The 41,698-nt window shown below is 63.1% G+C and carries 32 protein-coding genes and 1 rRNA gene; 20 read left to right on the top strand and 13 right to left on the bottom strand.

All coding sequences use genetic code 11. From position 1 onward, the window contains the following. The 7 genes from C7H85_RS16480 to C7H85_RS16450 form a co-directional block, all read right to left on the bottom strand. A 16S ribosomal RNA gene (locus C7H85_RS16480) occupies positions 1–79 on the bottom strand; the annotation flags it as partial. Positions 80–417: 338 nt separating this feature from the next. After that, on the bottom strand, positions 418–966 hold the full coding sequence (gmhB, locus tag C7H85_RS16475) for a D-glycero-beta-D-manno-heptose 1,7-bisphosphate 7-phosphatase (protein WP_106730789.1): 549 nt from the start codon (positions 964–966) through the stop codon (positions 418–420). Positions 967–981: 15 nt separating this feature from the next. Further along, on the bottom strand, positions 982–2,010 hold the full coding sequence (locus tag C7H85_RS16470; protein WP_106730788.1) for an ABC transporter ATP-binding protein: 1,029 nt from the start codon (positions 2,008–2,010) through the stop codon (positions 982–984). Next, entirely contained in the window at positions 2,007–2,987 is a 981-nt protein-coding gene (locus tag C7H85_RS16465) for an ABC transporter ATP-binding protein (RefSeq protein WP_106730787.1), read from the bottom strand. The genes C7H85_RS16470 and C7H85_RS16465 overlap by 4 nt, the downstream gene beginning before the upstream one ends. Next, entirely contained in the window at positions 2,987–4,789 is a 1,803-nt protein-coding gene (locus C7H85_RS16460; RefSeq protein ID WP_106730786.1) for an extracellular solute-binding protein, read from the bottom strand. Before C7H85_RS16460 ends, C7H85_RS16465 begins: the two co-directional genes overlap by 1 nt. A 12-nt stretch (positions 4,790–4,801) precedes the next feature. Further along, complete coding sequence (locus tag C7H85_RS16455) at positions 4,802–5,848, bottom strand: ABC transporter permease (RefSeq protein ID WP_106730785.1); 1,047 nt, start codon at positions 5,846–5,848, stop codon at positions 4,802–4,804. Further along, on the bottom strand, positions 5,841–6,860 hold the full coding sequence (locus C7H85_RS16450) for an ABC transporter permease subunit (protein WP_106730784.1): 1,020 nt from the start codon (positions 6,858–6,860) through the stop codon (positions 5,841–5,843). The genes C7H85_RS16455 and C7H85_RS16450 overlap by 8 nt, the downstream gene beginning before the upstream one ends. Before the next feature lie 248 nt (positions 6,861–7,108). Here C7H85_RS16450 and metN point away from each other — a divergent pair, with 248 nt between their 5' ends. The 4 genes from metN to rfaH all read left to right on the top strand — a co-directional run bounded on the left by metN (position 7,109) and on the right by rfaH (position 10,228). Continuing rightward, entirely contained in the window at positions 7,109–8,152 is a 1,044-nt protein-coding gene (metN, locus tag C7H85_RS16445) for a methionine ABC transporter ATP-binding protein MetN (protein WP_106730783.1), read from the top strand. Beyond that, the gene (locus C7H85_RS16440) at positions 8,133–8,786 is read left to right on the top strand and encodes a methionine ABC transporter permease (RefSeq protein WP_106730782.1); all 654 of its coding nucleotides are present in this window, start codon (positions 8,133–8,135) and stop codon (positions 8,784–8,786) included. Before metN ends, C7H85_RS16440 begins: the two co-directional genes overlap by 20 nt. 19 nt (positions 8,787–8,805) lie before the next feature. Then, positions 8,806–9,636: a MetQ/NlpA family lipoprotein gene (locus C7H85_RS16435; RefSeq protein WP_106730781.1), complete on the top strand. Its 831-nt coding sequence runs from the start codon at positions 8,806–8,808 to the stop codon at positions 9,634–9,636. Between the two features lie 94 nt (positions 9,637–9,730). Further along, positions 9,731–10,228: a transcription/translation regulatory transformer protein RfaH gene (gene rfaH / locus C7H85_RS16430; protein ID WP_106730780.1), complete on the top strand. Its 498-nt coding sequence runs from the start codon at positions 9,731–9,733 to the stop codon at positions 10,226–10,228. A gap of 4 nt (positions 10,229–10,232) precedes the next feature. Here the strand turns inward: rfaH and C7H85_RS16425 are convergent, their stop codons facing one another. The 3 genes from C7H85_RS16425 to arcB form a co-directional block, all read right to left on the bottom strand. After that, the gene (locus tag C7H85_RS16425; RefSeq protein WP_106730779.1) at positions 10,233–11,429 is read right to left on the bottom strand and encodes an inverse autotransporter beta domain-containing protein; all 1,197 of its coding nucleotides are present in this window, start codon (positions 11,427–11,429) and stop codon (positions 10,233–10,235) included. A 115-nt stretch (positions 11,430–11,544) separates the two neighbouring features. After that, positions 11,545–12,900, bottom strand: coding sequence for a dGTPase (gene dgt, locus C7H85_RS16420; RefSeq protein ID WP_106730778.1), 1,356 nt, complete (start codon positions 12,898–12,900; stop codon positions 11,545–11,547). Beyond that, the gene (gene arcB / locus C7H85_RS16415; RefSeq protein WP_106730777.1) at positions 12,897–15,224 is read right to left on the bottom strand and encodes an aerobic respiration two-component sensor histidine kinase ArcB; all 2,328 of its coding nucleotides are present in this window, start codon (positions 15,222–15,224) and stop codon (positions 12,897–12,899) included. Before arcB ends, dgt begins: the two co-directional genes overlap by 4 nt. A 605-nt stretch (positions 15,225–15,829) precedes the next feature. Here arcB and gltB point away from each other — a divergent pair. Both gltB and C7H85_RS16405 read left to right on the top strand, forming a co-directional pair. Next, a complete protein-coding gene (gene gltB / locus C7H85_RS16410; protein ID WP_106730776.1) occupies positions 15,830–20,287 on the top strand; it encodes a glutamate synthase large subunit in 4,458 nt (1,485 codons plus the stop codon). 12 nt (positions 20,288–20,299) lie between these two features. Continuing rightward, positions 20,300–21,715: an FAD-dependent oxidoreductase gene (locus tag C7H85_RS16405; RefSeq protein WP_106730775.1), complete on the top strand. Its 1,416-nt coding sequence runs from the start codon at positions 20,300–20,302 to the stop codon at positions 21,713–21,715. Positions 21,716–21,918: 203 nt separating this feature from the next. On the opposite strand, the gene C7H85_RS16400 is transcribed toward C7H85_RS16405, so the two are convergent. The 3 genes from C7H85_RS16400 to C7H85_RS16390 form a co-directional block, all read right to left on the bottom strand. Continuing rightward, positions 21,919–22,497 carry a cupin domain-containing protein gene (locus tag C7H85_RS16400; RefSeq protein ID WP_106730774.1) on the bottom strand — a complete coding sequence of 193 codons (579 nt, stop codon included), beginning with the start codon at positions 22,495–22,497 and terminating at the stop codon, positions 21,919–21,921. A 489-nt stretch (positions 22,498–22,986) separates the two neighbouring features. Further along, a complete protein-coding gene (locus C7H85_RS16395) occupies positions 22,987–24,840 on the bottom strand; it encodes a putative bifunctional diguanylate cyclase/phosphodiesterase (protein ID WP_106730773.1) in 1,854 nt (617 codons plus the stop codon). Positions 24,841–25,057: 217 nt separating this feature from the next. Further along, complete coding sequence (locus C7H85_RS16390) at positions 25,058–25,303, bottom strand: DUF2960 domain-containing protein (protein WP_106730772.1); 246 nt, start codon at positions 25,301–25,303, stop codon at positions 25,058–25,060. Between the two features lie 112 nt (positions 25,304–25,415). Here C7H85_RS16390 and C7H85_RS16385 point away from each other — a divergent pair, with 112 nt between their 5' ends. From C7H85_RS16385 to C7H85_RS16315, 14 genes are all read left to right on the top strand, one after another. Next, complete coding sequence (locus C7H85_RS16385) at positions 25,416–27,395, top strand: sensor histidine kinase (protein ID WP_245879699.1); 1,980 nt, start codon at positions 25,416–25,418, stop codon at positions 27,393–27,395. After that, entirely contained in the window at positions 27,392–28,750 is a 1,359-nt protein-coding gene (locus tag C7H85_RS16380) for a sigma-54-dependent transcriptional regulator (RefSeq protein WP_106730771.1), read from the top strand. The genes C7H85_RS16385 and C7H85_RS16380 overlap by 4 nt, the downstream gene beginning before the upstream one ends. 332 nt (positions 28,751–29,082) lie before the next feature. After that, a complete protein-coding gene (locus tag C7H85_RS16375) occupies positions 29,083–29,388 on the top strand; it encodes a Dabb family protein (protein ID WP_106730770.1) in 306 nt (101 codons plus the stop codon). 1,131 nt (positions 29,389–30,519) lie between these two features. Continuing rightward, positions 30,520–32,727, top strand: a complete 2,208-nt coding sequence (locus C7H85_RS16365; protein ID WP_106730769.1) for a TRAP transporter permease — start codon at positions 30,520–30,522, stop codon at positions 32,725–32,727. A gap of 15 nt (positions 32,728–32,742) precedes the next feature. Then, positions 32,743–33,192 carry a universal stress protein gene (locus tag C7H85_RS16360; RefSeq protein ID WP_106730768.1) on the top strand — a complete coding sequence of 150 codons (450 nt, stop codon included), beginning with the start codon at positions 32,743–32,745 and terminating at the stop codon, positions 33,190–33,192. Between the two features lie 61 nt (positions 33,193–33,253). After that, on the top strand, positions 33,254–34,255 hold the full coding sequence (locus tag C7H85_RS16355; RefSeq protein WP_245879698.1) for a TAXI family TRAP transporter solute-binding subunit: 1,002 nt from the start codon (positions 33,254–33,256) through the stop codon (positions 34,253–34,255). Positions 34,256–34,428: 173 nt separating this feature from the next. Further along, on the top strand, positions 34,429–34,995 hold the full coding sequence (locus tag C7H85_RS16350) for a TetR/AcrR family transcriptional regulator (RefSeq protein WP_245879697.1): 567 nt from the start codon (positions 34,429–34,431) through the stop codon (positions 34,993–34,995). A 152-nt stretch (positions 34,996–35,147) separates the two neighbouring features. Further along, positions 35,148–36,167, top strand: coding sequence for a YbaY family lipoprotein (locus C7H85_RS16345; protein ID WP_106730767.1), 1,020 nt, complete (start codon positions 35,148–35,150; stop codon positions 36,165–36,167). Positions 36,168–36,248: 81 nt separating this feature from the next. Continuing rightward, the gene (locus C7H85_RS16340; RefSeq protein ID WP_106730766.1) at positions 36,249–37,616 is read left to right on the top strand and encodes a hypothetical protein; all 1,368 of its coding nucleotides are present in this window, start codon (positions 36,249–36,251) and stop codon (positions 37,614–37,616) included. A 109-nt stretch (positions 37,617–37,725) separates the two neighbouring features. Next, a complete protein-coding gene (locus C7H85_RS16335; RefSeq protein ID WP_106730765.1) occupies positions 37,726–38,025 on the top strand; it encodes a BufA1 family periplasmic bufferin-type metallophore in 300 nt (99 codons plus the stop codon). 16 nt (positions 38,026–38,041) lie between these two features. After that, positions 38,042–38,917, top strand: a complete 876-nt coding sequence (gene bufB / locus C7H85_RS16330; protein WP_106730799.1) for an MNIO family bufferin maturase — start codon at positions 38,042–38,044, stop codon at positions 38,915–38,917. A gap of 2 nt (positions 38,918–38,919) precedes the next feature. Continuing rightward, positions 38,920–39,681, top strand: coding sequence for an HvfC/BufC N-terminal domain-containing protein (locus C7H85_RS16325; RefSeq protein ID WP_106730764.1), 762 nt, complete (start codon positions 38,920–38,922; stop codon positions 39,679–39,681). Continuing rightward, the gene (locus C7H85_RS16320) at positions 39,678–40,154 is read left to right on the top strand and encodes a DoxX family protein (RefSeq protein WP_106730763.1); all 477 of its coding nucleotides are present in this window, start codon (positions 39,678–39,680) and stop codon (positions 40,152–40,154) included. Before C7H85_RS16325 ends, C7H85_RS16320 begins: the two co-directional genes overlap by 4 nt. Positions 40,155–40,428: 274 nt before the next feature. Then, on the top strand, positions 40,429–41,637 hold the full coding sequence (locus tag C7H85_RS16315) for an ammonium transporter (protein WP_106730762.1): 1,209 nt from the start codon (positions 40,429–40,431) through the stop codon (positions 41,635–41,637). Positions 41,638–41,698: the final 61 nt, after the last annotated feature.

Raw genomic sequence — 41,698 nt, 5'->3', positions numbered from 1 at the left:
TCTCCCGCTGCCGCTCGACTTGCATGTGTTAGGCCTGCCGCCAGCGTTCAATCTGAGCCATGATCAAACTCTTCAATTTAAAGTTCGATACTCAATGAATTGCTGAAGTGTTTGTGCACTTCGACAGACATTGAAAAACAATATTTTTTTGTTTCCCAACTACTGCGAGTGCCCACACAGTTTGCTTGATAAGTTGTTAAAGAGCGTTGACCTTTATCGGGTCAGGGCTGCGCATTCTACGCCGTCCTTTTGATTCGTCAAGCGTTAAAACCGAAGTTTTTACCGCTTGTGACCGCGGCGGGTTGCGCCGTGTCAGTGGATGCGCATTATAGGCAGCCGCGTTTTTTGCGCAAGGGCTTTCTCAACAAAACCAACCGATCGGTTGTTTTTTCAGCAGCATGATAAAAATCTCAGCATTCAGGCGATATTCTGGGCGAATTCGACCAGCGACGGATATACGGCGTCGGCCATGGCCTCGCCTTCTTCGGTGATCGCCTTGCCGGTGCGCACCAGTATCTTGTGACCCACGCCCGCCGTCTCGGCAGCCTTCATGTCCGATACCTTATCGCCCACCATATAGGAAGCAGCCAGGTCGATGTTGAGCTCCTTGGCCGCATCGAGCAGCATGCCCGGCGCCGGTTTGCGGCAATCACATTCCCTGGTATCGGGGCCATTACCGGCACTGGGGTGATGCGGGCAGAAGTAGATGCCGTCCAGATCCACACCCCGGTCGGCCAGGGACCAGTCCATCCATTCGGTCAGGCGCATAAAATCGTCTTCGCTGAACAAGCCACGGGCGATCCCCGACTGGTTGGTCACCACCACCAGCAGAAAGCCTTTCTGCTTGAACTGCTTCATGGCGTCGATCACGCCGTCGATAAAGATGAAATCATCGGAATGGGAAACATAGCCGGTGTCTTTGTTGATGACGCCGTCTCTGTCGAGAAAAATTGCCGCTGTAGCCACGTGTTGTTCCTGCTTTTAAGACGTTGTTACTGTGCGCATAGTATCACAGCCCAACGACTTGTCAGGCTGGCGTTGCCCGGCGGCAATCTCCCGGTAGAAGTGACAGGCCACCCGGTGCTCCGTTCCTTCAAGTACGGGCACTTCCCGGCTGCAGCGTTCTCCCACATAGGGGCAACGGGTACGAAAATGACAGCCGGAGGGCGGATTAGCCGGTGAAGGCAAGTCCCCCGCCAGCATCAGCGGCGCCTTGCGTTGTCTGGGATCCGGCTCGGGAATGGCGGCGATCAGCGCCTGGGTATAGGGATGCAGCGGCCGGCAGTACAGTTCCTCCGCCGGTGCCAGTTCGACGATACGACCGAGGTACATCACCGCAATCCGGTCCGAAATATGCTTCACCACCGACAGATCGTGGGCGATAAACAGCATGGCCAGCCGATATTCCTGTTGCAACGACAGCAACAGGTTGAGGATCTGCGACTGCACCGACACGTCCAGGGCCGAGACAGCTTCGTCGCAGACCAGCAGCCGGGGCTTCAGCGCCATGGCCCGGGCGATGCCGATGCGTTGTCGCTGGCCACCGGAGAACTCATGGGGGTAACGATCCAGCGCCGACACCGGCAACCCCACCCGCTCCAGCAACTCCGCCGCCCACTGCCGACGCTCCCGTGCCGAACCCAGTCCGTGGATGATAAAGGGTTCCTGCAGTATGGTGCCTATGGTGTGGCGTGCATTGAGGGATTCCTGGGGATCCTGGAACACCATCTGCATCTGCCGGCGCAGGGGCTGCATCCGGGCCCGGGAATAATGAGTGATATCCTGGCCATCGAACCAGACATGGCCGGCCGTCGGTTCGCTCAGCTTCAGGATGGCCCGTGCCAGGGTCGACTTGCCACAGCCGGACTCGCCCACCAATCCCAGGGTCTGGCCCGCCTCGAGCTCGATACTGACCCCATCTACCGCATAGAGGGTCTTGCCCCGTCGCAGCAGGCCACCACCCAAGGTGAAATGCTGTTTCAGGTCATCCACTTTCAGCAGCACGCTCATCGGCGCCACTCCCGCCAGTGATGACACCACACCTGATGCCCCTCCCCCGCCCGCTCGCCGGCGGGCTGCCGCTCACAGACGTCGGAGGCATGAGGGCAACGGTTAGCGAAGCGGCAACCGGCGAGCTGCTCTTCGAGCGAGGGCACCTGGCCCTTGATGGTCGGCAGCGGCGTCTTGCTGGCCTTCCCCAGGCGGGGAATGGCCGACAACAACCCCTGGGTGTAGGGATGCAGGGGGTACTCGAAGATGTCGAACACCCCGGCCTGTTCGGCGCTGCGCCCGGCGTACATCACCAGTACCTGGTCACACACCTGGGCCACGACGCCCAGGTCATGGGTGATGAAGATCACCGCCATGCCGGTTTTCTGCTGCAGTGTCTTGATGAGGTGGAGGATCTGCGCCTGGATGGTGACATCCAGCGCCGTGGTCGGTTCGTCGCAGATCAACAGATCCGGCTCGCAGGCCAGGGCCATGGCGATCATCACCCGCTGGCGCATGCCGCCGGACAGCTGGTGGGGATAAGACCCAAGCCGGGCCTCGGCTTCGGGAATGCCAACCTGCTGCAGCATGGCCAGCGCCGCCTGCCGGCGCTGCGGCTTGTTCAGCTCCGGCCGGTGCAGCTCGTACACCTCCATCAGTTGACGGCCGACGGTGTGCACCGGGTTCAGCGCCGTCATCGGCTCCTGGAAGATCATGGCGATCTTGTTGCCGCGAATGCGGTATCGCTGCTCGGTCGACAGCGCCAGCAGATCCAGGCCCTGGAACAGCGCCCGGCCACCGCTCACCCGTCCGGTCGGTCGGGGCAGCAGGCCCAGCAGGCTCAGCGCCGTCACACTCTTGCCACAGCCGGACTCGCCCACCAGCCCCAGGGTCTGGCCCGCCGCCACCGAGAAGCTGACGTCGTCCACCACCCGGAAGCTGCCGGCTTCGGTGCTGAAGGTGACAGCCAGGTTGTCTACGGTCAGTAATGCCGTCATCAGGGTTCCTGCCGCCGCCAGGTTTCCACCACTTCCAGTACCGGATCAAAGCGCTTGCCGCCGGTCTTGAGTTCGGCCTTCAGCTCCTGGTCGATCCAGAACAGGCCGCCGGTGCTGTGCGGAGCGCCTTCCATCGGCCAGAACAGGGAAGGCGACTGTTTGGTACCTTTGGCTTCGGGCAGCTTCACGTAGCGCCAGTAGGCTTCTCGGGTATAGGGCACCTGGTAGCCGGGAATAAAGATGGCCAGCTCATGCACCCGTTGCTGGATCCGGCGGGAAATGGCCGCCTTGGTGTCCAGATCCATGGTGACCCGGTATTCCTCGATCAACGCATCCAGCTGTTCGTCACTGATGTTGAACAGGTTGTTGGTCTGCGGCTTGTCCGCATTCACCGAATGAAAAAACTCCCAGTACTGGGGATAGAGGCCGCCGCCGCCCCAGCCCAGCCAGGCCGCCTCGTGTTTTTTCTCCAGCATGACCTTGAAGCCGGTGGCGCCATCCACCAAATTGAGCTGCAGATCCAGCCCCGCCTTGCGCGCCTCCTCCCGCAGTATCGCCAGCCTGGCGGTGTGCTCCTGGGTGGTATAGGTCACCGCCAGGCTCAGCACGTCGCCGACGGCATTCATCAGGATGCCGCCGGGCCCCTGGCGGTCGTAGCCGGCCTCGGCAAACAGCGCCCGTGCCTGCTGGATGTCGAACTCCCGGGCCCGGATGTCGGTGTCGGTGAAATCCCCGTAGCCGGTACCAAAGCCGTGCATACGGTCGTAATCGCCGCGCAGTATGGTGTCCAGCATGCGCTGCATGTTGATGGCATGGGCGATCCCCTGGCGCACCCGCACATCGCTCAGCCGCGGATGGGCGGTGTTGAGGTGCAGCCCTTGGGGCCCCTGCTGGATGTTGTTGTAGAACCAGATACGGTTGATAAGGCCGTTGCGGTATTCGGGGGTGTCAGTCTTGTCATGCCACCACTCGGGCAGGATGAGGCCGAAGGTGTCCACATCGCCGCGCAGAAAGTGGCGGTAGGCGATGTTCATGTCCCGCACCACAGTCAGGCGGATTTCGTCCACGTTGAAACGGTGTTGGTAGTAGCGAAGATCATTGCCCCACCAGTCATCCAGCCGGTTAAAGGTGATGGCGCGGCCGCGCTTGACGTCGCTGATCACATAGGCGCCGGTGACCGGCACCACTTCCCAGTTGTAGCGCCGCACCCAGTCGTCGCTCAGCTCATAGAAGTGTGCCGGTTGCGGCACCAGCCCGACGGTATTGAGCAGCTCGCGCCGGCTCTTGGGGCTGCCGGCGGTCACCGAGATAGTGTGGTCATCGTATTTGGTGACATCGACGATCTCTTCGGTGTAGTAGTTGTTATACCAGGGGGCACGGATCACTTCGGAACGCATGAATTCGAGCGCGAACAGGAAGTCGTCGGCGGTGACCGGCTCGCCATCGGACCAACGGGCCGCGGGATTGAGCCGGAAATACATGGTCCTGTCGTCGTCACCGAAGGCCCAGTGGGTAGCGAGGGCCGGAATGGGGTTTTCGGTTTCCGGGTGCAGGGCGTAAAGCCCGAGCTGGTTTTCCAGCACAAAGGAGCGGAAGGCGGTGTTGGAGTCGGGCCCCACGGTGCGGAAGGTGAGCGGGAAGCTCAGCATCATCATGTTGAATTCACCACCCCGCCTGGCCTCGGGCGAGGCGAAGATGGGATCCTCGTCATTGGTTTCCCACTCGAGTCCGGCGGGCAGCTCGGCCGCCAGCAGGCCGAAGGCCAGCCCCCAGAGGGTCAGTATCGAGATCAGTTTTTTCATCGCGTTCCCTGCCTATTCGTAACGAGAGTAATGTTTGGGGTCGAAGGCTTCCCGGATCGCCTCGCCGATAAAGGACACGGTGATCAGCACCAGCGACACCGCCGTCACCACCGAGGCCACTATCCAGGGCGCATCCAGGTTGTTGACCCCCTGGCGCAACAGCTCGCCCCAGCTGGGGGTGGGCGGCGCCAGGCCGAAGCCCAGGTAGTCGAGCGCCGTCAATAACGAAATATTGGCCACCACGGTAAAGGGCGCCAGGGTCACTATCATCATCAGGGTATTGGGCAGTATGTGGTGCACTATGATGCGCCACAGGCCCGCCCCCTGGGCCCGGGCCGCCAGCACATAGTCACGCGTCTTCTCCTTGTAGGTGAGAGTACGCATATACCAGGTGATACCCATCCAACCGAACAGCACGTTGATGCCCACGAACAGCATGAAGTTGGGCTGGGTCAGGGACACCAGGATCATGATCACGTAGAGGAAGGGCACCTGGGACCAGATTTCGATAAAGCGCTGAAACAGCAGATCGAAGCGCCCGCCGACAAAGCCCATCAGGCAGCCCAGCATGACGCCGATGGCGTAGCTAGCGGTCAGGGCGATAAAGGCGAAGCCCACGGCGGTGCGAAAGCCGTATACCAGCCGGGCCAGTATGTCCCGGCCCGAGCTGTCGGTACCGAGCAAGTGCCGGCTTTCCAGGCTGGGGGCGTTGGGCGGAAAGCCGTCGGCGCTGTAGTCCTGTTCATAGGGACTCCAGGGCACCGGCGGCAGCAGCACCCAGTTGCCGGACTGGCCGGCCAGGTGCTGCTTGAGCTCGCGGTAATTGGTCTCGTACTGGTAACCCAGGCCGAAGGTGTCACCGGTGATCACCGCCCCGTAGGTGGGAAAGTAGAGCCGGCCTTCATACTTGACCAGCAGCGCCCGGTTGCTGGCCCACAGCTCGGCACAGAGCGCCAGCAGCACCATCAGCATGAACAGGCAGAAGGCGTAGTAGCCGCGGCGGATGCTGCGAAAGCGGCGCAGTTTCTTCAGGGTCAGGTCGGAGAACAGGCTAGCCATCGAAACGCACCCTGGGATCCACCAGCGCCACACAGATATCCGACAGGATATTGCCCACCAGCATCAGCAACGAAGTGACGGCCAGTATCCCCATCACCACCGGATAGTCCCGCTCCACCACCGCCTCGTAGCCGAGCAGGCCCAGGCCGTCGATGTTGAAGATCACCTCGATCAGGAAGGAACCGGCGAAGAACACCGAAATCACGTTGCCGAAATGGCTGGCGATGGGGATCAGGCTGTTGCGCAGGGCGTGGCGGGTCACCGCCTTGCGAAAGGGCAGCCCCTTGGCCACGGCGGTGCGCACATAGTCGGCGGAGAGGTTTTCCATCAGGCTGTTCTTCATGGTCATGGTCAGCACCGCGAAGTCGCCGATGGCATAGGCGATGAGCGGCAGCAGCGCGTGGTGGAACAGGTTGAGCGCCTTGGGCCAGAAGCCGTCCAGATAGTAAAAATCATCGCCCACGAAGCCGCCCATGGGAAACCAGCCGAGCTGGAAGGCGAACACCGTCAGCAGGAAGATGCCCACCACATAGGCCGGCAGGGCATAACCGGCGTAGATCAGCATGGAGCTGATGCTGTCGAAACGGCTGTTGTGCCTGAGCGCCTTGAGGATGCCGAGCGGGATGGACACCAGGTAACTGAGCAGGAAGGTACAGATGCCGAAGAAGGCGGAGACCGGCAGCCGCTCCTTGATCAGCTCCCACACCGGCAGGTAGTAGCGGGTCGACTCACCCAGATCGAGCCGCACCAGCTTGTTGAGCCAGTCCCAGTAGGCCTCCAGCATGGGTTTGTCGAGGCCGTAGAAGGCTTTCAGCTCGTCTATCTGCTCGGAAGACAGCACCTGGCTGCCCCGGCTGCTCTGGCTGAACTCGCTGTTCTGCAGTTGGCTCTCCATCAGCATCCGTTCCACCGGGCCACCGGGCACGAAACGGGTAATGGCGAACACGACCAGGGTAATACCCAGAAAGGTGGGGATCAGTAACAGTAACCGGCGCAGAAAATACTGGCCCATAAATTTCCTTTGCTCTCGTTCCCTGAACACGGATTGGCGGGGTCACAACGAATACCCTATCCCATTAACAAGTTATATAGCAAGACCGGCACCAACCGCCGGGGATGACCGGGCTGGCGGGGAAATTTACATTGACTTGGACGTCCAGACGGCCTAGCATCCTCTGCCATTAGTGATGCTTGCATGACTTGTCTCTACAGCCATCTGTTATTGCAGTGGATAACCATACCGGAAGGGCTCATCCTCCGATGATCAAACTAACAAATATCACCAAACGCTACGGCGAGGGCGCCAGTGCCGTCCGCGCAGTGAAGAATGTCGATCTGGAGGTCGCCGCCGGCCAGATCATGGGCGTGATCGGCGAATCCGGTGCCGGCAAGAGCACCCTGATCCGCTGCGTCAACATGCTGGAGCGCCCCACCGAGGGCAGCGTGGTGGTGGACGGCCAGGAGCTGACCGGGCTCGACAGCCGCGAGCTGCCCCGGGCCCGGCGCAAGATCGGCATGATCTTCCAGCACTTCAACCTGCTCTCCTCCCGCACCGTGTTCGCCAACGTGGCACTGCCGCTGGAGCTGGCGGGCATGGACAAGGCCGCCATCCGGCAACGGGTGGACGAGCTGCTGGAACTGGTGGGCCTGTCGCACCGGGCCAAGGCCTACCCCAGCGAACTGTCCGGCGGCCAGAAGCAGCGGGTGGCGATCGCCCGCGCCCTGGCCCCCAACCCCAGGGTACTGCTGTGCGACGAGGCCACCTCGGCGCTGGATCCGCAGACCACCCAGTCGATCCTCGCCCTGCTCAAGGACATCAACAACAAGCTGGGGCTGACCATACTGCTGATCACCCACGAGATGCAGGTGGTCAAGACCATCTGCGATCGGGTGGCCATCATCAACGACGGCGAGCTGGTCGAACAGGGCGAGGTGTCCTGGTTCTTCGCCAATGCCAAGACCGAGCTGGCCCGCCGCTTTATCGCCTCCACCATCCATCTGGAGATCCCGGAGGAATACCAGCGTCGGTTGTCGGCGGAGCCGGTGGCCGGCGCCCTGCCGCTGGTGCGGCTCGGCTTTACCGGCGAAACCGTGGACACCCCGCTGATTTCCATCTTGAGCCGGGAGCTGGCGGTGGACGTTACCATCCTCAGCGCCGATATCGAATACGCGGGCGGGGTCAAGTTCGGCTTTATGCTGGCCGAGCTGGACGGTCAGCCGGAACAGACCCGGGCCGCCCTCGCCTATCTTCAGGATCACAAAATTCAGGTGGAGTTACTCGGTTATGTCCGACGCCATGATTAATCTGCTGCTCTCGGCACTGTGGGAAACCCTGATCATGACCTTCGGCTCGGGCGCCATCGCCTGTGCCCTGGGCGTTCCGCTGGGCATTGCCCTGCACGTCAGCAAACCCGGCCAGATCTGGGAAAACCGCGCCTTCAACAAGGTGCTGGGCACCGTGGTCAACATCGGCCGCTCCATTCCCTTCATCATACTGCTGGTGGCCATCATCCCCTTCACCCGGCTGGTGGTGGGCACCAGCATCGGCACCGTCGCGGCGGTGGTGCCGCTGACCGTGGCCGCCATCCCCTTTGTGGCGCGGCTGATGGAAGGGGCCCTGATGGAAATCCCGGCCGGCCTGGTGGAAGCGGCCCAGGCCATGGGGGCCCGCCGGCTGCAGATCATCTGCAAGGTGCTGCTGCCCGAGACCCTGCCCGGTATGCTCAACGGCATCATCATCACCCTGGTGACCCTGGTGAACTATTCGGCCATGGCCGGCGCCATCGGCGGCGGCGGCCTGGGGGATGTAGGCATTCGTTACGGTTATCAGCGCTTCGATCCCCAGATCATGCTGATCACCGTGGTGATGCTGGTAGTACTGGTACAACTCATTCAGAGCGCCGGCGAACGCCTGGTGGCTTATGTGGATCATCGTTGATTTATAAAGGAGTTACCCCATGAAGTTAGGTTTCAAATCGCTCGCCACCGTCAGTGTTCTGGCCTCCGCCCTCGCCCTGGCCGGCTGTGGTGAACAGGCCCAGGAAAGCGCCCAGGAAGCCGCACCGGCCAAGCCGCTGCGGCTGGGGGTGATCGCCGGCGCCGAAGAGCAGGTGGCGGAAGTGGCGGTCAAGGTGGCCAAGGAGCAGTACAACCTGGAGGTCGAGCTGGTTTCCTTCAGCGACTACGTCACCCCCAACGTGGCCCTGAACGACGGCAGCCTGGACCTCAACGCCTTCCAGCACCAGCCCTACCTGGACAAGCAGATTGCCGACCGCGGCTACAAGCTGGTGGCCGTGGGCAGCACCTTCGTCTACCCCATCGCCGGTTATTCCAGGACCATAGCGTCGCTGGATGAGCTGGCCGAGGGCGCCAAGGTCGCCGTGCCCAACGATCCCACCAACCTGGGCCGCACCCTGCTGCTGCTGGAGCAACAGGGACTGATCGAGGTGAACGATGAGGCCGGGCTGGAAGCCACCACCCTGGATATCACCGCCAACCCGAAAAAGCTGCAGATCATCGAGCTGGAAGCCCCCCAACTGCCCCGCTCGCTGGAAGACGTGAGCGTGGCGGTGATCAACACCACCTATGCCTCCCAGATCGATCTGCTGCCCACCCGCGACGGCCTGTTCGTGGAAGACAAGGAATCCCCCTACGTGAACCTGATCGTGGCGCGGGAAGACAACCGGGACGACGAGCGGGTGCAGACCTTCGTCAAGGCCTATCAGAGCGAAGAGGTCTATCAGGCGGCCTCCGAGCTGTTCAAGGGCGGCGTCGTCAAGGGCTGGTAACGGCGCTCACAAACTCCGCAAGGTCACGGCGAGCCGTGGCCTTTTTTATTTCTACTGTCATAATGATTATTTAAACCGTGAGCCAGGATGTTCTATGCACAAGTGGTATCTGGCCCATTGTCGGCCCCGGGAGGAAGACAGGGCGCTGCACAACCTGAACAATCAGGACATCGAGGCCTTCTACCCCTTTGTCGAAGTACAGAAACTCTACCGTGGCAGAAAAGTCACCCGTGCCGAGGCCCTGTTTCCCGGCTATCTGTTTGTGCGCGCCGATTTTCAGGTCACCAGCTCCACCACCATCAGCTCTACCCGCGGCGTCCGCAACCTGGTGCGCTTCGGCGGCAACCCCTGCGAAGTACCGGCGGAACTGGTGTATGACCTGATGTGCCACTGCGACAGCGAAGCACTGCGGGAAAAACTGAGCGATCTGCCCAGCTGCGGTGACCGGGTACGGATCAGCGAAGGCCCCTTCGCCGGGCTGGAGGCGATCTACCAGGAAGCCGACGGCGACACCCGCGCCATTCTCCTGCTGACCCTGCTGCAGAAAGAAACCAGGGCCAGCATCGCCAACACCGATTTCACCCGACTGTGATCCCCTACCGGTGTTCCAGCACCATCACCTTGTGATGCTGCAGCGGCTGGTAATGATCGTATCGTTGCCGGCTTTCCACCGTCCGCCACCACAGTTCGGGGGCCAGGCGTAACGGCAGCTCGATGCTCAGCCGAACTCTGGACTCGTATCTGTCCTCACTGTTGCTGAGCAGCGATGTCTGCAGGCGGAAGATGCGCCAGGGCGAATAGTTGAGCGCCCACTGCCGGGACCGGCTCGCCTGGTGCTTGTCGCCGCTGCCGAACAGGCTCAGCCGCTTGCCCTGCCACCGATACTGCTGTCCGGACAGGCTGAGACCGGGCACCCAGCCGAGCCGCCCCTCCCCGAACCACAACTGCCCCGAGGCGGGTCGTTCCGGGCCGTTCCGTCCCGGGCGCCAGGCCGATACTCCCTGGTACTGGCCGGCCCCCAGGGTCCAGTCCGGATGGCTCAAAAACAGCAACAAGCCGCCGCGCCGGTGTGCCAGCTGCTGCTGGTAATCGAAGACCGGCTCGAGGTGCGCGCTAAGCCCCTCCCCCACCGCCTGCCGGTAGTGCAGGCCGAGCTGATAGGTCAGGCGATCGTTCCGGAAATCCAGCCCCAGTTCGCTGTTCAGCCGGGGCGACACCGGTAACGCCATGCGGCTGTTCAGGCGGGGATCCTTGTCGAACAGCGGCAGCTGGTAATCCCAGTCCCAGTCGTCCGGGTTGAGCCAGGGCAAGGCGGTGAGCTGCTCGGTACCGAATTGCAGGGTCTCGTCGGTCAGGCTGGTGGTCTGCCGCTCGACGAAGCTGTCCAGTTGATCTGTGGCCGCCGCGCGGGCCGCTTCCGCCACCGCCAGCAGCAGCTGCTCCGTCTTCGGCGCCGCCGCAGGATCCGGTGGCCCCAGTTGGGGCAGCGTGACGGGAAGGGAGGCCAACGGCTCCGCCGCCCCGACCGGCACCGGGGCGGCCAGATCCTGACTCGGCGCCGGGATGGCCAGGGCCGCCCGGTCGGGCACCCAGACCCACTCCCCGGCCGACAGGGGCCGCATGAAGCGGTCTCCGTTGAACTCAAGGCGCAACTGGCGCTCGCCGATCCGATAGCGCTGTGCCAGCAGCACCCAGCTCTCGCCCGACGCCACCTGGTGCATCACCATGACCGGGCCGGCGGCCTGCAGGGAAACACTGAAGAACAACCAGAATAACAGGAGAAAATATCGCATGATCAGGTTTCCTCAGGGAGACATCCACCCCATGCTAATGCGGCTGTCACCGGAATCAAGCCGTCGCCACGCGCCGGGCGACAGCTTCTGGTCAGGCCGGGCGCCGGTGGCCGTATTATCCCTGAAAACCGCACAACAACCGGTACTCCTCCAGCACGTAAGTGTCGGTCATGCCACTGACAAAATCCAACAGCAGACGGACCCGGAAATACCACTCCCGCTCCCTGTCGTTTTCGAAGTAACCGGCGTGCTCGCTGTCCCGCCGATAGGCCGCCAGATGACGCGCCGGCAACCGGTGGTAGAGCCGCCGCAGCACCAGGCCGTTGGCATCCTGACGGCGCTCCAGGCTGGTGAACTCCTGCGCCGGTAACGCCAGCAGCGGGGCAAAGGCCTCGAGCACCCCCTTGAGGGCGGCAAAACCGGCCAGCTCCAGGGCCTCAACCTCCCGCCGCTGGAATACCCGGCGCTGGGCAAACTCCTTCAGCCACTGCAGCGCCTGGGCCGGCGGCTGCTCCACCGCCAGCAGGGGGGAAGCGTGCACGCCGTCGAGAATATCCTGGTGATGGCGCAGGTACTGCTCGCTCACCAGCGGCAGCAGGTCGCGGTTGACCGCCTGGCGGAAACGGCTGAAAAAGCCGGGCTCGTCCACCCCGGCCTGGCGCCATTGCGCCCTGAGATAGGCATTACCTTCGCCCGACAGCGCCTGCTCCAGTTCGGCCAGGCTGAGCACGCCCCGGTCGACCGCGTCTTCCAGATCGGCAATGCCGTAGGCCATGTCGTCCGCCGCCTCCATCAGGTAGGTGAGCGGATAGCGGCCATGCGCGGTGGACGGAAAGCGTGCGCGGATCTGCTGCACCAGGGAGCGCTCGCTGAAAAAATGTCCCGGTTTTTGTTGCCACAGGCCAGCGGTCTTGCGCTGATAAGCGCCGCGCACGTACTTCTGCAGCGCCGCCAGCTGGCTCAGGGTCAGGTTCAGCCCCTGCAGGCTGTGCAGCAGGCGCAAGCTCTGGGCATTGCCTTCGAATTGCTGCAGATCGGCCAGCAGCATTGGCCACTGGCGGGACGGGCGGCCCACCGCCTGGCGAAACAGGCCGGACAGCCGCGCCCGCAGCCAGTCGATGATCACCGCTTCTCCAAAATGCCCGAACGGCGGGTTGCCCACATCGTGCAACAGGCAGGCCATTTCCACCAGGCTGATAAAGGCTTCCTTGTCGACCTCCTGCTCCAGCCCGGGCAACACCCGCAATGCCAGTTGCCGGCCGGTTTCCTTCACTTCCAGTGAGTGGGTCAGCCGGCTGCGCACCGAGGCCTTGACGTCCAACGGAAACACCTGGGTTTTTTGCTGCAGCCGCCGCACCGGCGAACACTGCACGATGCGGCTGCGATCCGCCTCGATCGCGCTCAGGGCGCTTTCCTGCTCCGTCTCCGGATGCAGCCGGGCGCCGAGGATCAGCTCCTGGTATCGGCTCATGTTCTACTCTCCAGCCAGTGACGCAAAATATCCAGATCAGCGGGCAACCGGGCATTGAGGGTATGCACCCAGCCTTCCACCTGCTCCCGCCAGGCCGGCAACTCCGGGCTCTGGATTTTCTGGGCCAGTTGCTGCACGAACTTGAGCCCGACCGAACCGGCCGCCCCCTTGATCTTGTGGGCCTCGTCGACGATATCCGCTTGCCTCCCCGCCGCCATGAAGTCATTCAGCCGGGCGAGGTAGTCACCAGCCATGGTCTCCAACAGCTCGACGCTGGACAGCAGGGCGGCGGCGCCGACGGTATCGACATAATCTTCCAGGAACACCAGGTCCAGCACCGCATCCGGCTCGCCGGCCTCGCCGCGCTCACGCCCGGCCGGCACCGGGCCATGGCCGAAAAAGCGCGCCAGCACCCCCTTGATGGCCTTGGAAGACAGGGGCTTGCTGATGGCATCATCCATGCCCTTGGCCAGATACTGCTGCTTGTCGCTGATCAGGTTGGCGGTCAGCGCCACCAGCGGCGGCAGCGCATTGCCGTTGGTCCTGGCCTCGTCCCGCAGCCGGGCGACGATATCGAAGCCGGTCATGTCCGGCAGTTGGATATCGAGGAAGATCAGATCGAATGCCCGCCCGGCCAATAGCGCGAAGGCTTCGCCCCCGTCCCGGGCCACGGTGACGCTGTGACCCAGCTTTTCCAGCAGGGCGCAGGCCACGGTGATGTTCAGCTCCACGTCCTCGACCAGCAGCACCGACAGCCGGGGCAGACGGGCCAGTACCGGATCGTCCACCGGCGCCTGGGCCCGGGGAACGGTGATGGTGATAGTGAAACAGGAGCCTTCGCCGGGCTCGCTGTCCAGCTCGATGGTCCCGTGCATGGCGTCCACCAGTTGCTGGGATACCGCCAGCCCGATACCGGTCCCGGTAGCGTGCTTCTTGCCTTCGACCTGGAAATAGAGCGCGAAGATCTTCTGCTGCAGCTCGACGGGGATGCCGATACCGGTATCCTCGATATCGAAGCGCAGGGTGATCTCTCCCGGAACCAGCTCATCGGCCATGCAGCGGATGGTGACGCCGCCGTCGTCGGTAAACTTGACCGCGTTGCCGACCAGGTTCCACAACACCTGGCGCAGCCGGGTCCCGTCCGCCATGATCCATTCCGGCATGTCGCCGTCCCGATCGAAATGCAGGTAAAGGCCTTTCTGCTCTGCCTGCAGCCGCGTCAGGCTCTCCAGATCGTCGAGGAAGGAATGGAGGTCCATCGGCTCCGGCGCCAGCTCCAGCCGGCTGCGGTCCAGCTTGTCCAGATCGATGATGTCGTTGAAGATGTTGCCCAGGGTCACGGCACTGAAGTGAATGGTCTTGAGGTGCTGGCGCTGCTCCGTGGACAGCTCGGTCGCCAGCAGGATCCGGCTCAGGCCCACGATGCCGTTGAGTGGCGTGCGCAGCTCGTGGCTGATGGTGGAGATAAAGGTGGTCTTGTCGCGACTGGCTTTTTCCAGCTCTTCCTGGTAGCGCTTGCGTTCGGTGATGTCCCGGCCGAATCCCAGCAGCCCCAGGCGCTTGCCGTCCCGATCGAAGAAGGGCACCTTGCGCAGCTCGAAGCAGGCCCGGCGCCCGTCCGGGTACTGCAGCCACTGCTCGTAGGTCTGGCTTTCGTTGCGGGCGAACACCTCCTTGTCGGTTTCCACCACTTTTTCCGCCACGTCCTCCGGGTATACATCATGGGGGGTCAGGCCGATCAGCTCCTTTTCCTGCCGCCCCAGCAGGTTCTCCATGGCCCTGTTGCAACCGGAAAACTCTTCCAGTTCATTGCGGTAATACACCAGGTCCGGCGAGGTATCGATAAAGGAACGCAGCAGGGCAGACCGCTCCTGGGATTCCATCTGCGCCTTTTCCCGCTGGAACACCTCGCTTTCCAGATCTTCGATCGCCTGTTGCCGTGCGATCTCGGCCTTGTGGGTTTCCTCTATCTGACGGTTGAGCAGTTGTATCTTTTCCTGCAATTCGCCATTGAGCTCCAGATCCCGCTCCCTCATCTGCTGCAGCCGCTGCACCAGACGGCTCAGCCGCTGGCGGGAGTCCTCCAGTTGATCCACCACCACCGACAGGAAATACACCGCCCAGGGCGTCACCAGCAGGCCGAAGAAAATGGAGCGCACCAGATCGATGGACTCCACCGTCCCCCGCACGAAGAGGGTAACCCCCACCTGGACAAAGATCGCCAACAGGATGATGCAGGCCGCCAGCAGCATACTGAAGCGCACTATGCCCAGCTTGGTCATCAGATCAACGTAATATTGGGCCCAGGTTTTTATGGGTTTCATCGGTATTTCCCGTCAACAACAGCAGAAAGGCAGGATACCGGCTCCAGAGCGGACTGTCATGCGGATGATAAGGCGCCCGGCCACCACGGCGACGGGACGGGACGCCGGGTTGTCAGTCGAAACGTAACTTTGTGTCAGTTATGGGTTTTCTGAATCGACAGCAGTGGAATATGGATAAATTATGCAATAAAAATGAATTTATAAGCGCATGATGACAAACGATTTTCTTTACAGGCGACAAAATAACGCCGATGATGGGGGCAGTAAAACTGCGAGCTAGCTCAAAGCTTGCCACTAAAATGTAGTAAAATTACTACAAAAAAGGTTAAATTTTATATTATCCTGCTAAAAATATAAAACCAAGATAAGGTATCGAAAAAAACAATATTCATGAGATTTATAACCAAACAATAGGGTTTTCCATTGAAATATCCTACTCCCCACCGGTGTAAACAGTGAGTTACGACTGTATTTCTTTAATTGACGTCACAAAAAAATCCCTATAGTTTGGTAAATTAGCCACCAATGGCAACGGACGCTTCAGAGCATGTCGTGCTGACAAAAGTAGTCGCTCGGCCACTAGGCTTGAGCAATGGAGGAATGCAATGTCTCTTTATGACCCCGCGCTTGAGAAGGATAACTGTGGTTTCGGCCTGATCGCCCACACAGAAGGCGAAGCCAGCCATAAGCTTGTCCGACTCGCGATTTCGGCGTTGGATCGCATGCAACACCGCGGCGGTATCGCCGCCGACGGCAAGACCGGTGACGGTTGCGGCTTGCTGATGCAAAAGCCCGATAGTTTTTTCCGCGCCGTAGCGGAAGACAAGGGCTGGAACCTGGGCCGCAAGTATGCCGTGGGCATGCTGTTTCTGAATCCGGATCCGGTCATCGCCGAGCAGACCCGGCAGATCGTCAACGAAGAGCTGGAACGGGAAACCCTGAGCCTGGTCGGCTGGCGCGAAGTGCCGGTCAACACCGGCGTGCTGGGCGAAATCGCCAAGGCCTCGCTGCCGCGCATCGAGCAGGTATTCGTCAACGCCCCCACCGGCTGGGTGGCCAAGGATCTGGAACGCCGCCTCTATATAGTGCGCCGTCGTATCGAAAAACGGGTCAGTGACGAATTCTTCTATGTGGTCAGCCTGTCCAACCTGGTGATGACCTACAAGGGCCTGTGCATGCCCGCCGACCTGCCCCGGTTCTACCTGGATCTGGCGGATATCCGCCTGCAATCGGCCATCTGCGTGTTCCACCAGCGCTTTTCGACCAACACCCAGCCACGCTGGCCGCTGGCGCAGCCGTTCCGCTTCCTGGCGCACAACGGCGAAATCAACACCATCGGCGGCAACCGTCAGTGGGCCCAGGCGCGCGCCTACAAGTTCGCCTCTCCCCTGCTGCCGGATCTGCACGACGCCGCCCCCTTCGTCAACACCAAGGGCTCCGACTCCTCCAGCCTCGACAACATGCTGGAGCTGTTCCTGGCCGGCGGCATGGACTTGTTCCGCGCCATGCGCATGCTGATCCCGCCCGCCTGGCAGAAGAACCCGTCGATGGACGAAGATCTGCGCGCCTTCTACGACTTCAACTCCATGCACATGGAGCCCTGGGACGGCCCCGCCGGCATCGTCATGTCCGACGGCCGTTTCGCCGCCTGTGCCCTGGATCGCAACGGCCTGCGCCCGGCGCGTTTCGTGCGCACCAAGGACGGTTTCATCACCCTGGCCTCCGAAATCGGCATCTGGGACTACACCCCCGACGAAGTGCTGGAAAAAGGCCGGGTCGGCCCGGGCGAGCTGTTCGTGGTCGATACCTACACCGGCAAGATCTGGACCAGCTTCGAAATCGATGACGATCTCAAGAGCCGCCACCCCTACCAGGAATGGATGACCAGGCACAAGCGCCGCCTCACCCGTTTCGAAGACCTGCCCGACGATCAGGCCGGCCAATGCGAGCTGGATGAGACCCAACTGCGTACCTATCAGAAGCTGTTCGGCTACTCGATGGAAGAGCTGGATCAGGTAATCCGGGTGATGGGCGAGAACGGCCAGGAAGCAGTCGGCTCCATGGGTGACGACGCCCCGATGGCGGTGCTGTCGAGCCGGGCCCGTTCGGTCTATGACTATTTCCGCCAGATGTTTGCCCAGGTGACCAACCCGCCCATCGATCCGCTGCGGGAAAACCACGTCATGTCCCTGGCGACCCTGATCGGCCGCGAGCAGAACGTATTCAACGAAACCCACGGCCACGCCCACCGGGTACAGTTCGAGTCGCCGATCCTGCTGTACTCCGACTTCCACCAGTTGCTTGGACTGGAGCAGACCCACTACAAGCACAGCATCCTGGATCTGAACTTCGCCCCCGAAGAAGGCCTGGAAGCGGCCATTCGTCGGTTGTGCGACGAAGCCAGGGCTGCGGTGCAAAGCGGCACCGTGCTGCTGGTGCTGTCCGATCGCTATATTGCCCAGGACAAGCTGCCGATCCCGGCCGCCATGGCGGTGGGCGCGGTACAGCGCACCCTGGTCGAGAACAACCTGCGCTGCGACTCCAACATCATAGTGGAAACCGCCAGCACCCGGGATCCGCATCAGTTTGCGGTCCTGCTGGGCTTCGGCGCCACCGCTATCTACCCCTACCTGGCCTATGAAACCCTGGGCTGCATGGTGGAGACCGGCATCCTGAAAATGCCGCTGCGCGAGGCGCTGCTCAATTTCCGCAACAGCATCAACAAGGGCCTGTACAAGGTGATGTCCAAGATGGGCATCAGCACCGCCGCCTCCTACCGCTGTTCCCAGCTGTTCGAAGCCATCGGCCTGCATCAGGACGTGGTCGAGCTGTGCTTCAAGGGCGTGTCCAGCCGGGTGCAGGGCGCCGCCTTCGAAGACTTCCAGCAAGACCTGTTCAACCTTAACCGGCTCGCCTGGATCGCCCGCAAACCGCTCAATCAGGGCGGCCTGCTCAAGTACGTGCACGACGGCGAATACCACAGCTACAACCCGGACGTGGTCAACAGCCTGCAGCAGGCGGTGCGTTCCGGCAGCTACGACGACTACAAGACCTACGCCAGACTGGTCAACGAGCGCCCCGTGGCCATGCTGCGCGACCTGTTCACCCTGAAGGATACCGGCCAGGGCATCGACCTGGACCAGGTGGAACCGGCCAAGGCCCTGTTCCCGCGCTTCGACAGCGCCGCCATGTCCATCGGCGCCCTGGGTCCGGAAGCCCACGAGTCCCTGGCCATCGCCATGAACCGGCTCGGAGGCCAGAGCAACTCCGGCGAGGGTGGCGAGGATCCCAGGCGCTTCAACAGCCTGAAGAACTCCAAGATCAAGCAGGTGGCGTCCGGCCGTTTCGGGGTGACCCCGCACTACCTGATGAACGCCGAGGTCATCCAGATCAAGGTGGCCCAGGGCGCCAAGCCCGGTGAGGGCGGTCAGCTGCCCGGCCACAAGGTGACCGCGGAGATCGCCAAGCTGCGTTATGCGGTGCCCGGCGTGACCCTGATCTCGCCGCCGCCGCACCACGACATCTACTCCATCGAGGATCTGGCCCAGTTGATCTTCGACATCAAGCAGATCAACCCGAGCTGCATGGTGTCGGTCAAGCTGGTGTCCGAGCCCGGTGTCGGCACCATCGCCACCGGCGTGGCCAAGGCCTATGCGGACCTGATCACCATCTCCGGTTACGACGGCGGCACCGGCGCCAGCCCACTGAGCTCGGTCAAGTACGCCGGCTCTCCCTGGGAGCTGGGCCTGGCCGAAACCCAGCAGGCGCTGGTGGCCAACGGCCTGCGCCACAAGGTGCGGCTGCAGGTGGACGGCGGTCTCAAGACCGGCCTGGACATCATCAAGGCCGCCATCCTGGGTGCCGAGAGCTTCGGCTTCGGTACCGGCCCCATGGTAGCCCTGGGCTGCAAGTACCTGCGTATCTGCCACCTGAACAACTGTGCCACCGGCGTAGCCACCCAGGACGAAAAGCTGCGCAAGGACCACTTCCACGGCCTGCCCGAGATGGTGGAGAACTACTTCAAGTTCATCGCCGAGGAAACACGCGAGCTGATGGCGCAACTGGGCGTAGCCAAACTGACCGATCTGATCGGACGCACCGATCTGCTCGAGGTGCTGCCCGGCATCACCGCCAAGCAGCAGAAACTGGATCTGTCCGGTATCCTGGCCAAACCCGAGCCCAAGCCGGGTCTGGCAGTGTTCTGTCGGGAGTCGAACCCCAGCTTCGACAAGGGTCCGCTCAACCTGAAGATGACCGAAGATGCCCTGAGCGCGGTGGAAACCAGCAGCGGCGGCGACTTCTACTACAGCATCCGCAACACCGATCGCTCGGTAGGCGCCCGCCTGTCCGGCGAGATCGCCAGGCGCCACGGCAACCAGGGCATGGCGGCGGATCCGATCCGCATCCACCTGGACGGCACCGCCGGCCAGAGCTTCGGGGTGTGGAACGCCGGCGGCCTGGAAATGCTGCTGACCGGCGACGCCAACGACTACGTGGGCAAGGGCATGACCGGCGGCAAGCTGGTGATCCGGTCCCATATAGGCGTGGCCTTCGCGTCTCACGAAGCCACCCTGGTGGGCAACACCTGCCTGTACGGTGCCACCGGCGGCCATCTGTACGTGGCCGGCCGTGCCGGTGAGCGTTTCGCGGTCCGTAACTCCGGCGCCATCGCCGTGGTCGAGGGCCTGGGTGACAACGGCTGCGAATACATGACCAGCGGCATCGTCACCGTGCTCGGCCGTACCGGCGTCAACTTCGCCGCGGGTATGACCGGCGGTTTTGCCTATGTACTGGATGAAGACGACGACTTCCATCTCAAGACCAACCACGAGCTGGTCGAGCTGCTGGGACTCGATGAACTGGTGATCCATCAGGAGCACCTGCGCGGCATCATCACGCAACATCTGCAGGAAACCGGAAGTGACCGGGCGCAGGAAATACTGGCCGACTTCAACCAGTTCCTGCCCAAGTTCAAGCTGGTCAAGCCGAAATCCAGCGATGTGAAATCCCTTTTGGGCCACCAGAGCCGCTCCACCGCAGAGCTGCGGGTCCATGCGCAGTAAAGGAAGATTGTGATGAGCCAGAACGTATTTCAGTTTATTGACGTGCAACGTGTCGATCCGCCCAAGAAGCCGATCGGTATCCGTAAGATCGAGTTCGTGGAAATCTACGAACCCTTTTCCGACAGCCAGGCGCAGATGCAGTCCGACCGCTGCCTGGACTGCGGCAACCCCTACTGCGAATGGAAGTGCCCGGTCCACAACTACATCCCCAACTGGCTGAAGCTGGCCAACGAGGGGCGTATCTTCGAGGCGGCGGATCTGTGTCACCAGACCAACAGCCTGCCCGAGGTGTGCGGCCGGGTTTGCCCCCAGGACCGGCTGTGCGAGGGTTCCTGTACCCTCAACGACCAGTTCGGCGCCGTGACCATCGGTAACATCGAGAAGTACATTACCGACAAGGCGTTCGAAATGGGCTGGCGCCCGGACATGTCCAAGGTGGTGAAGAACGACAGGAAGGTCGCCATCATCGGCGCCGGTCCCGCCGGCCTGGCCTGCGCCGACATCCTGGTGCGCAACGGCGTCACCCCGGTGGTGTTCGACCGTTACCCGGAAATCGGCGGACTGCTGACCTTCGGTATTCCCTCCTTCAAGCTGGAGAAATCGGTGATGAGCCGGCGTCGGGAAATCTTCACCGAGATGGGTGTCGAGTTCCGCCTGGAAACCGAAGTGGGCAAGGACGTCAGTTTCCAGAGCCTGCTGGACGATTACGATGCTGTCTTCCTGGCCGTGGGCACCTACAAGTATCTGCGTGGTGGCCTGAGCAACGAAGATGCCGACGGCGTCTACGACGCCCTGCCCTTCCTGATCTCCAACGCCAACCGGGTGCTGGGCTTCGAGAAGCAGGCGTCCGATTACATCGACATGCAGGGCCGCCGGGTAGTGGTACTGGGTGGCGGCGATACCGCCATGGACTGTGTGCGCACCTCCATCCGCCAGGGTGCCGAGCACGTGGTCTGTGCCTATCGCCGGGACGAGGCCAACATGCCCGGCTCCCGCCGCGAGGTGCAGAACGCCCGGGAAGAAGGGGTGAACTTCATGTTCAACCTGCAACCCACCGGCGTGCAGATCGACGACAACGGCAAGGTGACCGGGGTCGAAGTGGTGACCACCCAGCTGGGCGAGCCCGATGCCAATGGTCGCCGCCGTCCGGAGCCGGTCCCCGGCTCCGAGCAGGTGCTGCCGGCCGACGTGGTGATCATGGCGTTCGGCTTCCAGCCCCACGATCAGCCCTGGCTGAAGGAATACGGTATCGAGGTGGATCGCGGCGGTCGCATCCTGGCCCCCGAAGCCGCCGATTTCGCCTTCCAGACCACCAACCCCAAGATCTTCGCCGGTGGCGATGCCGTGCGCGGCTCGGATCTGGTGGTGACCGCCATCGCCGAAGGCCGCAAGGCCGCCGAAGGCATCATGGACTATATCGGGCTCTGATCCCGTTCGGTTCCAGGTTACAAGGCCGCTCATCGAGCGGCCTTGTTGTTGATGGCGGCAACACCGTTACCGGAAAGGAAACCGCTCTTCTGGGCCAGGAAAGGCACGGTGAAGGCAACCACAGGGTTCACTGCGTATCGACGGGAGGGGATAACCTCTGTCATCACGCCGAGGGCGCCCTGGTGGCGCCCTCGTATTGGCATTCAGAAATGCTTGGCCGGGGTGGAGCAGCTGACGATGCGGCAGGGCCTGTCGCTGACATTGCGGAAACGGTGGGGCTGGGTGGTGGAAAAATAGTAGCTGTCCCCCTCCTTCAACAGCCGGCACTGGGCACCGACGATCAGCTCCACTTCCCCCTCGATCACCACCCCGGCTTCCTCGCCCCGGTAGGCCATCATGTCGTGGCCGGTATCCACCCCCGGCGGGTAGGTTTCAATGATAAAGGACATGGCGCGGTTTTTGCGGTTGTAGCCCACCAACTTGAGCGACAGGCTACCGGAGCCCACGTCCTGCAGCTCGTCGGCGGTGTAAAAGATCTGATCGGTATTCTGCAAGTCCAGAGTGAAAAACTCGCCCACGGTGATGGGAATACCGTCGAGAATCTTCTTCAGCGAGCTGACCGAGGGACTGACCTTGCCCTGCTCGATCAGCGACAGGCTGGAATGGGTCACCCCGGTACGCTTGGCCAGCTCCCGCTGGGAGATATTGCGCATCAGGCGGACCGCCTTGAGCCGGGTGCCCACATCGTTGGCATCATCAGAACCTTGATCCGCTGTCGTCATATCACCACGCAAAGTAAAGAGGGGAAAAATTGTGCGACCCGCATTCTACAGGAAGCCGGAAGAGACTGTAAATTGATTCTAACTGCCCGACTTATCGAATAAATTTATCGCTATAACCCCGTCTTCTGCCGCCTCTCGGCCATTTCGCCCAAGCCCTCCGCCCCCTGGATATCGATGGGCTGCAGATGGAGCGGATCACGGGACAGCGCGGAAAATGGCCCTGAAAACAGGCCATTAATTGCACCACTCCCCGTGAAAAATAATGCGCAGCCTCCGGATCATCCCGCTGGAACTAACAGAAAAGATCAAAATATCCAGTTAAATCAATGAATAAATGGTTTTATTATAAGAAATGAGAGGCCGTGGACGGGATCGGAGCAGCAATTTATCCGGCAGCAGACGGAACAAAGCGGAGTAAAAACACCAAAATACGATTAGCGCAACATCAACGTTCAAGTCATGCACTCGTTACCGATGAGCTATCTTTTTTCAACGCTCGGCCATCCCCCGGGCAGGACCCATCCTTTGCCAGAATTCGGCCAGCGAGAGCGGGCGGCTGTATTTAAAGCCCTGCAGATAGTCACAGCCCTGGTGCTGCAGCCAGGATTCCTGGGCCTGGCTCTCCACCCCTTCGGCCACCACCTGCAATCCCAGCCCCTTGGCCAGGCCCAGTATCGACAGGGTAATGGCGCAGTCGTCCGCGTCGTGGGGCAGGTCGTTGGTGAAGGATCGGTCGATCTTCAGCTTGGTAAAGGGCAGGCTCTTCAGGCGGAACAGTGAGGAATAGCCGGTACCGAAATCATCGATGGACAGCTTGATACCCATTTTCACCAGTTCCTCCAAGGTGTTGCGCAGCGCCTGGGAGTCGCCCTTGATCACGTCTTCGATCACCTCGAGCTCCAGTTGCTCCCCTTCCACCCGGTACTGTTGCAGCAGCGCCCAGATCCTGTCCGGCAGCCGCGGATCCATGATCGAATCGGCGGACAGGTTGACCGCCACCGGCGGCATCGCCAGCCCCTTCGCCATGGCATGCTGAATGTCCCGGCACACAATTTCCAGCACCTGCTGATCCAGCGCGGCCATCAGGCCGGCGTCGTAGGCCAGCGGCAGGAACTCCGCCGGCGACATGAAGCCCAGGGTCTCATGCTGCCAGCGCACCAACGCCTCGGCGCCCACTATCCGCCTGCCGTCGCCGGCCAGGATCGGCTGATACACCACACTCAGGGCCGACTGTTCGATGGCGGCCAGCAGTTGCCCCTCGAGCAGGAAGCGGGCCTTGGCGGTGGCGGAAATGTCTTTGTTGAAATACTGGGCCTGGCGCCGGCCACTGGCCTTGGCATGGTACATGGCTGATTCGCTGTGGCGGATCAGGGTAGACATGTCCTCGCCGTCGTAGGGAAAGAAGGAAACGCCGATGCTGGCCGTCACCTGCAGCTTCTGCTCGCCGACCATGATGGGATGATTGATGGTGTTGAGGATGGTGTCGATGGCCCCGTGCATGGTACCCACGTCCTTGGGAAAGCGGTAGATCATGGCGAACTCGTCGCCGCCCACCCGAGCCACCAACTCCTTGCCCGGCAACAGCATGCCGCGCAGGCGGGCGGCCACTTCGCTCACCACCTCGTTGCCGATATGCAGGCCCATGCCGTTGTTGATGGTGTTGAGCTTGTCAATATCGATCCACAGCAGCGCGAAGGGCTCTCCCTGCCCGGCGCCCTTGTGCTCGATCAGCCGCTTGATGTGGTTGCGCAACGAACGCTGGTTGAGCAGCCCGGTAAAGTCGTCGTGGTGGGTGATGTAATCGAGCTCTTTGCGGCTGTTGAGCCAGGCTTCGTGGGTATTGATCAGGCTGATGGTATCGGCGATGGCCGAGACGAAGGCGATATCGGCCAGTTCCCAGCGCCGCGTCCGGCCATGTTCCAGGCAGACGACACCGCTGAAGCGGCTGCCATCGAAAATGGGCGCGTCCAGCATCGACGCCACGCCCGCGGCCTGCAGGTAATTCTGGCTGAAGGAACGGGTGCGCGGATCGGCGGCGGCATCGCCGGCATCGATGATCTTGGCGGTGTTCAGCGCCTCGAAATACTCCGGATGCTGCCCCCGGTGGATGCTGAGCGGGTCGCGATCATGCCCCTGCCGGCGCCGGTAGGCCAGCTCCTGGCTGAGCACATCGCCACCGATACCGACCGTCCAGATGCTGACCCGGTCGACCCGCAACATATCGCCGCACAGGACACTGAGCGACTCCAGCTTTTGCGGCCGGCCCTGGCCGATAAAAGCCTGACTATGGATAAGCTGCATCAGGGCGCTGTGATAGGTAAAGAAAGTTTGAGTCTGATCCACAGATAGTCCGTTAACTGTATAAGCCCCGGCTATAATGACAAAGCCATTCGACACTGTCTATCGACTTGACCACCGCTCCCCGCTTCGGGGCTCGCCCTGCCTTTGTTATCTAATACCTTGTTTTAATTAAGGTAAAACAGACAGTGCAGTTCTGGAGCGCCCGACGCCGGCGACAACAAAAGGAATCATACGAAACCCATTTGACGACCGGATACCGTTATTCCTCACGGAAAATGGTGATCTGACTGAACCCGAGCTTGCGGAAATACTCTTCGCGAAACTCCTTCAGGGTCTTCTTGTCGTTGCGGCTGACATTGGCCAGCTGGTTCTCCATCCGGTGAAACTCGGCCAGATTCAGCCCTTCGGCGGCGGCAATGGCATCGTACGGGCTGTGGTGCTTGTCGTTGGCGTAGCCAATCTCTTTTTGCTGCTTGCGGTAGTGGTAACGAATGCGAAAGGCCATGGGGGCTCCGTCAGAGAAAACGCCATTGTCGCCGCAACCCGGTGTCCGACTCAAGGGCGCCACCATGCCGGCCATTCCAATCCGCCGGGACTAGGCGCATAATTCGGCCAAGATGAACACTGCAACCTCCCCTCGTCATCCCACTGCGGCCGCCTCCGGCCGGGGTATCACGCTACTGCTGCTGTTGCTGGGCATGGTCCTGCTCGGCTTTCTGCTGGTGTCCGGCGCCCGCACCCAGGCGCTGGAGCAGATCCGTGCCCGCGCCGACGCCAACCTCAGCCGCTACATCATCAACCTGCAGCACCAGCTGGACAGGCACAAGGATCTGCCGCGCCTGCTGGCCAGCCAGCAACAGCTGATCCAGCTGCTGCTGACGCCGGAGGATGCGGAGCTGGCCGACCGCGCCAACCGCTACCTGGCCTGGGTCAACGACACCATGGGCGCCACCGACAGCTACCTGATCGGTACCAACGGCATTACCCTCGCCGCCAGCAACTGGGATCAGCCCAGGCCCTTCATCGGCAACGACTACAGCTTCCGTCCCTATTTCCAGCAGGCGATGGAAGGCGGCGGCGGCCGTTATTTCGCCCTCGGCAACACCTCCCGGGTCAGGGGCTACTTTTTCTCCTACCCGGTTACCCTGGCCGGCGAGATCATCGGCGTGACCGTGGTCAAGGTCGATCTGGAAGACATCGAGGAAGACTGGAACGATCCCCTGCAGGACATCCTGGTGATGGACGAAGACGGTGTCATCTTTATCTCCACCCGCGCCCACTGGCGTTTTCGCACCTTGTCGCCCCAGCCGGATCCCGAGCGCAGCCATGTCGTGGCCAGCCGCCGTTACGGCAACCACGAGCTCAGCCAGTTGCAGAACATACCGGCACGAGAGCCGGCCCGGGCCCTGCCGGCCGGCCTCACCGGCACCGATATCGAACGCATCGCCGCCAGCCAGCGTTACGGTGACGCCCCGCTGCTGCCGCTGGATGTGGTACGGCGGGAGGCCACCCCGGAAGGCGACCTGCTGCTGACCCTGATCGACAGCGCACCGGACGCCGAACAACTGCACCCGCAGCAAACCGGCCATTACCTGCTGCTGAGCCGGCTGGTGCCCGACGCCGGCATGCGGGTGGCGGTGCTGGCCAGCCTGCGCCCGCTGGAGGCCCGAGTCTTCCAGAGCCTGGCGCTGGGGCTCACCTTCTACCTGGTGCTGGCCGCGCTGGTGCTGTTCCTGCACGCCCGGCACCGGCTGAAGAAAGGCTACGAGGCCGAGCTGCAGCTCGCCCACGAAAAGCTCGAGCAGCGGGTTCAGCTGCGCACCCGGGAGCTGACCGATGCCAACCAGCGCCTGCAGCAGGAAATAGAGCTGCATCATCAGACCCAGAACCAGCTGATCCAGACCGCCAAGCTGGCGCTGCTGGGCCAGCTGTCCGCCGGTATCAACCACGAGCTGAACCAGCCGCTCACCGCCATTCGCCACTACGCCGACAACGGCCGCAAGCTGCTGGAGCGGGGCAAGACCGGGGCGGTGGCCACTAACCTGGAAGAGATCGCCGGCCTGGCCGGGCGCATGGCCGCCATACTGCAGCCGCTGAAGGAATTCGCCCGCCAGAACGGGGACAACAGCCAGCAGGTCAGCTTGCAGCAGCTGCGCCAGGGAGTCATGGTGATCATGGGCAGCCAGCTGGAGCAGCAGAATGCGCACATCTTCTGGCCCGAGGATCTGGCGCGGATCCGGGTGCAGGGCGACATCGGCCGGCTCGAGCAGGTGCTGGTCAACCTGATCAGCAACGCCCTGCAGGCCATGGCCGGGCAGCCGGCGCCGCTGATCGAAATCGGCCTCAACACCGGCGGCCAGCGGGTGGCCCTGTCGGTGCGCGATCACGGACCCGGGCTGGCCGACGACGTGCTGGCGCATATTTTCGAACCCTTCTATACCACCAAGTCCGCGGGCCTGGGGCTGGGATTGTCCATCTCCCACCGTATCGCCCACAGCCTGGAAGGTGAGCTCAGCGCCCGCAATCATCCCCAGGGCGGCGCCATCTTCACCCTGGCCCTGAAACGGGGCCAGGCGACCACGCAGGAGCAGCCATGACCGTGAACCGCACCGTCATCCTCACCGATGACGATCCCCATATCCGCCTGTCCGCCGGCCAGACCCTGGAGCTGGAAGACTACGAGGTGATCGCCCTGGATCGGGCCGACAAGGCGCTGGCTCTGCTCGACCGGGAGTTTGCCGGGGTGCTGGTCACCGACATCAACATGCCGGGCATGACCGGGCTGGAGCTGCTGCAACAGGTCAAGACGGTGGACACGGACATTCCGGTAATCCTGATCACCGGCTTCGGCGACATCTCCATGGCGGTCAGCGCCATCCGCAATGGCGCCTACGACTTCATCGAAAAGCCCTTCTCCGCCGATCTGCTGCTGGACGTGGTGCACCGGGCCCAGGAAAAACGGGCCCTGACCCTGGAAAACCGCCAGTTGCGCCAGGAGCTGCAGGCCCAGAGCGCCCCCGGCCCACGCATCATCGGCAATACCCCGGCGGTCAAGCAGTTGCGCAAGCTGGTGCAGGCGGTGGCGGAAACCCCGGCCGATGTGCTGCTGATGGGCGAAACCGGCACCGGCAAGGATCTGCTGGCCCGCTATATTCACGAGCACAGCCCGCGCCGGGAGCGTAACTTCGTGGCCATCAACTGCGGCGGCATGCCCGAGAGCCTGATCGAGTCCGAGCTGTTCGGCCATGAGAAAGGCGCCTTTACCGATGCCAAGGAGCGGCGCATCGGCAAGTTCGAACATGCCCAGGGCGGCACCCTCTTCCTCGACGAGATCGAGAGCATGCCCATCAGCCTGCAGATCAAGCTGCTGCGGGTGCTGGAAGAGCGGGCCATCGAACGGCTCGGATCCAATACCCTGATCCCGCTCGATGTCCGCATCATCGCCGCCACCAAGGCGGATCTGCGGGTCCAGGCAGAAGCCGGGGAGTTCCGGGAAGATCTCTACTACCGGCTGAACGTGGTGCGCATCGACATTCCCCCGCTGCGGGCCCGGGCCCAGGACATTCCCATGCTGTTCCAGCATTTCGCCCTGCTCGCCTCCGCCCTCTACGAGCGGGAAATACCGCCGCTCTCCGCCGAACGGGTCCACAGCCTGATAAGCCACGACTGGCCGGGCAACGTGCGCGAGCTGCGCAACCTGGCGGAACGCTACGTGCTGCTGGGCGAGGCCTGCACCTTCGACTTCGACGACAGGCCCATCCTCGACCAGGATCCCTCCGCCCTGGGGCTGGCGGCCCGGGTCGACCATTTCGAAAAGACCCTGATCCAGGCCGAGCTGGCCCGCCACGGCGGCTCCATCAAGGACACCCTGGAAAGCCTGAAACTGCCACGCAAGACCCTGTACGACAAGATGAAGAAGCACGGACTGGACAAGAACGACTATAAAGGCTGATCAGGACTGAGCCGCCTGCCGCCCCCTTGACATACGGTTTCGCCCTTTCCTGAAAATGGTTACGGAACAGCCAGAATGTAGCACTATTAGGATCAGCTATTTATTAACCCGACGTTCAAAAATGCCTATCCCCAATAGAGGCATTACCACGGAGGCAAGGACAGGTCAGAGTATTTTTTTGATATTGAACAACGTCATGCTTATCCCACTTTTTATTGTGGTGTTGCGTTTCTGAGGCAGACAGCTCTTCCCTCCGGCAAAAGCCTCAAATACGGCTTGCATAGAAATATGCAGGCCAAGACTTTATCCACAAGACTAACATTGGATACGCTATGAAGCCGGTAAAACACATTGTTATGTGGAATCTGCGTGGCGATAACGAACGAGAACGCCTCACTAATATTCAGAAGGTGAAATCAGCTTTTGAAAGTATACGCGGTGAAATTCCTGGACTAAGAACGCTGGAAATTGGTATCGACATCAGCAAAATCGACTTTGCCTGCGATGTGGTGCTGTATTCAGAGTTCGACTCGCTGGAGGCGCTGGCGGGCTATGCCATCCATCCCGCCCATTTGCGTGTACGTGAGGAACTGGGCAACCTACGGATAGCACGCCACCAGGTCGATTATTACATCTAGACGTGTCTTCACGTTCAGCCATCTTTTATCATGCGGGTTTCACCTTGTTCCGGTTTCGGCCCAGCAGACCACCCGATCGACCGACGGTACGCCACGATGACGGCTCGATCAAAATCTTCCGCATGGACCGCAACATAGTGCGGTTTGCCCAGAGCGGCAGGCGTTGCCGGACATCGACACCGAGGCCACTGCCGCCATGATCCGCAACCTGTTCGAACGCGCCGCCAGGCCCGGCTGCGAAACCGCGCTGTCCGACAGCGCCGCGGTGCTGGCGCCGGTTGGCACCCTGAATCTACAAGGGGCAGGAGTACCCGGTTGGCGATGGCGGCATCGGCGCGACGACGCTGGGGTTACGCCGGGCCCTGAACGACGTTCAGTGGGATCGCGCCGAAGATACCCATGGCTGGCTCACCGGTATTTGAGCCGGCAACCGGCATAACGAGAAAAACGACAAGAAAGAACGGCACGTCAACGTCATCCGTCGCCGCGCCTCAACACCAGATGAGATGGCTGGGTTATCTGCCGGCTTATCGCACGGCCGCCACCAGCAGCGTCAGTAGCCCACCAAAGAACAGCAGCATCAAAACCGGACCGAGCAGCAGCCTCTCTCTGTCGCCCCGGCCTGTGCTGCGCGCCCGGGCCGATCACAACCTCATGGGTGGAAATCCGCCCATGGCGTTCCGCCCTCTTCTTGCGCGGGCCAACAACCCCGCCGCCCTGCTTTAAGCGGGCCGCATTACGCCCGGGCCGGCCCGCTTCCAGGCAAACAGTGGCGCCACTTCTCTGCATCATAGCTTTCTCTCCCCGCCGCTCGGGCGAAGCTTGTCCGGCTCGGCTATGCTCTGGCGGGTCATGGGGGGAAAAGCACCCACCATCATTCGACAAATGGCGGATTCCCACCCATTTTCATCCTGTGGCCGGGATAAAAGTTAACCACAAGCGTTCCTCTTGTAGTGTGAATGTAACGCCAGGGCACCATTTTGGGGCAATTGCGCAAAACTGGTCTCTTTTTTGCAGACACTTTGTTAATTGAAACGCCAACCTGATGACCGCAGCGTGACGGCAAGGTGATCAGTGGCAGGGAAAGCCGACCCGCCACCCGGTGGCAGGAGCAAAAAACAGAGGTTAACGATGTCAAACGAAGAACAGCAGCTCGACAGCCTCAGCCCCGAAGAGCGCAGGAAGCTCAAGGAGCTGATGGAAAAAGACGCCAAGACCGAGCGCAAGCTCAGCGGCCCCTGGGCTTGGCTGGTGGCCGCCATGGCCGCGGTGATGGTAGCCATTTACTTCTACGGCGCCGGTGTCGCCGCCCTCAGCACCGAATACCACCTGGGCGTTTATGTCCTGATCACCTTCGTGCTGGTGTTCCTGCTCTATCCGGCCGGCACCCGCACCGCCCACGGCGGCCTGTCACTCATCTCCGCCGCCCTGTTGTCGGTGCTGGTGAGTTGTTTCCTGATCTACGACTCGCCCACCGCCTTCTACCAGCAGATCACCCTGTTCCGGGAAACCTGGGAATACGACGGCCTCGGCCTGGCGCTGGAGCAGGATCTGGACAAGCTGCATTACACCCTGTGGCTGGTGCTGCCCTTCGCCGCCGTGCTGCTGCCGCTGGATCAGTGGCTGAACCAGCGCAACCACAACAGCCCCACCGCCAGCGACGTCATCCTCGCGGCCATGCTCGCCGGTACCGTGGTGTACTGGATCACCCAGTTCGAGGCGCTCAACTACCGCGCCGGCGCCGAAAACGAGGTGGACATGCTGATCAGCATCGTCGGCCTGCTGCTGTCGCTGGAAGTGTGCCGCCGGGTGCTGGGCTGGTCCATCACCCTGATCGGGGTGGCGATGATCGCCTTCGCCCTGTTCGGTCCCTACCTGCCGGAGCTGTTCGCCCACCGCGGCTTCCGCTTCGAGCGCCTGGCCACCGCCCTGTTCCTCACCACCAACGGGGTATTCGGGGTCATGGCCAGCGTGCTGGCCACCTACGTGATCCTGTTCATCTTCTTCGGTGCCTTCCTGCAGAAGTCCGGCGCCGGCAAGTTCTTTATCGACCTGCCCCTGGCCCTGGCCGGGCGCTCCACCGGCGGCCCGGCCAAGGTGGCGGTGATCTCCTCCGCCCTGTTCGGCTCGGTGTCCGGCTCCGCCATCGCCAATACCGTGTCCTCCGGCGCCTTCACCATCCCGATGATGAAACGGGCCGGCTTCAAGCCCCACGTGGCCGGCGCCATCGAGCCCGCGGCCTCCATCGGCGGCATGTTCCTGCCCCCCATCATGGGCGCGGGCGGCTTCCTGATGGCCGAGCTTACCGGCACCCCCTACTCCACCATCATGCTGCTGTCCGTCGGGCCCGCCATCCTCTACTTCCTGGCGGTGTACTGCATGGTGCACTTCGAGGCCAAGAAACACGGCCTGGTGGGCATCCAGGGCGAGGAAATCCCGCACTGGAAGACGGTGTTCAAGGCCGGCTGGTACTATGCGCTGCCGCTGGTGATCATCACGGTGCTGCTGCTGAGCGGCCGTTCCGCCGGCAACTCCGCCTTCTGGGCCACCCTGTCCTGCATCGCGGTGAGCTGGGTCAACAAGGAAACCCGCATGGGGCCGAAGGAGATCTGGGATGCCATCCAGGTGGGGGCGCGCAACACCCTGATCGTCGGGGCCACCATCGGCGTGATCGGGGTCATCGTCGGCACCATTTCGCTCACCGGCATGGGCCTCAAGTTCTCGGATCTCATCATCTCCATGGCCGGCGACAGCCTGTTCCTGGCCCTGGTGCTGGTGGCCATCGCCTCCCTGGTGCTGGGCATGGGCGTGCCGGTCACCGCCGCCTACCTGATCGTCGCCGTGCTGGCGGTGCCCGCCCTGGGCGAGTTCGGGGTGTCGGCCATCGCCGCCCACATGATCGTGTACTGGCTGTCACAAGACTCAAACATCACCCCACCGGTGTGCGTGGCCGCCTACGCGGGCGCCGCCATCGCCGGCTCGGATCCCTGGAAAACCGGCTGGACCTCGTTCAAGTTCGCCAAGATGCTGTACGTGATGCCGCTGCTGTTCGCCTATGTGCCGGCCATGCTGCTCGACGGCACAGTGATGGAGATCATCACCGCCTTCGTCTCCGCCACCCTGGGCACCATCGCCTTCGGCGCCTTCTCCATGGGCTACCTGCGGCGCAAGACCCGGCTGTTCGAGTGGCTGCTGCTGGGTGCCGGCACCCTGCTGCTGTACTGGCCGACCTTCCTCTCCGACATCGCCGGCCTGGCCCTGATCGCCCTGGTCTGGTGGCTGCAGCGGGAAGGAACCGCCGCGCCGGTGAACAAGGTCAATCACTCCAACGCCAGCTAAGTAAGGATGCACAACATGGCTCAGATAAAGCTTGTCGTATACGCCACCGACTTTTCCGAAGGGGCCGCCAAGGCGGCCTCCCTGGCCAGCCAGCTGGCCGGGGTGCACGGGGCCCGGCTGCATGTTTTGCACGTGATCACCGAACTGGGTGACCGGCACCGGCGCAGCATTCCCGCCAGCGTGATGGACGACTTCGTCAAGGAGGTCAAGACCCAGGCGGTGGCCGACATGCACGACTTCGCCGGCCGCTGCTTCGGCGATTTCGCGGGCGAACTGACCACCGACGTGGTGATAGGCCCGGCCGCCGAGGAAATCCTGGCCCAGGCCAGCCGGCTCGGCGCCGATCTCATCGTGATGGGCACCCACGGCCGCCACGGGGTCGAAAAGCTGCTGCTCGGCTCCACCACCGAGCGGCTGATCCGCAAATCCACCATTCCGGTATTGACCGTACCCGAGCGCGGCTGAGAGGCCCGCTCCCCCTTCTCGAAGGAAGACCGAGAGAAACCATAACAAAGAGGAAATGACCATGATGTTGAAACAACGGTTCAAAGCTTCCAAGACGCTGACCTCCGTGGCCCTGGTCGCGGTGGCGGGCTTCGGCATGAACGCCACGGCCCAGGCCCAGACCGAGCGCCTGGCGTTCTCCGGCGGCCCGGACGGCGGTACCTTCCAGTACTTCTCCAACGGTATCGCCACCCGCCTGTCGCGCAACATGGAAGGGGTGGAAGTGTCCAACATGGCCTCCGCCGGCTCGGTGGAAAACCTGCGCCGGGTCAACTCCCGCGACGCCGACTTCGGCATCGTCTACTCCGGCGACATGTACCTGGGGCTGAACGGCAAGCTGACCAACGACACCCGCAAGTACCGCAACGCCCAGGCCATTTCCTACCTGTACGGTGCCCCGGCCCACCTGATCGTGCTCGACGGCTCCGGCATCACCGACGTTTCCCAGCTGGAAGGCAAGAACATCGCCGTGGGCCCGGCCGGCTCCGGTGCCGCCGCCTCGGCCCAGCGCTTCTTCGAAGGCGTGGGCCTGTGGGACAAGATAAGCCCCCAGTACATCGGCTACAACCAGGGCGCCTCCGCCCTGGGGGATCGTCAGATCGACGCCCTCTGGGTATTCGCCGGCTTCCCCAACGCCTCGGTGATCCAGGCCGCCTCCAGCAACAAGGTCCGTCTGCTGCAGGTGTATGAAGCCGCCGAGCAGGGCACCCTGTTCAATGATCACCCCTACTACGCCAAGGTCACCATTCCCGCCGATACCTACCCGGGCGTGGACTACGACGTGGTCACCGTGCAGGACTCCGCCCTGTGGGTCGCCGGCCGCCACCTGTCCGAAGCGCGGGTGTACGACACCCTGAAGGAAATCTTCTCCGACGACGGCCTCAAGTTCATGTACTCCGTATCCCAGGCGGCCGAGGCCATGACGGTGGAAGACGGCACCCTGGGCATCGTGACCCCGATGCACGACGGCGCCAAGAAGTTCTGGACCGAGCAGGGCAAGACCCTGACCGAGGTCCAGCAGTAAGCCCGACCGTACATCACCGCCAAACCCCGCGCCTCGCGGGGTTTTTTTGTGCCCAGGCCGGGATCGGGTTCGCGCCCCGACCCGCACCGTGCCGTCCTGCCGGCTGCCGGGCTGGCGCGGTGATCGATGGGACGCGGCTATACTGAGGATCATCACCCAGAACGCCGGACGCCATGATGCAGCACCACGCCGCCGAACGGGACGCCATTCTCGACGCCGCCCTCCATCTGGCCCTGCACAGCTCCTGGGCGTCCTTCAGCCTGCTGCAGCTGGCCGAATCCCGGGAGCTGACCCTGGCCGAGCTCGGCCGCCATTTCCGCTCCCGGGACGACCTGGCCGAGGCCCTGTTCGATCGGGCCGATGCCGCCATGCTGGCCCTGCCGCCGGACGACGACGAGCCCGCCGACGAGCGGCTGTTTATCCGCATCATGGCCTGGCTGGACTACCTGGCGCCCTACCGACGGCTGGTGCGGGACATGCTGGCCTACAAGCTGGAGCCGGGGCACCTCCACCTGCAGGCCCATGGCATCACCCGCATCAGCCGCACCGTGCAATGGTTCATGGAGGCCGCCCGCTGGCAGGCCTCGGGCGCGGGCCGCATCGGCGGCGAAATCCTGCTGACCGGCATCTACCTCACCACCTTCGCCGCCTTCCTGGCGGACGACAGCGAGCAACACCAGGCCACCCGCGCCCTGCTGAGCAAGCTGCTGCACGCCACCTTCGGCCAAGCCGGGCACTGAGAGACAAGGCATGACGGAGCCGAATGCATGGCGCCGCCGCCGGCGGGCGGGAATGCCCGGCCCCCATGGACAGGGCCCCCGCTTTGAGACTAGATTTGAACGACACCAAACAAGCCTGTCTCCAGAACCAGGCCATCACACGGGAATCCTCTATGCACAGCGTACGTCTCGCGCCCCTGGCGCTGCTTTCCGTCCTTACCCTCGGCGCCTGCTCCGACGAGCCACCAGTCACCGACCGCGAAGACCAGGAACAGGCCACCCTCTCCGGCAACCTGAATTACCGCCAGCGCATCGCCCTGCCGGACGATGCCCGGGTCACCATCATGCTGCAGGACGTCAGCCTGGCCGACGCTCCCGCCGACACCCTGGCGGAGCAGAGCTTCGCCACCGAAGGCAAGCAGGTGCCGCTGCCCTTCAGCCTGAGCTATGATCCGGCCGCCATCGACGAGGCCCACCGCTACGCGGTGCGCGGCGAAATCCGCGACGGCCGGGGCGCGCTGCTGTGGACCACGGCGGAGCACCACGGCGTGCTGACCCAGGGCCAGCCGAAGGAGCAGGTAGAGATCCTGCTGCAGCAGGTCGCGGCCGACAGCGCCGGGCCGCTCACCGTGCTGTATCGTTGCCGTCCCGAGCAGGGCGAGCCGTTCGAGTTTGTGGCCCAGTACCATGACGGCCGGCTCGGCCTCTGGCTGCCGGACAACTTCGGGCTGCCCTACCAGGAGCTGCCCCAGGTGGTGTCCGCCAGCGGCGCCCGCTATGAAAACGATCAGGCGCTGGTGTGGAGCAAGGGCGGCACCGCGCTGCTGGAAGTGGCCGGGCAAAGCTACTCCGACTGCACCGAGGACAGGGCCGCCGGCCTGCGCGAAGACGCCCGCCTGCGCGGCGTGACCCTGCGGGCCACCGGCAACGAGCCGGGCTGGCTGCTGGAAGTGAGCGAGGGGCGGCAGATCCGCTTCAGCTACAACTACGGCGAGAACCAGCTGCTGCTGCCCGACCCGGAAACCCTGGCGGACGACGCCGGCTACCGGGCGGCCAGCACCGATCACCGGCTCGAGGTCGAGGTCCGGCACGAAAGCTGCCAGGACGACATGAGCGGCGAGGCCTTCCCCTACCGGGTCACGGTCACCCTCGACGACCAGCCATACCGGGGCTGCGGCAGCCGGCTGGACTGAGGCCCACGGCCCGGGGGCGCCGACCGTAAAAATCGGTTAAGATATTGTCATTAATCACTTTTTGTTGGCGACCCCCGGCCCGTGATCACCGTTGAACGCAAAGACGGCTTTTCCCTCAAGATCTCCCGCATCCTGCGGGAGGCGGTAGAGCACAAGCTGGATATTTACCTCTTTATACCCGGCGAACTGGGACTCAACACCCAGGTGGTGCCGGAAGAGGAGTTCTACCACAACGCCATCCACGTCAAGCGCACCTATTTCAGCGATCGCCAGCACCTGCCGCTGGTGTACAGCCGGCTGGCCCGCCGGGGCAGGCTCACCGCCGAACAATACCGGCTCAGCCTCAGCCTCTACGCCTACCAGTACGTGGTGGGGCTGGAGCAGTCCAGCCACGAACTACGCAACGACAAGGACGGCGTCACCCGGGAAGAGGTGGAGGAATTCATCGCCCTGGCCCAGGAGATCCTCAAGCGACTGCGGCGCAACGTGCCGGCCGACGACACCCTGCTCAAGTACTACGCCAATATCGACAACTACCTGTCCTGGTTCACCGAGCAGCGGCTGCTGTCGCTGGTGGCGCACCTGCCCCGCAACGGCGACTACCGGCTGATCAAGACCCTGTTGCTGGAGGTGTGCGAGGTCGAGCGCAGGCACCGGGAGGCCCAGCAATACAACTCCAGCCACACCAACGATTCCCTGTCGCGCATCTCCAACAAGATGCGGCTGCTGCGACGGCTTATCGAATACCCGGTAACGCTCAAGGAAAGGACCCGCGAGCTGGGCGGCGGCGAGCAGAAGCTGCTCAAGGCCGCGGTCACCGCCGTGGTGATGACCTCGGTGTCGCTGGCCGCCTACGAGGTACGCGAGACCCTGGGCGGCATCTCGCTGATGGTGATCTTCGCCCTGGCCCTGCTCTACGCCCTGCGGGAGATCTTCAAGGACGATCTGCGTAACACCCTGTGGCGCTGGTTGCGCAAGGGGCGCCCCAAATGGCGCCGTCAGTATTTCGACGTACACAGCAATCAGCTGGTGGGCCGCCAGCTGGAATGGTTCGACTACAAGCGCAACAGTCGCCTGGATGCGGACATCCGCGCCGCCCGCCGCGCCAGCATCAGCCAGCGGGAGGAGGTGATCATGCACTACGGCAGCCACTCGCGCATGCTGCCCACCCGCTTCCTCAGCGGTTACGAACAGACCCGGGAAAGCCTGCAGCTGGATCTGAGCCTGCTGTCCAAGCTGATGGAAAAGGGCTCGCACCACGTCTACCAGCTGAAAGAAAACCAGGTCGCCCGCCAGCCGGTGGAAAAACGCTACCTGATCAACCTGATCACCCGCGAGGTACAGGGCCAGAACCCGCCGCTGATCCAGCGCTGGAAGGTGGTGATGAGCCGCTCGAAAATCGTGGAAATCGAAGAGATCCCCCAGCGCGGCAACGCGCCCGCCAAATAATTGCCGACATTTTTGTAAGAACCCCGTCCCCGCTTGCGTCTACTCTTCGGATGACGGCAATCACGCCGCGTCTTTTTGCCATACACCGACTGTCAGAAGGAAGCGCAACATGAACAAAGCAACCACCGCCACCACCCTCGCCTTTGCCCTGGGTACCGCCCTCTCCGCCGTCAGCGTGCCGGCGCTGGCCCAGGACAGCGCCGAAACCGAAAAATGCTACGGCGTCGCCCTCAAGGGCCAGAACGACTGCGCCGCCGGCCCCGGCACCACCTGCGCCGGCACCGCCATGATGGACCATCAGGGCAATGCCTGGAAACTGGTGCCCGCCGGTACCTGCCTGGAAACCGCTTCGCCCACCTCCCCCACCGGTTACGGCCAGCTCGAGGCCTTCGAAGAAACCAAGGCCTGAGCCAATGGGAGGCACCATGACACCGACAACGCCTCGGGGCCGGGACGCCGGTGCCTCCCGCCTGCCGGCCGGCGTCGGGCTGGGGCTCAAGCTCCAGCACGCCGACACCATACTGGCCGAGCAACCGCCCCTGGCCTTTTTCGAGATCCACGCCGAAAACTACATGGTGGCCGGCGGCCCGCGCCACCATTACCTGGAACGGATCCGCGCCCGCTATCCGCTCTCCATCCACGGCGTGGGCATGTCGATCGGCGGGGAAGAGGCCCTCGACCGCGAGCACCTGGCCCGGCTGGCGCGGCTGGTGGCACGCTACCAGCCCGAGGCGGTGTCGGAGCACCTGGCCTGGACCGGCCACGGCGGCCACTTCGCCAACGACCTGCTGCCCCTGGCCTACACCCCGGCCTCGCTGCAACGGGTGTGCGACCATATCGGGCAGATCCAGGACTGCCTGCAAGGTCCCATCTTGCTGGAAAACCCCGCCACCTACCTGACCCTTGCCTCCTCCAGCCTGGAGGAGGCCGATTTCATTAACCAGGTGGTGCGCCGCAGCGGCTGCGGCCTGCTGCTGGACCTGAACAACGTCTACGTCTCGGCGGTCAACCACGGCCACGACGCCCTCGCCTATCTCGAGGCCCTGCCGCTGGACCGGATCGGCGAGCTGCACCTGGCCGGCTTCGACGAACAACGGGACGACGCCGGCGCCCGGCTGCTGATCGACAGCCACGGCGCCCCCATCGCCGAACCGGTGTGGGCGCTGTATCGCCGGCTGCTCGCGCGCACGGGTCCGCGGCCCACCCTGATCGAGCGGGACAACCAGATCCCCGCCTTCGCGGAGCTGCTGGCGGAAGCCCGCCGGGCCGAGGCCCTGCTGACCGCCCCCATGGAGTCCTGAAGATGCACCATAGCTTCGTCAAGGCGCTGTTCGATCCCGGGCTGCCCGTGCCCGCCGAGGTGGCCGACCGGCCCGGCCGGCAGGCGCGCTTCGCGGTCTATCGCAACAACGTGCGGGCCTCGCTCACCGAGGCCCTGGCCGCCACCTTCCCGGTGTGCCGGCAACTGGTCGGCGAGGACTTCTTCCGCGCCCTGGCCGGGGTCTATATCGGCGAGCAGCCGCCGGCCTCGCCGCTGCTCACCGACTACGGCCGCACCCTGCCGGCCTTTATCGAGCGGTTTCCCCCCGCCGCCCCGGTGCCCTACCTGGCCGACATGGCCCGGCTGGAGCTGGCCTGGCTGGACGCCCAGCACGCCGCCGACCCGATCCCGCTCGACAAGGCGGCGCTGGCCGCCCTGCTGACCGACGAACAACGGCTGGCCGGCCAGTGCCTGCGGTTGCAACCCCCGGTCCGGCTGCTGCGCTCCGGCTACGGGATCGTCTCCCTGTGGCGGGCGCACCAGGGCCAGTTGCCCATCGCTTCGGTCGACCCCCGCCGGCCGGAAAATGCCCTGCTGCTACGTCCGGGGCTCTCGGTGCGGGTGATATCGCCGAGTGATGCGGACACCGACTTTATCGACGCCCTGCTGCGGCGATTGCCACTCGGCGATGCCCTGGAGCAGACCCTGCACCGGCACCCGGACTTCGAACCGGGCCCCATCCTGTCGCTCCTGCTGGAGCACCAGGCCATCGCCGCCTTTTATCCCGCCGGAGCCTCGTCATGAACCCCGTACAGCACTGCAATCTGTGGCTAGGCCGCATCCCCCATTCCCTGGTCGCCCTGCTCGGCCGCTTCGCCATCGCCGCCGTGTTCTGGAAGTCGGGCCAGACCAAGATCGAAGGCCTGGCCATCGACCTCGTCGCCGGTGAGTTCCAGCTGGGCTGGCCCCGGCTGAGGCCTCTCGCGGTGATCCTGTTCCGCGACGAATACCGGTTGCCGCTGTTGTCGCCGGAGCTGGCCGCCACCCTGGCCGCCCTGGCCGAACACCTGTTCCCGACGCTGCTGCTGCTCGGCCTCGCCACCCGGCTCTCGGCCCTGGCGCTGCTGGTAATGACCGCGGTGATCCAGTTGCTGGTCTACCCGGGGGCCTACCCGGTGCACGGCGTCTGGGCCACGGTGCTGCTGCTGCTGATGGCGCGGGGGGCCGGCGTCGTCTCCCTCGACCACTGGCTGGCCCGCCGCCGGTCCGGCGGCTAAGGGACCCCGCCGGGCCCGACACTGTTTGGCATGGTTCATGCTGTGTCCTGTGCGTAACGGGGCCCAACAACGGGGCCCCGCACCAAGATGGTGCCAACAGTAAAATTTTTGCTTTCGTATCAGCATGTTGCTCAAGGGAGCCCATAATAGGGACGACCGGCGACGGCGACACGCCGGGCAAGAATGCACCACTTTGGACCGTTCGCATCGACATCGCACCACCACGGTGCACGGGTTGCCGTCGCGGCAACCGGGTTGCAGGAGACAGGAACCAATGGACCATATCAGCAGCGCCATCGACAGCCTGGCGCAGAGCGCCAACACCCTCTTCATCCTGATGGGGGCCGTGATGGTGTTCGCCATGCACGCCGGCTTCGCCTTCCTCGAGGTGGGCACGGTGCGCCACAAAAACCAGGTCAACGCCCTGGCCAAGATCATGACCGACTTCGGCTTTTCCGCCGTGGCCTACTTCTTCGTCGGCTACTGGGTCGCCTACGGCGTCACCTTCTTCCAGGACGCCGAAACCCTGTCCGCCGGCCAGGGCTACGAGCTGGTGAAGTTCTTCTTCCTGATGACCTTCGCCGCCGCCATCCCGGCCATCGTCTCCGGCGGCATCGCCGAGCGCGCCCGGTTCTGGCCCCTGCTCACCGCCTCGGCGCTGACCGTGGCCTTCGTCTATCCCTTCTTCGAGGGCCTGATCTGGAACGGCAACTTCGGCTTCCAGGCCTGGCTGGAAGCGAGCTTCGGCGCCGCCTTTCACGACTTCGCCGGCTCGGTGGTGGTGCACGGGGTGGGCGGCTGGATAGGCCTGGTGGCGGTGCTGCTGCTCGGCGTGCGGCAGGGCCGCTACAAGGGCGGCAGGCTGGTGGCCTTTCCGCCCTCCAACATCCCCTTCCTGGCCCTGGGCGCCTGGATATTGTCCATCGGCTGGTTCGGCTTCAACGTGATGTCGGCCCAGACCCTGGACGGCATTTCCGGCCTGGTGGCGATCAACTCGCTGATGGCGATGGTCGGCGGCATCATCGCCGCGCTGATCCTGGGCAGGAACGACCCGGGCTTTATCCATAACGGCCCCCTGGCCGGGCTGGTGGCGGTGTGCGCCGGCTCCGACATCATGCACCCCATCGGTGCCCTGGCGGTGGGCGCCGTGGCCGGCGCCCTGTTCGTGTGGCTGTTCACCCTGCAGCAGAACAAATGGAAGATCGACGACGTGCTCGGGGTCTGGCCGCTGCACGGCCTGTGCGGCGCCTGGGGCGGCATCGCCGCCGGCATCTTCGGCCAGTCCGCCCTCGGCGGCCTGGGCGGGGTCAGCCTGGTGTCCCAGCTGATCGGCACCCTGGCCGGCATCGCCGTGGCGGTGATCGGGGCCCTGCTGGTGTACGGCGGCATCAAGGCCGTGACCGGCCTGCGGCTCAGCGAGGAACAGGAATTCAACGGCGCCGACCTCAGCATCCACAAGATTGCCGCCACCAGCGACGACTGAGCCCCCGGCCATGTCCCTCCCGAGTGATGGTATACTGTCGCCTTTGTAGCAGCGGGCGGAC

This window comes from Zobellella endophytica (assembly GCF_003012775.1).
GTDB lineage: Bacteria > Pseudomonadota > Gammaproteobacteria > Enterobacterales > Aeromonadaceae > Oceanimonas > Oceanimonas endophytica.
Note: the sequence above shows the minus strand (reverse complement) of the source record. Positions and strands in the feature narration are given on the sequence as shown.

Excerpts from the sequence above, each read along its gene's own strand:
- C7H85_RS16390 (WP_106730772.1), bottom strand. The coding sequence starts at position 25,303 with ATGGCCTTTCGCATTCGTTACCACTACCGCAAGCAGCAAAAAGAGATT.
- C7H85_RS16335 (WP_106730765.1), top strand. The coding sequence starts at position 37,726 with ATGAACAAAGCAACCACCGCCACCACCCTCGCCTTTGCCCTGGGTACC.
- C7H85_RS16325 (WP_106730764.1), top strand. The coding sequence starts at position 38,920 with ATGCACCATAGCTTCGTCAAGGCGCTGTTCGATCCCGGGCTGCCCGTG.
- C7H85_RS16350 (WP_245879697.1), top strand. The coding sequence starts at position 34,429 with ATGATGCAGCACCACGCCGCCGAACGGGACGCCATTCTCGACGCCGCC.
- C7H85_RS16425 (WP_106730779.1), bottom strand. The coding sequence starts at position 11,429 with ATGCGATATTTTCTCCTGTTATTCTGGTTGTTCTTCAGTGTTTCCCTG.
- bufB (WP_106730799.1), top strand. The coding sequence starts at position 38,042 with ATGACACCGACAACGCCTCGGGGCCGGGACGCCGGTGCCTCCCGCCTG.
- metN (WP_106730783.1), top strand. The coding sequence starts at position 7,109 with ATGATCAAACTAACAAATATCACCAAACGCTACGGCGAGGGCGCCAGT.
- C7H85_RS16320 (WP_106730763.1), top strand. The coding sequence starts at position 39,678 with ATGAACCCCGTACAGCACTGCAATCTGTGGCTAGGCCGCATCCCCCAT.
- C7H85_RS16375 (WP_106730770.1), top strand. The coding sequence starts at position 29,083 with ATGAAGCCGGTAAAACACATTGTTATGTGGAATCTGCGTGGCGATAAC.
- arcB (WP_106730777.1), bottom strand. The coding sequence starts at position 15,224 with ATGAAACCCATAAAAACCTGGGCCCAATATTACGTTGATCTGATGACC.
- C7H85_RS16345 (WP_106730767.1), top strand. The coding sequence starts at position 35,148 with ATGCACAGCGTACGTCTCGCGCCCCTGGCGCTGCTTTCCGTCCTTACC.
- C7H85_RS16460 (WP_106730786.1), bottom strand. The coding sequence starts at position 4,789 with ATGAAAAAACTGATCTCGATACTGACCCTCTGGGGGCTGGCCTTCGGC.
- C7H85_RS16365 (WP_106730769.1), top strand. The coding sequence starts at position 30,520 with ATGTCAAACGAAGAACAGCAGCTCGACAGCCTCAGCCCCGAAGAGCGC.
- C7H85_RS16385 (WP_245879699.1), top strand. The coding sequence starts at position 25,416 with ATGAACACTGCAACCTCCCCTCGTCATCCCACTGCGGCCGCCTCCGGC.
- C7H85_RS16440 (WP_106730782.1), top strand. The coding sequence starts at position 8,133 with ATGTCCGACGCCATGATTAATCTGCTGCTCTCGGCACTGTGGGAAACC.
- C7H85_RS16465 (WP_106730787.1), bottom strand. The coding sequence starts at position 2,987 with ATGACGGCATTACTGACCGTAGACAACCTGGCTGTCACCTTCAGCACC.
- C7H85_RS16450 (WP_106730784.1), bottom strand. The coding sequence starts at position 6,860 with ATGGGCCAGTATTTTCTGCGCCGGTTACTGTTACTGATCCCCACCTTT.
- gltB (WP_106730776.1), top strand. The coding sequence starts at position 15,830 with ATGTCTCTTTATGACCCCGCGCTTGAGAAGGATAACTGTGGTTTCGGC.
- C7H85_RS16455 (WP_106730785.1), bottom strand. The coding sequence starts at position 5,848 with ATGGCTAGCCTGTTCTCCGACCTGACCCTGAAGAAACTGCGCCGCTTT.
- C7H85_RS16400 (WP_106730774.1), bottom strand. The coding sequence starts at position 22,497 with ATGACGACAGCGGATCAAGGTTCTGATGATGCCAACGATGTGGGCACC.
- C7H85_RS16470 (WP_106730788.1), bottom strand. The coding sequence starts at position 2,010 with ATGAGCGTGCTGCTGAAAGTGGATGACCTGAAACAGCATTTCACCTTG.
- C7H85_RS16405 (WP_106730775.1), top strand. The coding sequence starts at position 20,300 with ATGAGCCAGAACGTATTTCAGTTTATTGACGTGCAACGTGTCGATCCG.
- C7H85_RS16355 (WP_245879698.1), top strand. The coding sequence starts at position 33,254 with ATGATGTTGAAACAACGGTTCAAAGCTTCCAAGACGCTGACCTCCGTG.
- C7H85_RS16380 (WP_106730771.1), top strand. The coding sequence starts at position 27,392 with ATGACCGTGAACCGCACCGTCATCCTCACCGATGACGATCCCCATATC.
- C7H85_RS16315 (WP_106730762.1), top strand. The coding sequence starts at position 40,429 with ATGGACCATATCAGCAGCGCCATCGACAGCCTGGCGCAGAGCGCCAAC.
- dgt (WP_106730778.1), bottom strand. The coding sequence starts at position 12,900 with ATGAGCCGATACCAGGAGCTGATCCTCGGCGCCCGGCTGCATCCGGAG.
- C7H85_RS16435 (WP_106730781.1), top strand. The coding sequence starts at position 8,806 with ATGAAGTTAGGTTTCAAATCGCTCGCCACCGTCAGTGTTCTGGCCTCC.
- C7H85_RS16360 (WP_106730768.1), top strand. The coding sequence starts at position 32,743 with ATGGCTCAGATAAAGCTTGTCGTATACGCCACCGACTTTTCCGAAGGG.
- rfaH (WP_106730780.1), top strand. The coding sequence starts at position 9,731 with ATGCACAAGTGGTATCTGGCCCATTGTCGGCCCCGGGAGGAAGACAGG.